Source organism: Isoptericola sediminis, from assembly GCF_013085345.1.
Classification (GTDB): Bacteria; Actinomycetota; Actinomycetes; order Actinomycetales; family Cellulomonadaceae; genus Isoptericola; species Isoptericola sediminis.
Genome location: NZ_JABFAJ010000009.1, coordinates 56,760 through 111,367, shown reverse-complemented (window position 1 = coordinate 111,367; position 54,608 = coordinate 56,760). Strand labels below are relative to the sequence as shown.

Annotated in this window: 65 protein-coding genes (1 of these 65 only partly in view); 57 read left to right on the top strand and 8 right to left on the bottom strand. The window is 71.0% G+C overall.

What is annotated here, in order from left to right:
* The 40 genes from HLI28_RS05085 to HLI28_RS04890 form a co-directional block, all read left to right on the top strand.
* Nucleotides 1-1,170, top strand: the end of a protein-coding gene (locus tag HLI28_RS05085) for a CHAT domain-containing protein (RefSeq protein ID WP_171246419.1). 1,377 nt of this gene lie to the left of the window's left edge; 1,170 of the gene's 2,547 nt are visible here — the last part of the coding sequence; its start codon lies beyond the left edge, outside the window; the stop codon is at nt 1,168-1,170.
* A gap of 325 nt (nt 1,171-1,495) precedes the next feature.
* The gene (rplJ, locus tag HLI28_RS05080; protein ID WP_171246418.1) at nt 1,496-2,026 is read left to right on the top strand and encodes a 50S ribosomal protein L10; all 531 of its coding nucleotides are present in this window, start codon (nt 1,496-1,498) and stop codon (nt 2,024-2,026) included.
* A gap of 81 nt (nt 2,027-2,107) precedes the next feature.
* Nucleotides 2,108-2,497: a 50S ribosomal protein L7/L12 gene (gene rplL / locus HLI28_RS05075; protein WP_171246417.1), complete on the top strand. Its 390-nt coding sequence runs from the start codon at nt 2,108-2,110 to the stop codon at nt 2,495-2,497.
* A gap of 470 nt (nt 2,498-2,967) precedes the next feature.
* Nucleotides 2,968-6,480: a DNA-directed RNA polymerase subunit beta gene (rpoB, locus tag HLI28_RS05070; RefSeq protein ID WP_171246416.1), complete on the top strand. Its 3,513-nt coding sequence runs from the start codon at nt 2,968-2,970 to the stop codon at nt 6,478-6,480.
* A gap of 57 nt (nt 6,481-6,537) precedes the next feature.
* Nucleotides 6,538-10,419: a DNA-directed RNA polymerase subunit beta' gene (locus HLI28_RS05065; RefSeq protein WP_171246415.1), complete on the top strand. Its 3,882-nt coding sequence runs from the start codon at nt 6,538-6,540 to the stop codon at nt 10,417-10,419.
* A 599-nt stretch (nt 10,420-11,018) separates the two neighbouring features.
* Complete coding sequence (gene rpsL, locus HLI28_RS05060; protein WP_106267324.1) at nt 11,019-11,393, top strand: 30S ribosomal protein S12; 375 nt, start codon at nt 11,019-11,021, stop codon at nt 11,391-11,393.
* Nucleotides 11,393-11,863 carry a 30S ribosomal protein S7 gene (rpsG, locus tag HLI28_RS05055; protein ID WP_171246414.1) on the top strand — a complete coding sequence of 157 codons (471 nt, stop codon included), beginning with the start codon at nt 11,393-11,395 and terminating at the stop codon, nt 11,861-11,863. Before rpsL ends, rpsG begins: the two co-directional genes overlap by 1 nt.
* Nucleotides 11,864-11,979: 116 nt before the next feature.
* Entirely contained in the window at nt 11,980-14,085 is a 2,106-nt protein-coding gene (fusA, locus tag HLI28_RS05050) for an elongation factor G (RefSeq protein WP_171246413.1), read from the top strand.
* A 126-nt stretch (nt 14,086-14,211) separates the two neighbouring features.
* Nucleotides 14,212-15,408 carry an elongation factor Tu gene (gene tuf, locus HLI28_RS05045; RefSeq protein WP_171246412.1) on the top strand — a complete coding sequence of 399 codons (1,197 nt, stop codon included), beginning with the start codon at nt 14,212-14,214 and terminating at the stop codon, nt 15,406-15,408.
* A 460-nt stretch (nt 15,409-15,868) separates the two neighbouring features.
* The gene (rpsJ, locus tag HLI28_RS05040; RefSeq protein WP_013837837.1) at nt 15,869-16,177 is read left to right on the top strand and encodes a 30S ribosomal protein S10; all 309 of its coding nucleotides are present in this window, start codon (nt 15,869-15,871) and stop codon (nt 16,175-16,177) included.
* Between the two features lie 14 nt (nt 16,178-16,191).
* A complete protein-coding gene (gene rplC, locus HLI28_RS05035) occupies nt 16,192-16,845 on the top strand; it encodes a 50S ribosomal protein L3 (protein ID WP_171246411.1) in 654 nt (217 codons plus the stop codon).
* Nucleotides 16,846-16,850: 5 nt separating this feature from the next.
* Nucleotides 16,851-17,549 carry a 50S ribosomal protein L4 gene (gene rplD / locus HLI28_RS05030; RefSeq protein WP_171246410.1) on the top strand — a complete coding sequence of 233 codons (699 nt, stop codon included), beginning with the start codon at nt 16,851-16,853 and terminating at the stop codon, nt 17,547-17,549.
* A complete protein-coding gene (rplW, locus tag HLI28_RS05025) occupies nt 17,546-17,848 on the top strand; it encodes a 50S ribosomal protein L23 (protein ID WP_171246409.1) in 303 nt (100 codons plus the stop codon). Before rplD ends, rplW begins: the two co-directional genes overlap by 4 nt.
* Nucleotides 17,849-17,879: 31 nt before the next feature.
* Nucleotides 17,880-18,716, top strand: coding sequence for a 50S ribosomal protein L2 (rplB, locus tag HLI28_RS05020; protein WP_171246408.1), 837 nt, complete (start codon nt 17,880-17,882; stop codon nt 18,714-18,716).
* Between the two features lie 15 nt (nt 18,717-18,731).
* On the top strand, nt 18,732-19,013 hold the full coding sequence (rpsS, locus tag HLI28_RS05015; protein ID WP_171246407.1) for a 30S ribosomal protein S19: 282 nt from the start codon (nt 18,732-18,734) through the stop codon (nt 19,011-19,013).
* 54 nt (nt 19,014-19,067) lie between these two features.
* Nucleotides 19,068-19,436 carry a 50S ribosomal protein L22 gene (rplV, locus tag HLI28_RS05010; RefSeq protein ID WP_171246406.1) on the top strand — a complete coding sequence of 123 codons (369 nt, stop codon included), beginning with the start codon at nt 19,068-19,070 and terminating at the stop codon, nt 19,434-19,436.
* Nucleotides 19,436-20,269 (top strand): 30S ribosomal protein S3, encoded by an 834-nt coding sequence (rpsC, locus tag HLI28_RS05005; protein WP_171246405.1) that lies wholly within the window; start codon nt 19,436-19,438, stop codon nt 20,267-20,269. Before rplV ends, rpsC begins: the two co-directional genes overlap by 1 nt.
* A 3-nt stretch (nt 20,270-20,272) precedes the next feature.
* On the top strand, nt 20,273-20,692 hold the full coding sequence (rplP, locus tag HLI28_RS05000; RefSeq protein WP_171246404.1) for a 50S ribosomal protein L16: 420 nt from the start codon (nt 20,273-20,275) through the stop codon (nt 20,690-20,692).
* Nucleotides 20,692-20,931 (top strand): 50S ribosomal protein L29, encoded by a 240-nt coding sequence (gene rpmC / locus HLI28_RS04995; RefSeq protein ID WP_246246410.1) that lies wholly within the window; start codon nt 20,692-20,694, stop codon nt 20,929-20,931. Before rplP ends, rpmC begins: the two co-directional genes overlap by 1 nt.
* A 7-nt stretch (nt 20,932-20,938) precedes the next feature.
* Nucleotides 20,939-21,223 carry a 30S ribosomal protein S17 gene (gene rpsQ / locus HLI28_RS04990; protein WP_171246403.1) on the top strand — a complete coding sequence of 95 codons (285 nt, stop codon included), beginning with the start codon at nt 20,939-20,941 and terminating at the stop codon, nt 21,221-21,223.
* 136 nt (nt 21,224-21,359) lie between these two features.
* Nucleotides 21,360-21,728, top strand: a complete 369-nt coding sequence (rplN, locus tag HLI28_RS04985) for a 50S ribosomal protein L14 (protein WP_171246402.1) — start codon at nt 21,360-21,362, stop codon at nt 21,726-21,728.
* Nucleotides 21,729-21,730: 2 nt separating this feature from the next.
* Entirely contained in the window at nt 21,731-22,072 is a 342-nt protein-coding gene (rplX, locus tag HLI28_RS04980; RefSeq protein ID WP_171246401.1) for a 50S ribosomal protein L24, read from the top strand.
* Nucleotides 22,072-22,644 carry a 50S ribosomal protein L5 gene (gene rplE / locus HLI28_RS04975; protein ID WP_171246400.1) on the top strand — a complete coding sequence of 191 codons (573 nt, stop codon included), beginning with the start codon at nt 22,072-22,074 and terminating at the stop codon, nt 22,642-22,644. Before rplX ends, rplE begins: the two co-directional genes overlap by 1 nt.
* 1 nt (nt 22,645) lies before the next feature.
* Nucleotides 22,646-22,831, top strand: coding sequence for a type Z 30S ribosomal protein S14 (locus tag HLI28_RS04970; protein ID WP_013837851.1), 186 nt, complete (start codon nt 22,646-22,648; stop codon nt 22,829-22,831).
* Nucleotides 22,832-22,908: 77 nt separating this feature from the next.
* Nucleotides 22,909-23,307: a 30S ribosomal protein S8 gene (gene rpsH, locus HLI28_RS04965; RefSeq protein WP_171246399.1), complete on the top strand. Its 399-nt coding sequence runs from the start codon at nt 22,909-22,911 to the stop codon at nt 23,305-23,307.
* Nucleotides 23,308-23,327: 20 nt separating this feature from the next.
* Nucleotides 23,328-23,864, top strand: a complete 537-nt coding sequence (gene rplF, locus HLI28_RS04960; RefSeq protein ID WP_171246398.1) for a 50S ribosomal protein L6 — start codon at nt 23,328-23,330, stop codon at nt 23,862-23,864.
* A complete protein-coding gene (rplR, locus tag HLI28_RS04955; RefSeq protein ID WP_171246397.1) occupies nt 23,864-24,235 on the top strand; it encodes a 50S ribosomal protein L18 in 372 nt (123 codons plus the stop codon). The genes rplF and rplR overlap by 1 nt, the downstream gene beginning before the upstream one ends.
* 34 nt (nt 24,236-24,269) lie before the next feature.
* Entirely contained in the window at nt 24,270-24,938 is a 669-nt protein-coding gene (gene rpsE / locus HLI28_RS04950) for a 30S ribosomal protein S5 (RefSeq protein ID WP_171246396.1), read from the top strand.
* Nucleotides 24,938-25,120: a 50S ribosomal protein L30 gene (gene rpmD, locus HLI28_RS04945; protein WP_171246446.1), complete on the top strand. Its 183-nt coding sequence runs from the start codon at nt 24,938-24,940 to the stop codon at nt 25,118-25,120. The genes rpsE and rpmD overlap by 1 nt, the downstream gene beginning before the upstream one ends.
* Before the next feature lie 2 nt (nt 25,121-25,122).
* Nucleotides 25,123-25,599, top strand: coding sequence for a 50S ribosomal protein L15 (gene rplO, locus HLI28_RS04940; protein WP_171246395.1), 477 nt, complete (start codon nt 25,123-25,125; stop codon nt 25,597-25,599).
* Between the two features lie 339 nt (nt 25,600-25,938).
* Nucleotides 25,939-27,237 (top strand): preprotein translocase subunit SecY, encoded by a 1,299-nt coding sequence (secY, locus tag HLI28_RS04935; RefSeq protein ID WP_171246394.1) that lies wholly within the window; start codon nt 25,939-25,941, stop codon nt 27,235-27,237.
* 80 nt (nt 27,238-27,317) lie between these two features.
* Nucleotides 27,318-27,875, top strand: coding sequence for an adenylate kinase (locus tag HLI28_RS04930; protein ID WP_171246445.1), 558 nt, complete (start codon nt 27,318-27,320; stop codon nt 27,873-27,875).
* Nucleotides 27,876-27,899: 24 nt separating this feature from the next.
* Nucleotides 27,900-28,790, top strand: coding sequence for a type I methionyl aminopeptidase (gene map, locus HLI28_RS04925; RefSeq protein ID WP_171246393.1), 891 nt, complete (start codon nt 27,900-27,902; stop codon nt 28,788-28,790).
* Nucleotides 28,791-29,013: 223 nt separating this feature from the next.
* Entirely contained in the window at nt 29,014-29,235 is a 222-nt protein-coding gene (infA, locus tag HLI28_RS04920; RefSeq protein ID WP_020016137.1) for a translation initiation factor IF-1, read from the top strand.
* Between the two features lie 82 nt (nt 29,236-29,317).
* Entirely contained in the window at nt 29,318-29,431 is a 114-nt protein-coding gene (rpmJ, locus tag HLI28_RS04915; protein WP_171246392.1) for a 50S ribosomal protein L36, read from the top strand.
* Between the two features lie 160 nt (nt 29,432-29,591).
* A complete protein-coding gene (gene rpsM, locus HLI28_RS04910; protein WP_171246391.1) occupies nt 29,592-29,966 on the top strand; it encodes a 30S ribosomal protein S13 in 375 nt (124 codons plus the stop codon).
* A gap of 80 nt (nt 29,967-30,046) precedes the next feature.
* Nucleotides 30,047-30,451, top strand: coding sequence for a 30S ribosomal protein S11 (gene rpsK / locus HLI28_RS04905; protein ID WP_171246390.1), 405 nt, complete (start codon nt 30,047-30,049; stop codon nt 30,449-30,451).
* Nucleotides 30,452-30,588: 137 nt separating this feature from the next.
* Nucleotides 30,589-31,602 carry a DNA-directed RNA polymerase subunit alpha gene (locus HLI28_RS04900; protein ID WP_171246389.1) on the top strand — a complete coding sequence of 338 codons (1,014 nt, stop codon included), beginning with the start codon at nt 30,589-30,591 and terminating at the stop codon, nt 31,600-31,602.
* Between the two features lie 76 nt (nt 31,603-31,678).
* Nucleotides 31,679-32,200 carry a 50S ribosomal protein L17 gene (rplQ, locus tag HLI28_RS04895; protein WP_171246388.1) on the top strand — a complete coding sequence of 174 codons (522 nt, stop codon included), beginning with the start codon at nt 31,679-31,681 and terminating at the stop codon, nt 32,198-32,200.
* Nucleotides 32,201-32,338: 138 nt separating this feature from the next.
* Nucleotides 32,339-33,163, top strand: a complete 825-nt coding sequence (locus tag HLI28_RS04890; protein WP_171246387.1) for an alpha/beta fold hydrolase — start codon at nt 32,339-32,341, stop codon at nt 33,161-33,163.
* Here the strand turns inward: HLI28_RS04890 and HLI28_RS04885 are convergent.
* The gene (locus HLI28_RS04885) at nt 33,050-33,844 is read right to left on the bottom strand and encodes an ROK family protein (protein WP_171246444.1); all 795 of its coding nucleotides are present in this window, start codon (nt 33,842-33,844) and stop codon (nt 33,050-33,052) included. The two genes, HLI28_RS04890 and HLI28_RS04885, sit on opposite strands and share 114 nt — an antisense overlap.
* Here HLI28_RS04885 and truA point away from each other — a divergent pair.
* Complete coding sequence (truA, locus tag HLI28_RS04880; RefSeq protein ID WP_343035667.1) at nt 33,837-34,748, top strand: tRNA pseudouridine(38-40) synthase TruA; 912 nt, start codon at nt 33,837-33,839, stop codon at nt 34,746-34,748. The genes HLI28_RS04885 and truA overlap by 8 nt on opposite strands.
* Before the next feature lie 237 nt (nt 34,749-34,985).
* On the opposite strand, the gene HLI28_RS04875 is transcribed toward truA, so the two are convergent.
* Entirely contained in the window at nt 34,986-35,399 is a 414-nt protein-coding gene (locus HLI28_RS04875; protein ID WP_171246385.1) for a DUF5709 domain-containing protein, read from the bottom strand.
* A 252-nt stretch (nt 35,400-35,651) separates the two neighbouring features.
* Here HLI28_RS04875 and rplM point away from each other — a divergent pair, with 252 nt between their 5' ends.
* The 5 genes from rplM to HLI28_RS04850 all read left to right on the top strand — a co-directional run bounded on the left by rplM (nt 35,652) and on the right by HLI28_RS04850 (nt 39,706).
* Entirely contained in the window at nt 35,652-36,101 is a 450-nt protein-coding gene (gene rplM / locus HLI28_RS04870; protein WP_171246384.1) for a 50S ribosomal protein L13, read from the top strand.
* A 29-nt stretch (nt 36,102-36,130) separates the two neighbouring features.
* Nucleotides 36,131-36,619: a 30S ribosomal protein S9 gene (rpsI, locus tag HLI28_RS04865; RefSeq protein ID WP_171246383.1), complete on the top strand. Its 489-nt coding sequence runs from the start codon at nt 36,131-36,133 to the stop codon at nt 36,617-36,619.
* A 139-nt stretch (nt 36,620-36,758) separates the two neighbouring features.
* A complete protein-coding gene (gene glmM / locus HLI28_RS04860) occupies nt 36,759-38,123 on the top strand; it encodes a phosphoglucosamine mutase (RefSeq protein ID WP_171246382.1) in 1,365 nt (454 codons plus the stop codon).
* Nucleotides 38,120-38,815 (top strand): peptide deformylase, encoded by a 696-nt coding sequence (locus HLI28_RS04855; protein ID WP_171246381.1) that lies wholly within the window; start codon nt 38,120-38,122, stop codon nt 38,813-38,815. The genes glmM and HLI28_RS04855 overlap by 4 nt, the downstream gene beginning before the upstream one ends.
* Nucleotides 38,816-39,010: 195 nt before the next feature.
* A complete protein-coding gene (locus HLI28_RS04850) occupies nt 39,011-39,706 on the top strand; it encodes a DedA family protein (RefSeq protein ID WP_343035666.1) in 696 nt (231 codons plus the stop codon).
* Here HLI28_RS04850 and coaA read toward each other — a convergent pair.
* Complete coding sequence (coaA, locus tag HLI28_RS04845) at nt 39,692-40,651, bottom strand: type I pantothenate kinase (RefSeq protein ID WP_216077391.1); 960 nt, start codon at nt 40,649-40,651, stop codon at nt 39,692-39,694. The two genes, HLI28_RS04850 and coaA, sit on opposite strands and share 15 nt — an antisense overlap.
* 179 nt (nt 40,652-40,830) lie before the next feature.
* Between coaA and glmS the strand changes: the two genes are divergently transcribed.
* From glmS to HLI28_RS04830, 3 genes are all read left to right on the top strand, one after another.
* Nucleotides 40,831-42,729, top strand: a complete 1,899-nt coding sequence (gene glmS, locus HLI28_RS04840; RefSeq protein ID WP_171246379.1) for a glutamine--fructose-6-phosphate transaminase (isomerizing) — start codon at nt 40,831-40,833, stop codon at nt 42,727-42,729.
* A gap of 97 nt (nt 42,730-42,826) precedes the next feature.
* The gene (locus HLI28_RS04835) at nt 42,827-43,180 is read left to right on the top strand and encodes a nucleoside triphosphate pyrophosphohydrolase family protein (protein WP_171246378.1); all 354 of its coding nucleotides are present in this window, start codon (nt 42,827-42,829) and stop codon (nt 43,178-43,180) included.
* Entirely contained in the window at nt 43,177-43,527 is a 351-nt protein-coding gene (locus tag HLI28_RS04830) for a holo-ACP synthase (protein ID WP_171246377.1), read from the top strand. Before HLI28_RS04835 ends, HLI28_RS04830 begins: the two co-directional genes overlap by 4 nt.
* A 92-nt stretch (nt 43,528-43,619) precedes the next feature.
* On the opposite strand, the gene HLI28_RS04825 is transcribed toward HLI28_RS04830, so the two are convergent.
* Entirely contained in the window at nt 43,620-44,675 is a 1,056-nt protein-coding gene (locus HLI28_RS04825; protein ID WP_171246376.1) for a TIGR03560 family F420-dependent LLM class oxidoreductase, read from the bottom strand.
* Between the two features lie 96 nt (nt 44,676-44,771).
* Here HLI28_RS04825 and HLI28_RS04820 point away from each other — a divergent pair, with 96 nt between their 5' ends.
* Nucleotides 44,772-46,394, top strand: a complete 1,623-nt coding sequence (locus HLI28_RS04820; RefSeq protein ID WP_171246442.1) for an NAD(P)H-hydrate dehydratase — start codon at nt 44,772-44,774, stop codon at nt 46,392-46,394.
* Nucleotides 46,395-46,399: 5 nt separating this feature from the next.
* A complete protein-coding gene (locus tag HLI28_RS04815) occupies nt 46,400-46,918 on the top strand; it encodes a GNAT family N-acetyltransferase (protein ID WP_171246441.1) in 519 nt (172 codons plus the stop codon).
* On the opposite strand, the gene HLI28_RS04810 is transcribed toward HLI28_RS04815, so the two are convergent.
* Genes HLI28_RS04810 through HLI28_RS04800 form a run of 3 tightly spaced genes read right to left on the bottom strand, consistent with a single transcriptional unit; the run spans nt 46,893 to nt 48,858 of the window.
* Nucleotides 46,893-47,375, bottom strand: a complete 483-nt coding sequence (locus HLI28_RS04810) for a glutathione peroxidase (protein ID WP_171246375.1) — start codon at nt 47,373-47,375, stop codon at nt 46,893-46,895. The two genes, HLI28_RS04815 and HLI28_RS04810, sit on opposite strands and share 26 nt — an antisense overlap.
* 8 nt (nt 47,376-47,383) lie before the next feature.
* Complete coding sequence (locus tag HLI28_RS04805; RefSeq protein ID WP_171246374.1) at nt 47,384-48,229, bottom strand: cytochrome c biogenesis protein CcdA; 846 nt, start codon at nt 48,227-48,229, stop codon at nt 47,384-47,386.
* A gap of 5 nt (nt 48,230-48,234) precedes the next feature.
* Nucleotides 48,235-48,858, bottom strand: a complete 624-nt coding sequence (locus tag HLI28_RS04800) for a TlpA family protein disulfide reductase (RefSeq protein WP_171246373.1) — start codon at nt 48,856-48,858, stop codon at nt 48,235-48,237.
* Nucleotides 48,859-48,940: 82 nt separating this feature from the next.
* Between HLI28_RS04800 and HLI28_RS04795 the strand changes: the two genes are divergently transcribed.
* From HLI28_RS04795 to HLI28_RS04770, 6 genes are read left to right on the top strand one after another with little or no spacing between them, the layout of a single operon-like run.
* Nucleotides 48,941-49,912, top strand: a complete 972-nt coding sequence (locus HLI28_RS04795; RefSeq protein ID WP_171246372.1) for a pseudouridine synthase — start codon at nt 48,941-48,943, stop codon at nt 49,910-49,912.
* A gap of 13 nt (nt 49,913-49,925) precedes the next feature.
* The gene (gene alr / locus HLI28_RS04790) at nt 49,926-51,197 is read left to right on the top strand and encodes an alanine racemase (protein WP_343035665.1); all 1,272 of its coding nucleotides are present in this window, start codon (nt 49,926-49,928) and stop codon (nt 51,195-51,197) included.
* Entirely contained in the window at nt 51,190-51,732 is a 543-nt protein-coding gene (gene tsaE, locus HLI28_RS04785) for a tRNA (adenosine(37)-N6)-threonylcarbamoyltransferase complex ATPase subunit type 1 TsaE (RefSeq protein ID WP_171246371.1), read from the top strand. Before alr ends, tsaE begins: the two co-directional genes overlap by 8 nt.
* Nucleotides 51,733-51,758: 26 nt before the next feature.
* Entirely contained in the window at nt 51,759-52,490 is a 732-nt protein-coding gene (gene tsaB, locus HLI28_RS04780; protein ID WP_171246370.1) for a tRNA (adenosine(37)-N6)-threonylcarbamoyltransferase complex dimerization subunit type 1 TsaB, read from the top strand.
* Nucleotides 52,487-53,038 carry a ribosomal protein S18-alanine N-acetyltransferase gene (rimI, locus tag HLI28_RS04775; RefSeq protein ID WP_171246369.1) on the top strand — a complete coding sequence of 184 codons (552 nt, stop codon included), beginning with the start codon at nt 52,487-52,489 and terminating at the stop codon, nt 53,036-53,038. Before tsaB ends, rimI begins: the two co-directional genes overlap by 4 nt.
* Before the next feature lie 11 nt (nt 53,039-53,049).
* Nucleotides 53,050-53,913 carry a sulfurtransferase gene (locus HLI28_RS04770; RefSeq protein WP_171246439.1) on the top strand — a complete coding sequence of 288 codons (864 nt, stop codon included), beginning with the start codon at nt 53,050-53,052 and terminating at the stop codon, nt 53,911-53,913.
* Nucleotides 53,914-53,954: 41 nt separating this feature from the next.
* Here HLI28_RS04770 and HLI28_RS04765 read toward each other — a convergent pair whose 3' ends face one another.
* Nucleotides 53,955-54,575, bottom strand: coding sequence for a malonic semialdehyde reductase (locus tag HLI28_RS04765; protein WP_171246368.1), 621 nt, complete (start codon nt 54,573-54,575; stop codon nt 53,955-53,957).
* Nucleotides 54,576-54,608 lie beyond the last annotated feature (33 nt).

The window sequence follows — 54,608 nt, the reverse complement described above, 5'->3', positions numbered from 1 at the left end:
GGTGCCGGCCGGGTGCGCCCGTCGGCCGACGAGGAGACCGCGGCCCTCGTCGTCGAGGCACGCCGGCTCCTGGAGAGGGCCCGGGTCGTCGGTGCCGACGACACGGACGAGGAGGCCGGACTGCTGCGGGACGCCCGACGCCTGCAGGACCGTGCCCGCCACCGCGCGTGGCACGCGAGCGGCGACGCCGAGGTGCCGCTCCCGACGACGGTGCGCCGGCTGCGGGGCGCTCTGCGCGACGCCGGGTCCGAGGGGGCCGTCGTCGACCTGGCGCTGTACCGCGGCCGGGTGCTCGCGGCCCGGGTGGACGCGCGCGGGACGTCGCTCCACGACGTCGTCGACGTCGACGAGGTACGCGAGCGGTGCCGCCGGGTCCAGGCGGACCAGCGGATCCTCGCGAACCGGCTGATCCCGGAGCCCTTGCGGGAGGCGGCTCTCGGCTCGCTCGCGACGGATCTCGACTGGCTCGACCGCACGCTGCTCGGAGAGCTCGACCTGGCGGGTCGGCCGCTGTACGTGGCGGCGCGGGATCGCCTGGCCTCGCTGCCCTGGGGTGCCCTGCCGTCGCGCCGGGGGGCGGCCACGCTCGTCAACTCGTGGGTGGCGCCGGCACGTCAGGGGCGGCGGTCCGGCCCCGCGCTGGTCGTGGCCGGCCCGGACCTGGCGGACGCCGACCGGGAGGCGTGGGCGGTGGCGGACGTGTGGCACGACGCCACGGTGCTGGTGGGTGCGGAGGCGACGTGCGACGCCGTCCGCGCGGGGATGGCGGACGCCTCGATCGTGCACCTCGCCACCCACGGTACGCACGAGCAGGACAACCCGGTCTTCTCGAGCGTCCGGCTCGCCGACGGCCCCCTGTTCGCCCACGAGCTGGACGGCACCGACCTCGGCGGGATGGTGGTGGTGCTCTCGTCCTGCGACGTCGGCGTCGGCAGCACCCACGTCGGGGGAGAGCCGCTCGGCCTGACGAGCGTCCTGCTGCGGCTCGGGGCGCGGGCCGTCATCGCCTCGGTCGCCCCGTTGCGGGACGACGTGGCTCGTCGGGTCATGCCGGTCCTGCACCGCGAGCTGTGCGGCGGTGCGTCACCCGCGACGGCTCTCGCCACGGCGGTGGCCGGCGAGGAGGAGCCGATCCCCCTCGTCTGCTTCGGCCCGCTCGACGTGGGCTGACCCGCCGCCCGGCCCGGGGCGGGCGTCCCGACCGGGTCCGGCCGGTGCCGCGGGGTGTGACCAGCGCCTCGTCGGGGACGGACGACGCCTCGTGGCGCGTCGTGTAGAGTGCTCGGGTAACCCAAGACCGCCGGTCGTCCCAGGCTGCCCGGAGCTCGCTCCGAGACGCCGAAGACCGAAGTCCCGCCAACGTGCGGAGGCCTGCGCAGGTGACACGACGACGATCTCCCGGTTCCGGCCGTGAGCATCCGAGCCCCGTGCGCCTGCGCCGGGGCTCTTTCTCGTTTCCGGGGTGACCGGTGGCTCCACCACCGGAAGGATTGCCATGGCGAGGCCGGACAAGGCAGCCGCTGTCGCAGCGATCGCGAACAGGCTTCGCGACTCCAACGCGGCCGTGCTGACCGAGTACCGCGGGCTCTCCGTCGCCCAGCTCCAGGAGCTGCGTCGGTCGCTCAGCGGCAACGCAACCTACGCCGTGGTGAAGAACACGCTGACCAGCATCGCGGCCAAGGAAGCCGGTGTCGAGGGTCTCGACGCCGACCTCCAGGGTCCCTCCGCGATCGCGTTCGTGACCGGTGACCCGGTCGAGGCCGCGAAGGGTCTGCGTGACTTCGCCAAGGCGAACCCCGCACTGGTCATCAAGGGCGGTGTCCTCGAGGGGAACGCCCTGACCGCTGCGGAGATCACGAAGCTCGCGGACCTCGAGTCCCGCGAGGTTCTGCTGGCCAAGGCGGCCGGCGCGATGAAGGCGAAGATCAGCCAGGCTGCCTACGCCTTCAACGCCAAGCCGACCCAGGTCGCCCGAGTCATCGATGCCCTGCGTCAGAAGCAGGAATCGGCGGGCGCTGCCGCCTGATCAGGCGGACGCGCTGGAACACAACCCCTGCTTCTGGTGGGCCGACCGGCCCGCGAAGCGCTGAATGAAAGGAACGCCATCATGGCGAAGCTCAGCACCGAAGAGCTCCTGTCCGTCTTCGAGGAGCTGACCCTCATCGAGCTCTCCGAGTTCGTGAAGGCCTTCGAGGAGAAGTTCGACGTCACCGCTGCCGCTCCGGCCGCCGCGGTCGTGGCCGGCGCCCCCGCCGGTGGCGACGAGGGCCCCGCCGAGGAGGAGCAGTCCGAGTTCGACGTCATCCTCGAGGGTGCCGGCGACAAGAAGATCCAGGTCATCAAGGAGGTGCGCGCGCTCACGTCCCTCGGCCTGAAGGAGGCCAAGGACCTGGTCGACGGCGTGCCGAAGCCGGTTCTGGAGGGTGTCGACAAGGACGCCGCCGAGAAGGCCAAGGAGCAGCTCGAGGGCGCCGGCGCCACCGTCTCCCTCAAGTGAGCCTCGCGGCATGAGCCGCACTCACCGATGATCCGGTCCGCCGGACGTCGCACGAAGGCCCGTACCCCCCGGGGGTGCGGGCCTTCGTCGTGCACGGGGTGGGCCGGCGGTGCCACCCCGGTGTGACGCACGGCTCGTCCGAGGGGTCTGGCGACTTCGTGCCCGGCGGAGTAACGTGATGAGGCACCGTTTCTTGGGCGGCATATGGCGGCCACCGAGACAACGTCCTCAGAACCGACGGAACCCGAGGACGTCCTGCTCGCGTGCCGGCGCGGGGTGGACAAGTCCGAAGGTTTCGGCTACGCTAGCGCTTTGCGCTCGCCTGTGCCCAGACGTTCCCCCCGCCGATGACACCCCGCCTCCCGAGTCACCTGTCGTGACCCCTGGGACGGTCTCCTCGCCCGCGGTTCGGACGTCCGCGGCACGACTGAGCGTACAGCGTGCCATCGAACTGCAGGGAAGGACCCCTCTTGGCTGCCTCGCGCACCCCTTCTGCTCCGTCCGCCGACGCTATCGCGAACCGTACCGCCTCCCGCCGACTTTCGTTCGGCCGGATCCACGAGCCCCTTCAGGCGCCGGACCTGCTCGGCCTCCAGCTCGACAGCTTCGACTGGCTGCTGGGCAACGAGTCCTGGCGAGCTCGGGTCGAGGCCGCGATCGAGGCCGGACGCCACGACGTCCCTGGTACCTCCGGTCTGGAGGAGATCTTCGAGGAGATCTCCCCGATCGAGGACTTCGGTCAGTCGATGTCCCTGTCCTTCGCCAACCACCGCTTCGAGCCGCCGAAGTACACGGTGGAGGAGTGCAAGGAGAAGGACTTCACCTACTCGGCGCCGCTGTTCGTGACGGCCGAGTTCGTCAACTACACGACGGGTGAGATCAAGAGCCAGACGGTGTTCATGGGTGACTTCCCGCTCATGACCGACCGCGGCACCTTCGTCATCAACGGCACCGAGCGTGTCGTGGTGTCGCAGCTCGTCCGCTCGCCGGGCGTCTACTTCGAGCGCACGCCGGACAAGACCAGCGACAAGGACGTCTTCTCCGCGAAGATCATCCCGTCGCGCGGTGCCTGGCTCGAGTTCGAGATCGACAAGCGCGACGCCGTCGGCGTGCGCGTCGACCGCAAGCGCAAGCAGCCCGTCACTGTGCTGCTCAAGGCGCTCGGGATGACCGAGTCCGAGATCCGCGAGGAGTTCGGCGACTTCCCGACGATCCTCGACACCCTGGAGAAGGACCACGTCCACACCCAGGACGAGGCCCTGGTGGACCTGTACCGCAAGATCCGTCCGGGTGAGCCGCCGACGGTCGAGGCCGGTCGTGCGCTGGTGGAGAACTTCTACTTCAACCCGAAGCGCTACGACCTCGCGAAGGTCGGCCGGTACAAGCTGAACAAGAAGGTCGGCGTCACGGCCGAGCTGGACGAGAGCACGCTGTCCCTGGCCGACGTCGTCGCGACCATCAAGTACCTCGCCGCGCTGCACGCCGACAAGACCTCGATCCCGGGCACGCGGGACGGGCAGCCGCACGACGTGCGCGTCGAGACCGACGACATCGACCACTTCGGCAACCGCCGCATCCGCGCGGTCGGCGAGCTCATCCAGAACCAGGTCCGCACGGGCCTGTCCCGCATGGAGCGCGTGGTCCGCGAGCGGATGACGACCCAGGACGTCGAGGCGATCACGCCGCAGACCCTGATCAACATCCGTCCCGTCGTGGCCTCGATCCGCGAGTTCTTCGGCACCTCTCAGCTGTCGCAGTTCATGGACCAGAACAACCCGCTCGCCGGTCTGACGCATAAGCGGCGTCTGTCGGCGCTGGGTCCGGGCGGTCTGTCCCGTGACCGCGCCGGCATGGAGGTCCGCGACGTCCACCCGTCGCACTACGGCCGCATGTGCCCGATCGAGACGCCCGAAGGCCCGAACATCGGTCTGATCGGCTCGCTGGCCTCGTTCGGCCGGATCAACGCCTTCGGCTTCATCGAGACGCCGTACCGCAAGGTCGTGGCCGGCAAGGTCACCGACGAGGTCGTCTACCTCACCGCGGACGACGAGGACAGCTACGTCATCGCCCAGGCGAACACGACGCTGAACGACGACGGCTCCTTCGCCTTCGACCGCGTCCTGGTCCGCACCAAGGGCGGCGAGACCGACGACGTCCCGGCGTCCGACGTCGACTACATGGACGTCTCCCCGCGGCAGATGGTCTCGGTCGCGACCGCGCTCATCCCGTTCCTCGAGCACGACGACGCCAACCGTGCGCTCATGGGCGCCAACATGCAGCGTCAGGCCGTGCCGCTCGTGCGCTCCGAGGCGCCGCTGGTCGGCACCGGCATGGAGCGTCGCGCCGCGATCGACGCCGGCGACGTCATCGTCGCGACCAAGCCGGGTGTCGTCACCCAGGTGTCGGCGGACCTCATCACGGTCGAGAACGACGACGCGACGACGACCACCTACCGGGTCGCCAAGTTCCGCCGCTCGAACCAGGGCACCAACTACAACCAGCGCGTGCTCGTCGACGCCGGCCAGCGGGTCGAGGTCGGCTCCGTGCTGGCCGACGGCCCGGCCACCGACGAGGGCGACCTCGCGCTCGGCCGCAACCTGCTCGTGGCGTTCATGTCGTGGGAGGGCCACAACTACGAGGACGCGATCATCCTGTCGCAGCGCCTCGTGGAGGACGACGTGCTGTCCTCGATCCACATCGAGGAGCACGAGGTCGACGCCCGCGACACCAAGCTCGGGCCCGAGGAGATCACCCGGGACATCCCGAACGTCTCCGAGGACGTCCTGGCCGACCTCGACGAGCGCGGCATCATCCGCATCGGTGCCGAGGTCGGCGCCGGCGACGTGCTGGTCGGCAAGGTCACCCCCAAGGGTGAGACCGAGCTGACCCCCGAGGAGCGCCTGCTGCGCGCGATCTTCGGCGAGAAGGCGCGCGAGGTGCGCGACACCTCCCTGAAGGTGCCGCACGGCGAGTCCGGCACCGTCATCGGCGTGCGCGAGTTCAACCGGGAGGACGGCGACGAGCTGCCCGCCGGCGTGAACCAGCTCGTGCGGGTCTACATCGCCCAGCGCCGCAAGATCACCGTCGGTGACAAGCTCGCCGGCCGTCACGGCAACAAGGGCGTCATCGCGAAGATCCTGCCGCAGGAGGACATGCCGTTCCTGCCGGACGGCACCCCGGTGGACATCGTGCTGAACCCGCTCGGTGTGCCCGGTCGTATGAACGTCGGGCAGGTCCTCGAGACGCACCTCGGCTGGGTCGCCAGCCGTGGCTGGGACGTCGAGCTGGCCGAGGGCGACGACCTCGAGTGGCGCGACGAGCTGCCCGAGCACGCGCGCACCTCCGAGCCCGGCCGCCCGGTGGCGACGCCGGTGTTCGACGGTCTCGAGGAGCACGAGCTCCGCGGTCTGATCTCGACCACGCTGCCGAACCGCGACGGCGACCGCATGGTCGGCCTGGACGGCAAGGCGCCGCTGTTCGACGGTCGTTCCGGTGAGCCGTTCCCGGACCCGGTCGCGGTGGGCTACATGTACATCCTGAAGCTCCACCACCTGGTCGACGACAAGATCCACGCGCGCTCGACCGGCCCGTACTCGATGATCACCCAGCAGCCGCTCGGTGGTAAGGCGCAGTTCGGCGGTCAGCGCTTCGGCGAGATGGAGGTGTGGGCGCTCGAGGCGTACGGCGCCGCGTACACCCTCCAGGAGCTGCTCACGATCAAGTCCGACGACATCCCGGGCCGCGTCAAGGTCTACGAGGCGATCGTCAAGGGCGAGAACATCCCCGACTCGGGCATCCCGGAGTCCTTCAAGGTCCTCCTCAAGGAGATGCAGTCGCTCTGCCTGAACGTCGAGGTGCTGTCCAGCGACGGCTCCTCGATCGAGATGAAGGAGTCCGACGACGAGGTGTACCGCGCTGCGGAGGAGCTCGGCATCGACCTCTCCCGCCGCCCGAACTCGGCGACCACCGTCGACGAGATCTGATCCAGCGACCAGCTGATCCACGGAATCATCCGAAAAGCTTTGAGGAAGTAGGACATCTTGCTCGACGTCAACGTCTTCGACGAGCTGCGTATCGGCCTGGCCACGGTCGACGACATCCGTTCCTGGTCGCACGGTGAGGTGAAGAAGCCCGAGACCATCAACTACCGCACCCTGAAGCCGGAGAAGGACGGGCTCTTCTGCGAGAAGATCTTCGGCCCCACCCGGGACTGGGAGTGCTACTGCGGCAAGTACAAGCGCGTGCGCTTCAAGGGGATCATCTGCGAGCGCTGCGGCGTGGAGGTCACCCGCTCCAAGGTGCGCCGTGAGCGCATGGGCCACATCGAGCTGGCCGCCCCGGTCACGCACATCTGGTTCTTCAAGGGTGTGCCGTCCCGCCTGGGCTACCTGCTCGACCTCGCGCCGAAGGACCTGGAGAAGGTCATCTACTTCGCGGCCTACATGATCACGTGGGTCGACGACGAGGCCCGCCAGGAAGACCTCCCGAACCTCCAGAACGAGATCGACCTGGAGAAGAAGGAGATCACCGACCGCCGCGACAACGACATCAACATCCGTGCCACCAAGCTCGAGAGCGAGCTCGCCGAGCTCGAGGCCGAGGGTGCCAAGGCGGACGCGCGCCGCAAGGTCCGCGACGCCGCCGAGCGCGAGATGGCGCAGCTGCGCAAGCGTGCCGACCAGGAGCTGGACCGCCTCGAGCAGGTCTGGGACCGGTTCAAGAACCTCAAGGTCGCCGACCTCGAGGGCGACGAGATGCTGTACCGGCAGCTCGTGGACCGCTACGGCACGTACTTCGAGGGCGCCATGGGTGCCCAGGCGATCCAGAAGCGTCTGGAGAGCTTCGACCTGGACGCCGAGGCCGAGTCGCTGCGCGAGACCATCCGCAGCGGCAAGGGCCAGCGCAAGACCCGTGCCCTCAAGCGGCTCAAGGTCGTCAACGCGTTCCTGACGACGACGAACTCGCCGACGGCCATGGTGCTCGACGCCGTGCCGGTCATCCCGCCGGACCTGCGCCCGATGGTGCAGCTCGACGGTGGCCGCTTCGCGACGTCGGACCTGAACGACCTGTACCGCCGCGTCATCAACCGGAACAACCGCCTCAAGCGGCTCCTGGACCTGGGCGCGCCGGAGATCATCGTCAACAACGAGAAGCGGATGCTGCAGGAGGCCGTCGACTCGCTGTTCGACAACGGCCGCCGTGGCCGTCCGGTCACCGGGCCGGGCAACCGCCCGCTGAAGTCGATCTCCGACATGCTCAAGGGCAAGCAGGGCCGGTTCCGTCAGAACCTGCTCGGCAAGCGCGTCGACTACTCGGGCCGTTCGGTCATCGTGGTCGGCCCGCAGCTCAAGCTGCACCAGTGCGGTCTGCCGAAGCAGATGGCGCTCGAGCTGTTCAAGCCGTTCGTCATGAAGCGTCTGGTCGAGCTCAACCACGCCCAGAACATCAAGTCGGCCAAGCGCATGGTCGAGCGCACCCGCCCCGTGGTGTGGGACGTCCTCGAAGAGGTCATCACCGAGCACCCGGTGCTGCTCAACCGTGCGCCCACGCTGCACCGTCTGGGCATCCAGGCGTTCGAGCCGCAGCTCGTCGAGGGCAAGGCCATCCACCTGCACCCGCTCGTGTGCGGCGCGTTCAACGCCGACTTCGACGGTGACCAGATGGCGGTCCACCTGCCGCTGAGCGCGGAGGCGCAGGCCGAGGCCCGCATCCTCATGCTCTCGAGCAACAACATCCTCAAGCCGTCGGACGGCCGTCCGGTGACCATGCCGTCGCAGGACATGATCATCGGTCTGCACCACCTGACGGCCGAGCGGCCCGGTGCCGTCGGTGAGGGTCGCGTCTTCGGCACCCAGGCGGAGGCCATCATGGCCTTCGACCGGGGCGAGCTGGACATCAACGCGTCGATCAAGATGCGCATGTCCGACCTGGTGCCGCCGCGCCACGGCTTCGAGGCCCCCGAGGGCTGGGAGCCCGGCCAGCAGCTGCTGTTCGAGACCACCCTCGGCCGGACGCTGTTCAACGAGGCGCTGCCGACCGACTACCCGTTCCAGAACGAGGTCGTCGGCAAGAAGGAGCTCTCGGCGATCGTCAACGACCTCGCCGAGCGCTACCCGAAGGTCGACGTCGCGACGTCGCTGGACGCGCTCAAGGACGCCGGCTACAAGTGGGCCACGCGTTCGGGCGTGACGATCTCGATCTCCGACGTGGCGATGCCCGTGGAGAAGAACGAGATCCTCGACGAGCACGAGGCGCGTGCGCTGAAGGTGCAGGGCCAGTACGAGAAGGGCCTCATCACCGACGACGAGCGTCGCCAGGAGCTCATCGAGATCTGGACGCAGGCGACCGACAAGATCGCCGCCGTCATGCGGGACAACCTCGAGAACGACACCCGCAACACGCTCTACCGGATGGTCTCCTCCGGGGCGCGCGGTAACTGGATGCAGGTGCGTCAGATCGCCGGTATGCGCGGTCTGGTGGCCAACCCGAAGGGCGAGATCATCCCGCGCCCGATCAAGTCCAACTACCGCGAGGGTCTGTCCGTCCTCGAGTACTTCATCGCCTCGCACGGTGCCCGCAAGGGTCTGGCCGACACGGCGCTGCGTACCGCGGACTCCGGCTACCTCACCCGTCGTCTCGTGGACGTCTCCCAGGACGTCATCATCCGCGAGGAGGACTGCGGGACCGAGCGTGGTCTGATGCTGCCGGTCGCCGAGCGCATCGGCGACCAGCTCGTGCCGGACGGTCGCGTGGAGACCTCGATCTACTCGCGCACCTTCGCCACGCAGGTCGTCGCCCCCGACGGCACGGTCCTCGCGGAGCCGGGCAGCGACGCGGGCGACGTGATCATCGACCAGGTGATCGCGGCCGGCATCGAGGAGGTCAAGGTCCGGTCGGTCCTGACCTGCGAGTCGCGCGTCGGCACCTGCGCCAAGTGCTACGGCCGCTCCCTGGCCACGGGCAAGCTCGTGGACATCGGCGAGGCCGTCGGCATCATCGCGGCGCAGTCGATCGGTGAGCCGGGCACGCAGCTGACGATGCGTACCTTCCACACCGGTGGTGTCGCCTCCGCGGACGACATCACGCAGGGTCTGCCCCGTGTGACCGAGCTCTTCGAGGCCCGTACCCCGAAGGGTGAGGCGCCGATCGCCGAGTACACCGGTCGGGTGGCCATCGAGGACACCGAGCGGACGCGGCACCTGGTCCTCACCCCGGACGACGGCGGCGAGGAGATCCGGTACCCGGTCACCAAGCGTGCGCGCCTGCTGATCGCCGACGGCGACCACGTCGCGGTCGGTACCCAGCTGGTGCAGGGCGCCGTGGACCCGAAGAAGGTGCTGCGCATCCTCGGCCCGCGCGCCGCGCAGAAGCAGCTCGTGGACGCGGTCCAGGAGACCTACCGGTCGCAGGGCGTGGACATCCACGACAAGCACATCGAGGTCATCGTGCGCCAGATGCTGCGTCGCGTGACCGTGCTGGACGCCGGTGACTCCGACCTGCTGCCCGGTGAGCTCGCGGAGCGTGTCCGCTTCGAGGACGCCAACCGTGCGGCCGTGGCGGAGGGTGGCCAGCCGGCCGCCGGCCGTCCGGAGCTGATGGGTATCACGAAGGCCTCGCTCGCCACCGACTCGTGGCTCTCGGCGGCCTCCTTCCAGGAGACCACCCGGGTGCTCACCGAGGCGGCGATGAGCGGGCGTCGTGACCCGCTGCTGGGCCTCAAGGAGAACGTCATCATCGGTAAGCTCATCCCGGCCGGTACGGGGCTGTCCCGCTACCGGAACATCGAGGTCGAGCCGACCGAGCAGGCCAAGGCGGAGCTCTACCCGAGCTTCGGCTACGACGAGATCGACTTCCCGACGCTCGGCATGGGCTCGGGCGAGGCGATCCCGCTGGAGGACCTGGACTTCGGCGACTTCCGCTGATCCTGTTCGACGGAGAGGCCCCATCGTCGTGCCGCGAGGCGCGACGGCGGGGCCTTCCCGCGTCCCGCCCCGGGCGGCCCGTCCCGATCGACCACCCGACCCGACCGGCCACCTCGGCCCGCGCGGTCGTACGGGCCGTCGCCCCGTCGTACCCGCCGGGTACGACGGGGCGACGCGGGGTACGACCCGGCGGCCGTGGGCCGGCATCCCGCGGGTGCCGGGGCGGCGGCGCGGCGTGCGGGTGGGCGACGGAGGTCACAGTGCCGCCCTCGTCTCATCCTTTGACCCCGCTTGCTTCCGCGGGTAATCTTGGAAGCCGTGCCCGTGCCGTCGCGCCGTGCATCCCGAGGGTCCTCCGAGCTTCTGTCCGGACGACCCGACGAACACGCCGCCGACGATCGCACGAGCATCCCGGGACGAACGCCCGCTCCTCCATGAGGATCGTGGGCGCACCCCGGGCCATCGAGCCGGTGGTACGTGGCGTGGCGGTCCGTGAGGGCCGCGGGTGCCGCATGCGATCGGCGCGCACAAGCCAGTACAGACCACCAGTCGAGGGCCGGACGACGGTCCTCGAGAGCTCGAGAGACGACGGAGACGTAGTGCCTACGATCCAGCAGCTCGTCCGCAAGGGCCGGACCTCGAAGGCCGGGAAGTCGAAGACTCCGGCGCTCAAGGGTTCCCCGCAGCGGCGCGGCGTGTGCACCCGTGTGTACACCACCACCCCCAAGAAGCCGAACTCGGCGCTCCGCAAGGTTGCGCGTGTGAAGCTCTCCTCCGGCATCGAGGTCACCGCCTACATCCCCGGTGTCGGCCACAACCTCCAGGAGCACTCCATCGTGCTCGTCCGCGGTGGTCGTGTGAAGGACCTCCCCGGTGTCCGCTACAAGATCGTGCGTGGCGCGCTCGACACCCAGGGTGTCAAGGGCCGCCAGCAGGCACGTTCCCGGTACGGCGCGAAGAAGGAGAAGGCCTGATGCCCCGCAAGGGTCCGGCCCCCAAGCGGCCGCTCATCGTCGACCCCGTCTACGGGTCGCCCATCGTCACGCAGCTGATCAACAAGGTCCTGCTCGACGGCAAGAAGTCCACCGCCGAGGCGATCGTGTACGGCGCCCTCGAGGGTGTGCGTACCAAGACCGACCAGGACCCGGTCGTCGTTCTCAAGCGCGCGCTGGAGAACGTCCGCCCGGCTCTCGAGGTCCGCTCCCGCCGCGTCGGCGGTGCGACCTACCAGGTGCCGGTCGAGGTGCGCCCCTCGCGCTCCACGACGCTCGCCCTGCGGTGGCTCACCGACTTCTCGCGGGCCCGCCGCGAGAAGACGATGACCGAGCGACTCATGAACGAGATCCTCGACGCGTCGAACGGCCTGGGTGCCGCGGTCAAGCGTCGCGAGGACATGCACAAGATGGCCGAGTCCAACAAGGCCTTCGCGCACTACCGTTGGTGATGCGTGCTGACGACCTCGGGGAGCTCCCCGGGGTCGTCAGCCGCACCCGGATCCGGCTGCCGGCCGGCCTCCGGCACCGGTTTCCGACGTCCCACTGACCCGAGGGGTAAGACACCGTGGCACTCGACGTGCTGACCGACCTGAAGAAGGTCCGCAACATCGGCATCATGGCTCACATCGATGCCGGCAAGACCACCACCACCGAGCGCATCCTGTACTACACGGGTGTGAACTACAAGATCGGTGAGACGCACGACGGTGCGTCGACGATGGACTGGATGGAGCAGGAGCAGGAGCGCGGCATCACGATCACGTCCGCCGCGACGTCGTGCTACTGGAACGACAACCAGATCAACATCATCGACACCCCGGGCCACGTCGACTTCACGGTCGAGGTGGAGCGCTCGCTGCGCGTCCTGGACGGCGCCGTCGCCGTCTTCGACGGCAAGGAGGGCGTCGAGCCCCAGTCGGAGACCGTCTGGCGCCAGGCCGACAAGTACGACGTGCCGCGCATCTGCTTCGTCAACAAGATGGACAAGCTGGGTGCCGACTTCTACTTCACGGTGAAGACGATCGTCGAGCGCCTCAAGGCCAAGCCGCTCGTGCTCCAGCTCCCGATCGGCGCCGAGAACGACTTCATCGGCGTCGTCGACCTGCTGACCATGAAGGCGCTGGTCTGGCACGGCGAGACCCAGCTGGGCGAGACCTACGAGGTCGAGGAGATCCCGGCGGACCTCCAGGCCAAGGCCGAGGAGTACCGCAACGAGCTCATCGAGTCCGTCGCGGAGTCCGACGAGGACCTCCTCGAGAAGTACCTCGGCGGCGAAGAGCTGACGGTCGACGAGATCAAGTCCGGCATCCGCAAGATGACGGTCAACTCCGAGGCCTTCCCGGTGCTGTGCGGCTCGGCGTTCAAGAACAAGGGCGTGCAGCCCATGCTCGACGCCGTGATCGACTACCTGCCCTCCCCGTTCGACGTCCCGGCCGTCCAGGGCCACGACGTCAAGGACGAGGAGAAGGTCATCGAGCGTCACGCGGACGCCACGGAGCCGTTCTCGGCCCTGGCGTTCAAGGTCGCCGTGCACCCGTTCTTCGGCAAGCTGACCTACGTCCGCGTGTACTCGGGCAAGGTGGAGCAGGGCGCCCAGGTGCTCAACACCACCAAGGGGAAGAAGGAGCGCATCGGGAAGCTCTTCCAGATGCACTCCAACAAGGAGAACCCCGTCCCCGAGGCGCAGGCCGGTCACATCTACGCCTTCATCGGGCTCAAGGACGTCACCACCGGTGACACCCTGAGCGCGCCCGAGGCGCCGGTCATCCTCGAGTCGATGACCTTCCCCGAGCCGGTCATCGACGTCGCGATCGAGCCGAAGACGAAGGCCGACCAGGAGAAGCTCTCGACGGCGATCCAGAAGCTCGCCGACGAGGACCCGACGTTCCGCGTCAAGCTGGACGAGGAGACCGGCCAGACCGTCATCGGCGGTATGGGCGAGCTCCACCTGGACATCCTCGTGGACCGCATGAAGCGCGAGTTCAAGGTCGAGGCCAACGTCGGCAAGCCGCAGGTCGCGTACCGCGAGACGATCCGTCGCAAGGCGGAGAAGATCGACTACACGCACAAGAAGCAGACCGGTGGTTCGGGTCAGTTCGCGAAGGTCATCGTGAACTTCGAGCCGCTGGAGACCACCGCCGAGGGCGAGCTGTACGAGTTCGCCAACGAGGTCACCGGTGGTCGTGTGCCGCGCGAGTACATCCCGTCGGTGGACGCCGGTATCCAGGCGGCCATGCAGCAGGGTGTCCTGGCCGGCTTCCCGGTCGTCGGCGTCAAGGCCACGCTCCTCGACGGTGCGTACCACGACGTCGACTCCTCGGAGATGGCGTTCAAGATCGCCGGCTCCATGGTGTTCAAGGAGGGCGTCAAGCGGGCCGACCCGGTCCTGCTCGAGCCCGTCATGGCCGTCGAGGTCCGTACGCCCGAGGAGTACATGGGCGACGTCATCGGCGACATCAACTCGCGGCGTGGACTGATCCAGTCCATGGAGGACGCGACCGGCGTCAAGGTCGTGCGCGCCCAGGTACCGTTGAGCGAGATGTTCGGGTACATCGGTGACCTGCGTTCCAAGACGCAGGGCCGCGCCGTGTACTCGATGCAGTTCGACAGCTACGCCGAGGTCCCCAAGGCCGTGGCTGACGAGATCATCAAGAAGACCCGGGGCGAGTGAGTCCCCACAGGTCGAACACCTGCACAACCATCAACCTGTAGGAAACCGCAACGCCCCGAGGGTTAGGCTTGATCGGCCGACACTCGCAATCGTTCGGAACATCTACCCAAGTCCCAGGAGGACCCAGTGGCTAAGGCCAAGTTCGAGCGGACCAAGCCGCACGTCAACATCGGCACGATCGGTCACGTCGACCACGGTAAGACGACGCTGACCGCCGCGATCTCGAAGACCCTCGCGGAGACGTACCCGGACCTGCCGGCGAACCAGCTCCGCGCCTTCGACGAGATCGACGCCGCGCCGGAGGAGAAGCAGCGCGGTATCACGATCAACATCGCGCACATCGAGTACGAGACGCCGAACCGTCACTACGCGCACGTCGACGCGCCGGGTCACGCCGACTACATCAAGAACATGATCACCGGTGCCGCCCAGATGGACGGCGCGATCCTCGTGGTCGCCGCGACCGACGGTCCGATGGCGCAGACCCGCGAGCACGTCCTCCTGGCCCGCCAGGTCGGCGTCCCGTACCTGCTCGTCGCGCTGAACAAGTCCGACATGGTCGAGGACGAGGAGCTCCTCGAGCTCGTCGAGATGGAGGTCCGCGAGCTGCTGTCGTCGCAGGACTTCGACGGCGACAACGCCCCGGTCATCCGCGTCTCCGGCCTCAAGGCCCTCGAGGGCGACCCCGAGTGGACCAAGAAGGTCCTCGAGCTCATGGAGGCCGTGGACGAGAACGTCCCCGAGCCGCAGCGTGACCTCGACAAGCCGTTCCTCATGCCGATCGAGGACGTCTTCACCATCACCGGTCGCGGCACCGTCGTCACCGGCAAGGTGGAGCGTGGCTCGCTCGACATCAACTCCGAGGTCGAGATCGTCGGCATCCGTTCGCCGCAGAAGACGACCGTCACCGGTATCGAGACCTTCCACAAGCAGATGGACCAGGCCCAGGCGGGCGACAACACCGGTCTGCTGCTGCGCGGTCTCAAGCGTGAGGACGTCGAGCGCGGTCAGGTCGTCGTGAAGCCGGGTTCGATCACCCCGCACACCAACTTCGAGGCCCAGGTCTACATCCTGGCCAAGGACGAGGGCGGCCGTCACAACCCGTTCTACTCGAACTACCGTCCGCAGTTCTACTTCCGGACCACGGACGTCACCGGTGTCATCGAGCTGCCCGAGGGCACCGAGATGGTCATGCCGGGCGACAACACCGACATGACGGTCGAGCTGATCCAGCCGATCGCCATGGAGGAGGGCCTCGGCTTCGCCATCCGCGAGGGTGGCCGCACGGTCGGTTCCGGCCGTGTCACCAAGATCCTCAAGTGATCTGCTGATCACCTGGTGATCCCGGAGCCCTAGGCTCCGCCGGTCCTCCGAGGCCCGGGCCCCGCGCGGGTCCGGGCCTCGGATGCGTCCGGCGTCACAGTACGGGGGGTTGGTTTCCCGGCTCCTCGTATGGCAAGATGTACAAGTTGCCTGTCACGGGCGCGTTCTTTCTCGTGTCGAACAGTGTGTAGCACCACGGTGCCGCCGGGACCTCTGGTCCGCGGTGGCGTCGGGCGCGACCTCCCCCCGGGGGAGTCGTGGGATGCCGGCTGTCGACGCGCACGAGCGCCCCACGGACACATGTCTTCGACAGGCTTGGCATACGTCGTGGCCCGCACCGCGGGCCACACCCACGGCCCCCATGCCGCACAGGTATGCGCACGGTTCTGTCGCACAAAGCGACACGCCCGAGCGCGGGGGTCGGACAGTAGCGGTTCGAGAGAGAGAGTCAGACGACGCCATGGCGGGACAGAAGATCCGCATCCGGCTCAAGTCCTACGACCACGAGGTGATCGACAGCTCGGCGCGCAAGATCGTCGACACGGTCACTCGCGCTGGTGCGACGGTCGTGGGCCCGGTGCCGCTGCCGACGGAGAAGAACGTCTTCACCGTCATCCGGTCGCCTCACAAGTACAAGGACAGCCGTGAGCACTTCGAGATGCGTACTCACAAGCGGCTGATCGACATCATCGACCCCACGCCGAAGGCTGTCGACTCGCTGATGCGCATCGACCTGCCGGCCGACGTGAACATCGAGATCAAGCTCTGAGGCTGGAAGAGATCATGACCAACCAGCAGAAGAACGTGACCGCGGTGCTCGGCACCAAGCTCGGCATGACGCAGACGTGGAACGAGGACGGCAAGCTCGTCCCGGTCACCGTCGTGGCCGTCCCCACCAACGTGGTGACGCAGGTCCGCAACGCGGACTCCGACGGCTACGCGGCCGTCCAGCTCGCCGCCGGCCAGATCGACCCGCGCAAGGTCACCAAGCCGCTCAAGGGCCACTTCGAGAAGGCCGGCGTCACGCCGCGCCGTCACGTGGCCGAGATCCGTACCGACGACTCCGCCGAGTACACGCTCGGCCAGGAGATCACCGCCGAGGCCTTCGAGGCCGGCGTGCTGGTCGACGTCGTCGGCACCACCAAGGGCAAGGGCACCGCCGGTGTCATGAAGCGCCACGGCTTCTCCGGTGTGGGTGCCTCCCACGGTGCGCACCGCAACCACCGCAAGCCGGGTTCGATCGGTGGCGCCGCCACGCCCTCGCGCGTCTTCCGCGGCATGCGGATGGCCGGTCGCATGGGCAACGCCCGCAAGACCGTCCAGAACCTGACCGTCCACGCGGTCGACGCGGAGAAGGGTCTGCTGCTCGTCACGGGCGCGGTCCCGGGCCCCAAGGGCGGCATCGTCCTCGTCCGTACCGCCGCGAAGGGAGCCTGAGACCGATGGCTAACCTGACCGTCGACGTGCTCGACGCCACGGGCAAGAAGGCCGGCACCGCCGAGCTCCCCGCCGAGGTGTTCGACGTCGCCACGAACGTCCCGCTGATCCACCAGGTGGTCGTCGCGCAGCGCGCGGCCTCCCGCCAGGGGACGGCCGCCACCAAGACCCGCGCCGACGTGCGCGGCGGTGGCAAGAAGCCCTACAAGCAGAAGGGCACCGGTCGCGCCCGCCAGGGTTCGATCCGCGCCCCGCAGTTCGCCGGTGGTGGCACCGTCCACGGCCCGCAGCCGCGCAAGTACGACCAGCGCACGCCGAAGAAGATGAAGGCCGCCGCCCTGCGCGGTGCCCTCTCCGACCGTGCCCGCGCCGGCCGCGTCCACGTGGTCTCCGGGTTCGGCATCGACGACAAGCCGTCGACGAAGGCCGCGCTCGGCACGATCTCGGCGCTCACCGACCGCACGCACGTGCTGGTCGTCACGGAGCGTTCGGACGAGCTGACCATCAAGTCGCTGCGGAACCTGGAGCAGGTCCACCTGCTGACCGCGGACCAGCTCAACACCTACGACGTCCTCGTCTCCGACGACGTCGTCTTCACCTCCGGTGCGCTCGAGGCGTTCCTGGCCGGCCCGGCGACGGGCAAGTCGGCCAAGGCCGTCGCGACCGAGACCGAGGCCGCGTCCGAGAAGGAGGCCACCAAGTGACCGCCGTGACGAAGGACCCGCGCGACATCCTGATCGCGCCGGTCGTCTCCGAGAAGTCCTACAACCTCCTCGACGAGGGCAAGTACACCTTCGTCGTGGACCCGGACGCCAACAAGACCGAGATCAAGATCGCGGTCGAGAAGGTCTTCGGCGTGAAGGTCGCCTCGGTGAACACGATCAACCGCAAGGGCAAGGCGCGTCGTACGCGCTTCGGCCTGGGCAAGCGCAAGGACACGAAGCGTGCGATCGTCACCCTCCGCGAGGGGTCGATCGACATCTTCGGCGGTCCGGTCGGCTGAGCCGCACGAGAGCAGATCGAGGACTACTTCCATGGGAATCCGTAAGCACAAGCCGACGACGCCCGGCCGCCGCGGCTCGAGCGTCGCCGACTTCGTCGAGGTCACCCGTTCGGAGCCGGAGAAGTCGCTGGTTCGTCCGCTGTCCAAGACCGGCGGCCGCAACAGCTCCGGCCGGATCACCACCCGGCACAAGGGCGGTGGCCACAAGCGCGCCTACCGCGTGATCGACTTCCGTCGTCACGACAAGGACGGCGTGCCGGCGAAGGTCGCGCACATCGAGTACGACCCGAACCGCACGGCGCGCATCGCGCTCCTGCACTACGCGGACGGCACGAAGCGCTACATCATCGCGCCGAACAAGCTCGCGCAGGGTGACACCGTCGAGGCCGGCCCCGGCGCCGACATCAAGCCCGGCAACAACCTGCCGCTGCGCAACATCCCGACGGGTACCGTCATCCACGCCGTCGAGCTCCGCCCCGGTGGCGGCGCGAAGATCGCCCGCTCCGCGGGCGCTTCGGTCCAGCTCGTCGCGAAGGACGGCCCCTACGGCCAGCTGCGCATGCCGTCCGGCGAGATCCGGAACGTGGACCTGCGCTGCCGCGCCACGATCGGCTGGGTCGGCAACGCCGAGCAGTCGAACATCAACTGGGGCAAGGCCGGCCGCATGCGGTGGAAGGGCGTCCGCCCGACCGTCCGCGGTGTCGTGATGAACCCCGTCGACCACCCGCACGGTGGTGGCGAGGGCCGCACCTCCGGTGGCCGCCACCCGGTGAGCCCCTGGGGCCAGCCCGAGGGCCGGACCCGTCGTCCGAACAAGCCCAGCGACAAGCTGATCGTCCGCCGTCGTCGCACCGGCAAGAAGCGCTGAAAAGGAGCCTGACAGATGCCTCGTAGCCTGAAGAAGGGCCCCTTCGTCGACGACCACCTGCAGAAGAAGGTGGACGCTCAGAACGAGAAGGGGACCAAGAACGTCATCAAGACGTGGTCCCGCCGGTCGGTCATCACGCCCGACTTCCTCGGCCACACCTTCGCCGTCCACGACGGTCGCAAGCACGTCCCGGTCTTCGTGACCGAGGCCATGGTGGGTCACAAGCTGGGCGAGTTCGCCCCCACGCGGATGTTCCGCGGCCACGTGAAGGACGACAGGAAGGGTCGCCGCCGCTGACCCCGGTCAGTCGGTAGCGACTCGGACTGTCTGAGAAAAGGAAGCAGGACAGCAATGGAAGCCAAGGCGCAGGCGCGGTTCGTCCGTGTCACGCCCATGAAGGCCCGGCGCGTCGTCGACCTCATCCGTGGCAAGCAGGCCGCTGAGGCCGTCGCGGTGCTGAAGTTCGCGCCGCAGGCGGCGAGCGAGCCCGTCCGCAAGGTGGTCGAGTCCGCTGTGGCCAACGCACGGGTGAAGGCCGACCGCGCGAACGAGCGCTTCGACGAGGCCGACTACGTGGTCTCGATGGCGTACGTGGACGAGGGCCCGACCCTCAAGCGGTTCCGCCCCCGTGCGCAGGGGCGTGCCAGCCGCATCCTCAAGCGCACCAGCCACATCACCGTGGTCGTCGCACCGCGCGAGCAGAAGGAAGGGGCCCGATAGTGGGGCAGAAGATTCACCCGCACGGGTACCGCCTCGGCATCACCACCGACCACCGGTCGCGCTGGTTCGCCGACAGCACCAAGCCTGGTCAGCGGTACCGCGACTACGTCCGCGAGGACGTCGAGATCCGCAAGCTCATGAGCACCGGTCTCGAGCGGGCCGGTATCGCCAAGGTCGAGATCGAGCGCACGCGTGACCGCGTCCGTGTGGACATCCACACGGCGCGTCCGGGCATCGTCATCGGCCGTCGCGGCGCCGAGGCCGACCGCATCCGCGGCGAGCTTGAGAAGCTCACGGGCAAGCAGGTCCAGCTCAACATCCTCGAGGTCAAGAACGCCGAGATCGACGCGCAGCTCGTCGCGCAGGGCATCGCCGAGCAGCTGGCGAGCCGCGTCTCCTTCCGTCGCGCCATGCGCAAGGGCATCCAGTCCGCGCAGCGTGCCGGCGCGAAGGGCATCCGGGTCCAGGTCTCGGGCCGTCTCGGCGGCGCCGAGATGAGCCGGTCGGAGTTCTACCGCGAGGGGCGCGTGCCGCTGCACACCCTGCGCGCGAACATCGACTACGGCTTCTTCGAGGCCCGCACCACCTTCGGTCGCATCGGCGTGAAGGTCTGGATCTACAAGGGCGACCTCACCGAGAAGGAGTTCGCCGCACAGCAGGCGGCCGCCGCGCCCCGCCAGGGCCGTGGCCGTGGTGGCGAGCGTCGTGGTGGTCGTCGCAACGACCGCAACGAGCGTCCGTCGCAGCCGAGGCAGCAGAACGCTGCCGAGGCGTCCGACGCGCCGGCCCCGGCCGACCAGGCCGCGGCCCCCGAGTCCGGAACGGAGGCCTGAGTCATGCTGATCCCGCGCAGGCTCAAGCACCGCAAGCAGCACCACCCGAAGCGCTCCGGCGTGGCCAAGGGTGGCACCACGATCTCCTTCGGCGACTACGGCATCCAGGCTCTCGAGCCCGCCTACGTCACGAACCGCCAGATCGAGGCTGCTCGTATCGCGATGACCCGCCACATCAAGCGAGGCGGCAAGGTCTGGATCAACGTCTTCCCGGACCGCCCGCTGACCAAGAAGCCGGCTGAGACCCGCATGGGTTCCGGCAAGGGCTCGCCCGAGTGGTGGGTCGCCAACGTCAAGCCCGGCCGCATCGTCTTCGAGCTGGCCGGCGTCCCCGAGGACTTGGCACGCGAGGCCCTGCGCCGCGCGATGCACAAGCTTCCGATGAAGTGCCGTTTCGTGGTGCGCGAAGGTGGTGCGAACTGATGGCTATCGGTACCCAGGGCCTGGCCCCCGCCGACCTCGACGGCTTCGACGACGAGACCCTCGTCGCGAAGCTCAAGGAGCAGAAGGAAGAGCTCTTCAACCTTCGCTTCCAGGCCGCCACCGGCCAGCTCGAGTCGCACGGCCGCCTCAAGGCGGTCAAGCGCGACATCTCGCGGATCTACACGGTCCTGCGGGAGCGCGAGCTCGGCATCCGTACGGCCCCGAGCGTGAGTGAGTGAGGCACTGATGAGCGAGAACACCGAGACGGTGACCACCGAGGAGCGGTCCAGCCGCAAGGTGCGCCGCGGCTACGTCGTCAGCGACAAGATGGAGAAGACCATCGTCGTCGAGGTCGAGGACCGCAAGAAGCACCCGCTCTACGGCAAGGTCATGCGCCGCACGAACAAGGTGAAGGTGCACGACGAGGAGAACACCGCGGGCCGCGGCGACCTCGTCGTCATCATGGAGACCCGCCCGCTGTCCGCGACCAAGCGGTGGCGCCTGGTGGAGATCCTCGAGAAGGCCAAGTAAGCACAGACCTTCCTCGGTGGGGGCCGCGGTGTGACACACGTATGCGCCGGGTCCCCACCACAGCAACTATCCGTTCGGCCAGGCTCGTCCGGGACCTCCCGGGCAGAGAACCAGCTCGACGACAGGAGATCAATCGATGATCCAGCAGGAGTCGCGACTGCGAGTCGCCGACAACACGGGTGCGAAGGAGATTCTCACCATCCGTGTTCTCGGTGGCTCCGGCCGTCGCTACGCCGGTATCGGCGACACCATCGTCGCCACCGTCAAGGACGCGATCCCGGGCGGCAACGTGAAGAAGGGCGACGTCGTCAAGGCCGTCATCGTCCGGACCGCCAAGGAGCGCCGTCGTCCCGACGGTTCCTACATCAAGTTCGACGAGAACGCCGCTGTCATCCTCAAGGGCGACAGCGACCCCCGTGGAACCCGCATCTTCGGCCCGGTCGGGCGTGAGCTGCGTGACAAGAAGTTCATGAAGATCATCTCGCTGGCTCCGGAGGTGCTCTGACCATGGCGAAGATCAAGAAGGGCGACCAGGTGATCGTCACCGCAGGTCGCGACAAGGGCAAGACGGGCCGCGTGCTCGAGGTGCTCAAGGACTCCGACCGCATCGTGGTCGAGGGCATCCAGCGCGTGACCAAGCACGTGAAGGCCGGCCAGTCGGCTCGCGGCACCCGCACGGGTGGCCTCGAGACCGTCGAGGCACCGATCCACGTGTCGAACGTGATGCTGGTCGACCCCGAGACGAAGAAGCCGACCCGTGTGGGCTTCCGTCTCGAGGAGGTGGAGCAGGACGGCCGTACCCGCACGGTGCGCGTCCGCTACGCCAAGCGCTCCGGGAAGGACATCTGATGACCGAGACGACTCTCGAGGCCCCGGCCCTGCCGCGCCTCAAGCAGAAGTACCGCGAGGAGATCCTCTCCGCCCTCAAGGACGAGTTCGACCACCAGAACGTCCAGCAGGTCGCCGGCCTCACGAAGGTCGTCGTCAACATGGGTGTCGGGGACGCCGCGCGCGACTCCAAGCTCATCGAGGGCGCCATCCGCGACCTGACGGCGATCACCGGCCAGAAGCCGGCGATCAACCGTGCCAAGAAGTCCATCGCGCAGTTCAAGCTGCGTGAGGGCATGCCGATCGGCGCGCACGTCACCCTCCGCGGTGACCGCATGTGGGAGTTCCTCGACCGCCTGCTCTCGATCGCGCTGCCGCGCATCCGCGACTTCCGCGGTCTGAGCCCGAAGCAGTTCGACGGCCACGGCAACTACACGTTCGGTCTCACGGAGCAGTCGATGTTCCACGAGATCAACCAGGACAAGATCGACCGTGTCCGGGGCATGGACATCACGATCGTGACGACGGCGACGACCGACGACGAGGGCCGCTCCCTGCTGCGCCGTCTCGGTTTCCCCTTCAAGGAGAACTGATATGGCGAAGAAGGCCCTGATCAACAAGGCGAACGCCAAGCCGAAGTTCGCCGTGCGTGCCTACACCCGGTGCCAGCGGTGCGGGCGTCCGCACTCGGTCTACCGCAAGTTCGGCCTGTGCCGGATCTGCCTGCGGGAGATGGCCCACCGCGGCGAGCTCCCCGGCGTCACCAAGAGCAGCTGGTAAAACAACTACGCCGTAGGTCCGTGCGGCGCCCACCGCGGCGCCGCACGGATACCCCGGCGAGGAAGGGCTAGAGCCCGATGACTATGACCGACCCGATCGCAGACATGCTGACGCGTCTGCGCAACGCGAACTCGGCGCACCACGACACGGTCACCATGCCGTTCTCGAAGCTGAAGTCGCGCATCGCGGAGATCCTGCAGGCCGAGGGTTACATCAGCGGCTGGACCGTCGAGGACGCCCGGGTGGGCAAGGACCTCACCCTGACCCTCAAGTACGGCCCGAGCCGTGAGCGCGCGCTCACCGGCGTGCGCCGTGTGTCCAAGCCCGGCCTGCGCGTCTACGCGAAGTCCACCAACCTCCCGAAGGTCCTCGGTGGCCTCGGCGTGGCCATCCTGTCCACCTCCTCCGGCCTCCTGACCGACCGTCAGGCGCAGGACAAGGGTGTGGGCGGCGAAGTCCTCGCCTACGTCTGGTAATCCGGAAAGGAGAGACGCCCATGTCTCGAATCGGCAAGCTCCCCGTTCCGGTCCCGTCCGGCGTGGAGATCACCATCAGCGGTGCGCTCGTGACCGTCAAGGGCCCGAAGGGCACCCTGGAGCACACGGTCGCCGCACCGATCACCGTCGAGCAGACCGAGGACGGCCTCAAGGTCTCGCGTCCCGACGAGGAGCGCGAGTCGCGCTCGCTGCACGGCCTGACCCGCACCCTGCTGTCGAACATGGTCACCGGTGTGACCAACGGCTACGAGCGCAAGCTCGAGATCGTCGGCACCGGTTACCGCGTCGTGGCCAAGGGGCAGGACCTCGAGTTCGCGCTCGGGTTCTCGCACCCCGTCAAGGTCACGCCGCCGGAGGGCATCACCTTCGCGGTGGAGAGCCCCACGAAGTTCTCGGTCTCCGGCATCGACAAGCAGCAGGTCGGCGAGGTCGCCGCGAACATCCGCAAGATCCGCCGCCCCGAGCCCTACAAGGGCAAGGGTGTGCGGTACGCCGACGAGGTCGTCCGTCGCAAGGTCGGAAAGGCTGGTAAGTGATGGCTCTCAAGGTTCTCGGCAAGGGCAAGAGCGTCGCTCGTCAGCGTCGTCACCTTCGCCTGCGCAAGAAGATCAAGGGCACCGCGGAGCGTCCCCGCCTCGTCGTGACCCGTTCGTCGCGTCACATGGTGGCGCAGGTCGTGGACGACACGGTCGGCAAGACCGTGGCCTCCGCCTCGACGCTCGAGGCCGACCTGCGCGCGATGGACGCCGACAAGACCGCCAAGGCCCGCAAGGTCGGCGAGCTCGTCGCCGAGCGTGCGAAGTCTGCCGGTGTCGACGCCGTGGTCTTCGACCGTGGCGGCAACAAGTACCACGGTCGGGTGGCTGCGGTCGCCGACGGCGCGCGCGAAGGCGGTCTGGCGCTGTGATGACCACGTTCGCACGGAAGATGAGGATCCTCTGATGGCTGCAGGGCAGCGCAACACCGGCGCCCCCCAGGGCGCCAACGAGTCCAAGAACGACGGTCGCCGCTCCAACCGGCGCGACGACCGCCGCAGCAACAACCGCGGTGACGACCGGAACGCCTTCGTCGAGCGCGTGGTGACGATCAACCGCGTCGCCAAGGTCGTCAAGGGCGGCCGCCGCTTCAGCTTCACCGCGCTGGTCGTGGTGGGCGACGGCGACGGCACCGTCGGTGTCGGCTACGGCAAGGCGAAGGAGGTGCCCTCGGCGATCGCCAAGGGTGTCGAGGAGGCGAAGAAGAACTTCTTCCGCGTCCCGCGCATCCAGGGCACCATCCCGCACCAGGTCCAGGGCGAGGAGGCGGCCGGTGTCGTCTTCCTGCGTCCGGCCTCCCCGGGTACCGGTGTGATCGCCGGTGGTCCGGTGCGTGCCGTGCTGGAGTGCGCCGGCATCCACGACGTGCTGAGCAAGTCGCTCGGTTCGTCGAACGCCATCAACATCGTGCGCGCCACCGTCGCGGCCCTGAAGGGTCTCGAGGAGCCGGCGGCCGTGGCGGCTCGCCGCGGTCTGCCGCTCGAGGACGTCGCACCGGCTCCGCTGCTCCGCGCCCAGGCCGCCGGCCGGGCCGAGCAGGCGGAGAAGAAGTCCGACGAGAAGGTGGGTGCGTGATGGCCCGTCTCAAGGTCACCCAGGTCAAGTCCGCCATCGGCGGCAAGCAGAACCAGCGTGACACGCTGCGGTCCCTCGGCCTCAAGCGGATCGGCGACATCGCCGTGAAGGAGGACCGTCCGGAGATCCGTGGCATGGTCACCACGGTGGCGCATCTCGTCACCGTCGAGGAGGTCGACTGATCATGGCCGACAGCACCAAGGACAACGGCGCGCAGTCGAAGCCGCTCAAGGTCCACCACCTGCGTCCGGCCCCCGGCGCCAAGACCGCCAAGACCCGTGTGGGTCGCGGTGAGGCGTCGAAGGGTAAGACGGCGGGTCGCGGTACCAAGGGGACGAAGGCTCGTTACCAGGTGCCCGCGGGCTTCGAGGGCGGGCAGATCCCGCTCCACATGCGGCTGCCGAAGCTGCGTGGCTTCAAGAACCCGTTCCGCGTCGAGTACCAGGTCGTCAACCTGGACAAGCTCGCCGCGCTGTACCCGGAGGGGGGCTCCGTCACGGTCGACGATCTCGTCGCCAAGGGCGCGGTCCGCTCCGGTCAGCCGGTGAAGGTTCTCGGCACGGGCGAGATCACCGTCAAGCTGGACGTCGCGGTCGACGCGATCTCCGGCTCCGCCAAGGACAAGGTCCTGGCGGCCGGCGGCTCGGTCTCGGAGGACTGAGGTCCGTCGCAGGGCCGGTGGCGCAGTCGCGCCACCGGCCCTTGCGCGTTCCTCGGGGTGGGGGTGACGATCACCTCGAGGAGCGACGTCCCGGGAGTCGGATTGTCCTGGTCTGCTACCTTCGACCGGGATCAGTGGTCCAGATCACTCACCGGGACACGTAGAATCCGTCACGGTCCGTTTCTGCACGCCCCGCGTGCCGAGGTGTCGGAGCATCCCGGCCGGACCACGACCGAGTCGGCGTCTCGACGTCGCGGGGCCGTCCCGCGGGCGTCGCGCGCCACACCTCGTCGGGCGACCGGCGACACGACATCCCGCCCCGGCGGGTCAGGAGGATAGGTGCTCAGCGCATTCGGCCGGGCTTTCCGGACACCGGACCTGCGGCGCAAGCTGCTGTTCACGATCGCGATCATGGCGCTGTTCCGCGTGGGGTCGTTCGTCCCGACGCCGGGCGTCGACTACGGCAACGTCCAGCAGTGCGTGGCCTCCCTCGAGGACAGCACCTCGCTGCTCGGTCTCGTCAACACGTTCAGTGGTGGCGCACTCCTGCAGCTGTCGGTGTTCGCGCTGGGGATCATGCCCTACATCACCGCCAGCATCATCACGCAGCTCCTGCGCGTGGTCATCCCGCGGTTCGAGGCCCTCCACAAGGAGGGGCAGTCGGGTCAGGCGAAGCTGACGCAGTACACCCGCTACCTGACGATCGCCCTGGCCATCCTGCAGTCGACCACCATCGTCACCACGGCCCGCACCGGGCTGCTGTTCCCGGGCTGCAACCTCGACGTCGTGGTCGACGACCGGTTCGTCACCGCCGCCCTCATGGTGATCACCATGACGGCCGGCACCGGTCTCGTGATGTGGCTCGGCGAGCTCATCACCGAGAAGGGCATCGGCAACGGCATGTCCCTGCTGATCTTCACCTCGATCGTGGCGAGCTTCCCGACGGCCCTCTGGTCGATCGCCGGCGGTGCCAACGGCGCGCTGAACTTCATCATCATGATCGCGGTGATCGTGCTGGTCATCGGCATGGTCGTGTTCGTCGAGCAGTCCCAGCGCCGCATCCCGGTGCAGTACGCCAAGCGGATGGTCGGGCGCCGGATGTACGGCGGCACGAGTACCTACATCCCGATCAAGATCAACATGGCGGGCGTCATCCCGGTCATCTTCGCGGCGTCGATCCTCGCGATCCCCGCCCTGATCGCCCAGTTCGGCGACCAGACGGCGGACTGGGTCGTGTGGGTCTCGAACAACCTGGCGCAGCAGGACCAGCCGCTCTACGTCGCGCTGTACATCGCGATGATCATCTTCTTCGCCTTCTTCTACACGTCGATCACGTTCAACCCGGACGAGGTCGCGGACAACATGAAGAAGTACGGGGGCTTCATCCCCGGCATCCGTGCCGGGCGCCCCACGGCCGAGTACCTCGACTACGTGATCACCCGCATCACGTCGGCCGGCTCGCTGTATCTCGCCATCGTCGCGCTCATCCCGACGTTGGTGCTGGTGTTCCTCGGCGTGACCACGAACATCCCGTTCGGCGGGACGTCGATCCTCATCATCGTCGGTGTTGGGCTGGAGTTCGTGAAGCAGGTGAACTCCCAGCTCCAGCAGCGCCACTACGAAGGGTTCCTCCGTTGACCGAGACGACCACCCCGACCACCCGTCGCGAGCTGCACGGCTCCCAGCGTCCCGAGGCACGGGTGACCCGCCTGGTGATCATGGGACCGCAGGGCGCGGGCAAGGGCACCCAGGCCGCTCGGCTCGCCGAGGTCTTCGGGATCCCCGCCATCTCGACGGGTGACATCTTCCGGGCGAACATCAAGGGCGGCACCGAGCTCGGCCGGCTCGCGCAGGAGTACTCCTCGAAGGGCGAGCTCGTCCCGGACGAGGTCACGGACTCGATGGTGCGCGACCGGCTCGGGGAGGACGACGTCAAGGGCGGGTTCCTGCTCGACGGCTACCCCCGCAACGCGCACCAGGTGGAGGCCCTCGACGAGATCCTCGGTGAGCTCGACTGGGAGCTGGACGGGGTCATCGAGCTGACGGCCGAGCGCGAGGAGCTGCTCCAGCGCATCTCGAAGCGCGCCGAGGTCGAGGGTCGCGAGGACGACACGCCGGAGGCGATCGCCCGCCGGCTGGACATCTACGAGGCCGAGACCGCCCCGCTGACCGCTGCCTACGCCGAGCGCGGCCTGCTGGTGCAGGTGGACGGCATCGGTGAGATCTCGGAGGTCACCGACCGGATCGTCACCTCGCTCGAGCAGCAGTTCGGCTGACGGGCAGCGAGCAGGCTGACCGAGGTGTTCCGTTCCCGTCCCCGGATCGAGCTGAAGTCGCGCGACGAGATCCTCAGGATGCGTCGCGCCGGCCTGGTCGTCGCCGACACGCTGGCGCAGGTGCGCGCCGCCGCCCGCCCCGGGACGTCGACGGCGGAGCTCGACCGTGTGGCCGCCGACGCCATCGCGGCGGCCGGGGCGTCGCCGTCGTTCCTCGGGTACCACGGCTTCCCGGCGACGATCTGCACGTCGGTGAACGACGAGGTCGTCCACGGCATCCCCGGCCCGCGGGTGCTGGCGGTCGGGGACCTGGTGTCCGTCGACTGCGGCGCGATCGTCGACGGCTGGCACGGCGACTCCGCCATCTCCTTCCAGGTCGGCCCGGACGGGGCGCTCGGCCCCGACGAGGCCGGTGCGGTGGAGCTCGACGCCGACGACGCCGCGCTCGTGCGGGCGACGCGCAGCGCCATGTGGGCGGGTATCGCCGCCCTGGCCTCGGCACGGCGTGTGGGGGAGGTCGGCGACGCCGTCGAGATGGCCGCCGAGACGGCGGGCGACCTCGCGGGCACGTCCTACGGCATCGTCGAGGAGTACACGGGCCACGGGATCGGTACCGCGATGCACCAGCCGCCCGAGGTCCTCAACTTCCGGGCGACGGACCGCGGCCCCCGCGTGCGCCCCGGCCTGTGCCTGGCGGTCGAGCCGATGCTGACCCGGGGGTCGGAGGTCACCCGCGTGCTGGGTGACGACTGGACGGTCGTGACCGGTGACGGCTCGCGGGCTGCGCACTGGGAGCACACGGTCGCGGTGCTCGAGGACGGGATCGCCGTGCTCACCGCCCCGGACCTCGGCCGTGCCGGTCTGGCGCCGTTCGAGGTCGTCCCCGTCGACCTCGACGGCCCGGCCCCGGTGTGACGTACGCCAGGCTTGCCAGGTCGCATCGATGGGGTACGATATTTAGTCGGGTGTAGTCCGTTCGTGTGCCCCGTCCCCCGCTCGTCGAGAGCGACGGGGCGCGGCCCTGGCCAACGGAAGCACGCGATCCACGTCCTCGCGAGATCCGTCTCGTGCCCCGACCGCGGTCGGACGGGCGTGGCTGCAGTCCGTCGAAAGACACAGACGAGAGTTAGCGGAGGACATGGCAAAGAAGGACGGTGTCATCGAGATCGAGGGCAGCGTGATCGAGGCGCTGCCGAACGCGATGTTCCGCGTGGAGCTGAGCAACGGTCACAAGGTCCTCGCCCACATCTCGGGCAAGATGCGGCAGCACTACATCCGGATCCTCCCCGAGGACCGCGTCGTGGTGGAACTCAGCCCGTACGACCTGTCCCGTGGCCGGATCGTCTACCGCTACAAGTAGTCGTCATCCCCCCACCCGATCGACATCGCCGCGCGAGCGTCCGGCCCTGGTGGCCCGGGCGTCCGGCGGCAGAGGAACACTGATGAAGGTCAAGCCGAGCGTCAAGAAGATCTGCGACCAGTGCAAGGTGATCCGCCGGCACGGTCGCGTCATGGTGATCTGCTCGAACCAGCGCCACAAGCAGCGCCAGGGCTGATCACGCCCGTCGCCGCGCCGTCCTCGGACGCCGTGGCTCAGCGCACCATCACGGAGCCGCTCATCGAGCGGCCGAACCTCCGGTCCAGGGGCCGGGGCCCGCGGTCCTCGCGGGAGGGTGGTGCGGCAGACCTCTGGACGAAGGACAGGAGTCGCCAGCAATGGCACGTCTGATCGGCGTCGACCTCCCGCGCGAGAAGCGGGTCGTCGTCGCACTCACCTACATCTACGGCGTCGGGCGCACCCGCGCCGAGCAGACCGTCGCGGCCGCCGGGATCTCCCCGGACACGCGCGTGAAGGACCTCGGCGACGCCGAGCTCGTCGCGCTGCGCGACCACCTCGAGGGCAGCTACCAGCTCGAGGGTGACCTCCGCCGCGAGGTCGCGGCCGACATCCGCCGCAAGGTGGAGATCGGTACCTACCAGGGTCTGCGTCACCGTCGCGGACTGCCGGTGCGTGGTCAGCGCACCAAGACCAACGCGCGTACCCGCAAGGGCAAGAAGCGCACCGTCGCGGGCAAGAAGAAGGCCCGCTGACGTCAGCAGTCCGTGGAGCGGGTCAGCACCGCTGACCCTCGCCCCGGTCCGACGACCTCAGACCAGGAGTATCAACGCATATGCCTCCCAAGTCCCGCTCGACCGCCGCGCGCAAGCCGCGTCGCAAGGACAAGAAGAACGTCCCGCACGGCCAGGCGCACATCAAGAGCACCTTCAACAACACGATCGTGTCGATCACCGACCCGTCGGGCGCCGTGATCTCGTGGGCCTCCGCCGGCCACGTCGGCTTCAAGGGCTCCCGCAAGTCCACGCCGTACGCCGCCCAGCTGGCCGCCGAGTCCGCTGCGCGCCGTGCCCAGGACCACGGCGTCAAGAAGGTCGACGTCTTCGTCAAGGGCCCGGGCTCCGGTCGTGAGACCGCGATCCGCTCGCTCCAGGCGACCGGTATCGAGGTCGGCTCGATCCAGGACGTCACGCCCCAGGCGCACAACGGCTGCCGTCCCCCGAAGCGCCGCCGCGTCTGACCCCTCGAACCGACCGGGCCTCGTGCCCGGTCGGTTCCAGCCCTGCCCGGGCGGGTGGACCGAGTCCCGTCCGGACCGCGTAGACCGCGGATCCGTGATGCGTCATATGGCGGACGCACACTGAAAGGACCATCACAGTGCTCATCGCACAGCGCCCCTCGCTGACCGAAGAGGTCATCTCGGAGTACCGTTCGCGCTTCTCCATCGAGCCGCTCGAGCCCGGCTTCGGCTACACGCTCGGCAACTCGCTGCGTCGCACGCTGCTGTCGTCCATCCCGGGCGCGGCGGTCACCTCCATCCGCATCGACGGTGTGCTCCACGAGTTCACCACCGTGCCGGGTGTCAAGGAGGACGTCACCGAGATCATCCTCAACATCAAGAACCTCGTCGTCTCGTCCGAGAACGACGAGCCGGTCGTGATGTACCTGCGCAAGCAGGGCGCCGGTGCGGCGACCGCGGCGGACATCGTCCCGCCCGCGGGCGTCGAGGTGCACAACCCCGACCTGCACATCGCCACGCTCAACGACGAGGGCCGGCTCGAGATCGAGCTGACCGTCGAGCGGGGTCGTGGCTACGTGTCCGCCGCGCAGAACAAGACCCTGGACGCCGAGATCGGTCGGATCCCCGTGGACTCGATCTACTCGCCCGTCCTCAAGGTCACGTACAAGGTCGAGGCGACCCGTGTCGAGCAGCGCACGGACTTCGACAAGCTGATCGTCGACGTCGAGACGAAGAACGCGATCGCCCCGCGCGACGCGCTCGCCTCGGCCGGCAAGACGCTCGTCGAGCTGTTCGGCCTGGCCCGCGAGCTGAACGTCGAGGCCGAGGGCATCGAGATCGGCCCGTCGCCCACGGACTCCGCGCTGGCCGCGGACCTGGCGCTGCCGATCGAGGAGCTCAACCTCACGATCCGTTCGTACAACTGCCTCAAGCGCGAGGGCATCCACCAGGTCGGTGAGCTCGTGGCGCGCAGCGAGGCGGACCTGCTCGACATCCGCAACTTCGGTGCCAAGTCGATCAACGAGGTCAAGGAGAAGCTCGCGGAGCTGGGCCTTGCTCTCAAGGACTCGCCGCTCGACTTCGACCCCTCGGCGCAGTACTTCGCCGGCGGGGACGACGAGACCTCGTACACCGACGAGCAGCCGTACTGACGCACCGCGCCCGCAGCGGCACCGCTCGACATGACGGGGCCGCGCGGCGTGGAACGACACCCAAGGAGAACCAGTTATGCCTACCCCCACCAAGGGTCCGCGGCTCGGCGGGAGCCCGGCGCACGAGCGGCTGATGCTCGCGAACCTGGCGACCGCCCTCTTCGAGCACGGCCGCATCACGACCACCGAGACGAAGGCCAAGCGCCTGCGCCCGGTCGCCGAGCGTCTGATCACCTTCGCCAAGCGCGGTGACCTGCACGCCCGTCGCCGCGTCCAGCGGGTCGTGCGCGACAAGTCCGTCGTGCACACGCTGTTCACCGAGATCGCGCCGGCCATGGCCGAGCGCAACGGTGGCTACACGCGCATCACGAAGGTCGGCAACCGCAAGGGCGACAACGCCCCCATGGCGGTCATCGAGCTCATCACCGAGCCCGTGAGCCCGAAGCAGGCCGTCGTCAAGGAGGCCACGAAGGCCGCCGAGAAGTCGGCCGCCTCGAAGAAGGCCGACGACAAGCCCGCCGACACCACGGAGGAGACGAAGGCCGCCGAGGCGACCGAGTCCACCGAGGCGACGACCGAGGAGAAGAAGGAGGACTGACGTCCTCCGGCTTCCCGGCCGGCTGCACGCACGAGGGCCCCGCACCGACGGTGCGGGGCCCTCGTCGTGCTCACGGTGCCACCCGTCGACCGCGACGCCCGCCGCGTGCGCCCGGCGGCGCCTGGTTACGGTGGGGACATGCTCCCGGTGGTCCTCCTGCACGGCTCCCGCACGTCGCGCACGATGTGGCGCAGGCAGCTGGCGACGCTCGCCGCGGCCGGTATCCCCGCCGTCGCGCCGGACCTGCCGGGCCACGGCGCGCGGCGGGGGACACGGTTCACGCTGGACGGTGCGATCGCCACCGTGCGCGACGCCGTCGACGACGTCGGCGGTCGGGCCCTCGTGGTGGGCCTGTCCCTCGGCGGGTACGTCGGGATCGAGCACCGTGCCCGGCACCCCGAGCAGGTCGCCGGACTCGTCGCGGCGTCGTGCTCGACGGACCCCGCCTCTCCGTTGCGTGCCGGGTGGCTCGTGCTGGCGCGCCGGATCGAACGGTGGGGGGACAGCGGCGCGCACCTGAACGACACCTTCGTGCGCGCCCTGGTCGACCCGGAGTCCGCCGTCGACCTCGCGGCGGGAGGCTTCGCGCTCGACGTCATGGGCGACGTGCTCGAGGAGGTCGGCCGCATCGACGTCCGGGAGGCGCTGCGGCGGGCCGACAGCCCGGTCCTCCTCGTCAACGGGCAGTGGGACCACTTCCGCGGTCAGGAGCGCTCGCTGCTCGCCGCGGCGCGGTCGACCGGGGCGGACGCCCGGCTGGTCGTCGTGCCGCGGGCGAAGCACCTGGTGAGCCTGGACGCCCCGGTGGCCTTCTCCCGGGTGCTGCTCGAGGCGCACGCCGCGGCGCGCTCAGCCCTCGGCGAGGTCCCAGGCCCGGACGCCGCCGACCAGGGCGGCCGTGTTCGGGACCACGACGACGTCGTCGCCCAGCCGCGCGAGCGCCGCCGGGCCCAGGCACCGTGAGTTGCCGCCGCCGAGGTACAGGCGGTCCCACCAGAACACGGGGCGCAGCCCCTCGACGACGGTGACCACCCGGCGCGACCACAGGCCGTTGCCGAGCCGTCGCCGCTCCGGCTCACCCACGTACTGGTCGTACGTGGTGCCCCGGCGCAGGGGCGCCCGGGACCACTCCAGGTGCGGCGCCAGCCGGCCGCCGTCGAAGAGGGCGGACCCGAGGCCGGTGCCGAGGGTGAGCACGAGCTCCACGCCGCTGCCGGCCACCACGCCGGCACCGTGCAGCTCGGCGTCGTTGAGGACCAGCGTGGGCACGTCGAGGCGGGCGTGCAGGGCGGCCCGCAGGTCGACGTTGCGCCACCGGTCCACGAGGTCGGGGTCCACCCGGGACCGGGGTCCGGACCGGGTCACGTAGTGCGGGGTGTGCACCACCACGCCGTGGCGGATCATCCCGGGCAGGCCCACGGTGGCCCGCTCGGCCCGCGGGAGGGCGGCCGCGATGTCCGCGACGGTGTCGACCAGCAGGTCGGGCGGCAGCGGGTAGGGCGTCGGCACGCGCACGGGGTCGGCGTGCGCGGTGCCGGCGTCGTCGAGCACGGTGGCCTTGATGCCGCCGCCGCCGCAGTCCACGGCGAGAGTCATGAGGTCGGGCACGGGACCATCATCCGGGCACAATGGCCGGGTGAGCATCACGAACGCGCCGGAGGTCGAGGACGGGACCGTGCGGGTCCGCCTCGACATCGCCTACGCCGGCACGCACTTCGCCGGCTGGGCCACCCAGCCCGGCCTGCGGACCGTCCAGGGCGTCCTGGAGGAGGCGCTCGCGACGATCCTGCGCACGGGCCCGCTGGAGCTGCCGTGGCCGCGCCTCACCGTCGCCGGCCGGACGGACGCGGGCGTGCACGCCCGTGGTCAGGTGGCCCACGTGGACGTGCCGCGCGACCGGTGGGACGCCATGCCGGGACGGTCGGACCGGGAGCCGGAACGGGCCCTGGTCGACCGCCTCGCCGGGGTCCTGCCGGCCGACGTCGTCGTGCGGGAGGCCGAGGTCGCCCCGCCCGGCTTCGACGCCCGCTTCTCCGCCCTGTCACGGACCTACCGCTACCGCATCGCCGACGAGCACGTGCTGCGCGATCCCCTGCGGCGCGAGTCCGTGCTGTGGCACCGGCGACCGCTGGACGTGGCGGCCATGGACGAGGCGGCGCGGCCCCTGACCGGCCTGCACGACTTCGCGGCGTTCTGCAAGCCGCGCGAGGGCGCGACCACGATCCGCGAGCTGACGCGGTTCGCCTGGTCCCGTCCCGAGGACGGCCCCGACGCCGGACTGGTCGTCGCCGAGGTCGTGGCGGACGCGTTCTGCCACTCGATGGTCCGGGCGCTGGTGGGCACGTCGCTCGCGGTGGGGGAGGGTCGGCGGCCCGCGGCCGACGCCGCGTCCGTGCTCGCCGCCGGCGACCGGGCCGCCGCCGGTGCCGTCGCCCCGGCGTGCGGGCTGACCCTGGAGCACGTCGCCTATCCGGTCACCGCCGAGCTCGGCCTGCGCGCGCGACGGATCCGGGCCCGTCGTCGGCCGGACGAGGTCGGGCCGCGCTGAGCGACCTTTTCACCCCCGGCTTCACCCGACGGACGCGACCCCCGTGGTCCCGCGCTGCGTAGGCTGGAAGCGGACTCGACGCCGCGACCGAGGAGACTCCGTCCGGCCAGAGCTCCGGGGATGGTCGACTGGGGGAGCCCGTCCTCCGGGGGCATCGCGACCCCGGCTGCGCGCACCGGCGTGCCGGGGTCGCGCTGTTCCCTCATGGTGTCGTGCGGCGTGGCTCGCGGTGCGGGCCTACGGCTCCTCGACCCAGTGCACGGCGGCCTCCTCGGCGCTCGCACCCGCCCCGTCGACGCCGGCGTCGGTGCCGTACAGGTCGTTGGACCGGTAGCCGTCCTGGCTGGGGTCGGCGTCGTCGTCGGCCACGATTCGCCCGGCCCGCGTGGTGTCGGGGTGGGTCAGCGGGTCGCGCTCCCAGTCGTCGGGCTGCTCCTCCGCCAGCCGCTGGTCCAGCGGCTCACCCGTGATCTCCTCCCAGGCCGTCTCGCCCCAGTGGTTCGCCCGCGGTCGTTCGGGCGGGGAGTACCCCTCGTCGAGGATGTTCTCGGTACCCCGGTCGAGCAGGGTGTCCTCGGCCGACAACTGGTCGTTGTCGCCCTCGGCCAGGGTCTCCGGGTCGGGTCTGGTGCCCGTCGTGTCCTCGCTCATGCCTTCTACCGTGCACCCCCGCACCGAAGTCTGCAGCCCGGACCGGACGTGACCGAGGTCGCTTTGCCCTCGCTGGAACGCACCGCTAAACTGAACAGTCGTTGTGCTATGCCCCAGCGTCCGCGTAGTCGGCGATCCCACCGCCAGACCGCGCACGGCCAGGACGCCTCCGGGGCACCCGCGCACAACAGCTGTCTTCATCGGGCGGCGCTTCTCGCCCGACGACACCGAACATGAAAAGGTGACGCAACCGTGCGTACTTACACCCCGAAGCCCGGCGACATCCAGCGTGACTGGTACGTCGTCGACGCCTCTGACGTCGTGCTGGGCCGTCTGGCCAGCCAGGTCGCCACGCTCCTGCGCGGGAAGCACAAGCCGACCTTCGCCCCGCACGTGGACGGCGGCGACTTCGTCGTCGTCATCAACGCGGACAAGGTGGCGCTCTCCGGCAACAAGCACGAGAAGAAGCGGGCCTACCGCCACTCCGGATACCCGGGTGGCCTGAGCTCCATCTCGTACGGCGAGCTGCTCGAGAAGGACCCCGAGCGGGCCGTCGAGAAGGCCGTGCGCGGCATGCTGCCGAAGACCAAGCTCGCCCGCGAGCAGCTCAAGAAGCTGAAGGTCTACCGCGGCGCGGAGCACCCGCACGCGGCGCAGCAGCCGAAGCCGTTCGAGATCACCCAGCTGTCGCAGCAGGCCTGAGCCGCTGCCCGTTGAGCGAAGGAATACCTGTGGCTGACACCACCGTCGACACCGAGCTGGACGAGAACACGCCCAGCAACTACACCACCGAGACCGAGGCCCCCGTGGCCAACAGCGGTCAGTCCATCACCGCCCCGGGCCAGGCCCTCGGCCGCCGCAAGGAGGCCGTCGCGCGCGTCCGCCTCGTGCCGGGTTCCGGTGAGTGGAAGATCAACGGTCGCACCCTCGAGCAGTACTTCCCGAACAAGGTGCACCAGCAGCTCGTCAACGACCCGCTGAAGCTGGTCGAGGTCGAGGGCCGCTTCGACGTCATCGCCCGCATCGGCGGCGGTGGCCCCTCGGGCCAGGCCGGTGCGCTGCGTCTCGCGATCGCCCGCGCCCTGAACGAGATCGACCGCGAGGCCAACCGTGCCGCCCTCAAGAAGGCCGGCTTCCTCACCCGCGACGACCGCGCGGTGGAGAGCAAGAAGGCTGGTCTCAAGAAGGCCCGCAAGGCCCCGCAGTACTCGAAGCGCTGATCGCCGACGCTTCACCCGTACGGCCCCGTCGGTCCGCCCGACGGGGCCGTTCGCGTGCCCGGCGACCCCTCGTCGCCGGGACCGGCGCGGCGGACCCCGCCACGCCGACTAGGATCGACCGGGTGTCCAAGGAGGACTGATGGGACGACTTTTCGGCACGGACGGTGTCCGTGGCCTGGCCAACCGTGACGTGACCGTCGAGCTCGCGCTCGACCTGGGCAGCGCGGCCGCCGACGTGCTCGGCCGGCGCACCGACACCGTCGGGCACCGCCCCAAGGCGGTCGTCGGGCGGGACCCGCGCGCCTCGGGCGAGTTCCTCTCGGCCGCGGTCTCGGCCGGGCTCGCCGGGTCGGGCGTCGACGTCGTCGACCTCGGCGTGGTCCCGACCCCCGCGCTCGCCTACCTCGTCAGCGCCATGCAGGCCGACCTCGGCGTCATGGTCTCCGCCTCCCACAACCCGATGCCGGACAACGGCATCAAGTTCTTCGCCCGCGGGGGACGGAAGCTGGACGACGGCGTCGAGGACGAGATCGAGGCGCTCCTGGGCACCAGCCGGGTGCGGCCCACCGGAGCCGACGTCGGCCGGATGCGGACCGACGCCGGCCTGGCGACCCGCGAGTACGTCGACCACGTGACGGCCAGCATCGGCACGACGCTCGACCACCGGCCGCTGGACGGCCTGCGCATCGCCGTGGACGCCGCCAACGGCGCGGCCAGCCAGGTCGGCCCCGAGGCCCTGCGCGAGGCCGGGGCCGACGTCGTGGTCATCAACGCCAGCCCCGACGGCCGCAACATCAACGAGAAGGCCGGCTCGACCCACCCCGAGCAGCTGCAGGCCGTGGTCGTGGCCGCCGAGGCCGACTTCGGCGTGGCCTTCGACGGCGACGCCGACCGCTGCCTGGCCGTCGACCACGGCGGTGTGCTCGTCGACGGGGACCAGATCCTCGGCATCCTGGCCAAGTCGCTGCGCGAGGACGGGCACCTGCCGCACGACACCCTCGTGGTCACCGTGATGAGCAACCTCGGCCTGCTGCTGGCCATGCGCGACGCCGGGATCACCACGCGCCAGACCGCCGTCGGCGACCGCTACGTGCTGGAGGACATGCGCGCGGGCGGTTTCGGCCTCGGTGGCGAGCAGTCGGGGCACATCATCCTGGCCGAGCACGCCACGACCGGTGACGGCGTGCTCACCGCCCTGCACCTGGCCGCACGCGTCAAGGCCTCCGGCAAGCGCCTGGCCGACCTCGCGGGCGAGATCCCGCGGCTGCCGCAGACGCTGATCAACGTCAAGGACGTCGACAAGACCCGCGCGAGCACCGACGAGCGCGTGGTCGAGGCCGTGGCGGCCTCCGAGGCGGTCCTCGGCGAGACGGGCCGTGTCCTGCTGCGCCCCTCGGGCACCGAGCCGGTCGTCCGGGTCATGGTCGAGGCCGCCAGCCAGGCGCAGGCGGACGGCGTCGCGGAACGGCTCGCCGCCGTGGTGCGGGAGCAGCTCGCCCTGTGACCGGCTGGCCGGGCGCCGTCGTGCCGGAGCTCGCCGCGGCCGTCGCCGACCTGCTCGACGTGGCCGACCGGCAGCCCGAGCGGCCCGGCGTGCTGCCGGTCGTCCAGGCCGGGGACCCGGTGCTGCGCCGCACGGCGGCGCCCTACACCGGGCAGCTCGGCGACGTCCTGCCGCGGCTGCTGGAGGCGATGCGCCGCACCATGCACGCCGCACCGGGCGTCGGCCTCGCCGCCCCGCAGATCGGCATCGGGCTGGCGATCGCGGTCTGCGAGGACGCCGGGGTCCCCGACGACCCGCGCGACCGGGGGCCGCTGCCGTACCGCGTGCTGGTGAACCCGCGCTACGAGCCCGTGGGCGAGGACGCCCCGGCGCCGGACGGCACCGACGCCGGGGACGCCGCGTTCTACGAGGGATGCCTGTCCGTGGCCGGCTGGCAGGCTGTCGTGGCGCGGCCCCGGCACGTCCGGCTGACGTGCCGCGACGAGCACGGCGCACCCGTGCAGGAGGTCCTGTCCGGGTGGCCGGCGCGCATCGTGCAGCACGAGACCGACCACCTCGCCGGCCGGCTCTACCTCGACCGGGCCGAGACGCGGTCGCTGGCCACGACCGAGAACCTGCTGCGGCACTTCGGCGCGGACCCGGACCCCGGTCGCGCCGCGCGGGCGCTCGGGTTCGAGCTGCCCGACCGGTGAGGGGGTCCGCCCCGCGGGGCTCCTCGTCGAGGTCGCGGGACGGGTCCGTGAATCCCCTGTGAACGTTCGTGGCGCGAGCGCTCCCGACGGCGTCGGGGGACGACCCCGGCCCGCTGTTCCCCCTACGCTGGTTCCCGGGCACCGGACGGTGCCACGGGACACCGGGGCCGCCCGGCCGACGAACCGAGGGATCGCGTGCCAGGACTGACGACGCTGCTGGGGCAGATCGAGGGATGGATCCTCGAGATCGCCGCGTCGGTGTGGATCTACCCGGCCATGTTCGCGTCGGCCTTCATCGACGGCTTCTTCCCCCCGGTGCCCAGCGAGTCGGTCCTCGTGACCCTCGTGATCTCCGCCCAGGCCACCGGCCTGCCCTGGCTGTGGCTGATCATCCCCATCGCCGGCATCGGCGCCTGGTGCGGCGACAACCTCGCCTACGTCCTCGGCCGACGGGTCGGCACCGACCGGATCGGCATGCTGCGTTCCCGCCGCGGACGGAAGGCCGTCTCGTGGGCCCGCCGGGCGCTGGCCCGCCGGGGCGCGGTGTTCATCATCGCCGCCCGCTACATCCCCGTGGGCCGCGTCGCGGTCAACATGACGGCCGGCGCCGTCGGCTACCCGCAGCGCCGGTTCATGATCTTCTCCGGCATCGCCGCGGTGCTCTGGTCGGCCTACTCGACCCTCATCGGCGTCGCCGCGGCGGGCGTGCTCGGGCACGACCCGCTGCTGGCCATGGCGGTCGGGGTCGTCGGCGGCGGGCTGCTCGGCCTCCTCGTCGACCGGGTCGTCCAGCTCTTCACCCCGCGCGACGAGGTGCTGGAGGAGATGCGCGAGCAGGCGCCGCTGCCGCAGGAGGTCGGCGTCGGCGCCGACGACTCAGAGCTTGCGTAGCCGGACCCGCTGGACCGAGTGGTCCGCACCCTTGCTCATGACGAGCGTGGCGCGGCTGCGGGTCGGCAGGACGTTCTGCTCGAGGTTGACGGCGTTGATCGTCTCCCAGATGTGCAGCGCCCGCTGCGTCGCCTCGGCGTCCGACAGCTCGGCGTAGCGGCGGAAGTAGGACTCGGGTCGGCTGAACGCCGTGCGGCGCAGCTTGAGGAAGCGGTCCACGTACCACTGGCGGATCGTGCGGGTGCGGGCGTCGACGTAGATCGAGAAGTCGAAGAAGTCGCTGACCGCGACGGTCGACTCGTCGATCGAGGAGTACCGCGCCGGCTGCAGCACGTTGAGGCCCTCGACGATGAGCACGTCGGGGCGGCGCACGACGGTCCGCTCGCCCGGCACGATGTCGTAGGTCACGTGGGAGTACACCGGGGCGCGGACCTCGGCCTGCCCCGCCTTGATCCGGGACAGGAACCGGATGAGCGCACGGCGGTCGTAGGACTCGGGGAACCCCTTGCGGGTCATGAGACCGCGCCGCTCCAGCTCGGCGTTCGGGTAGAGGAACCCGTCGGTGGTGATCAGCTCGACGTGCGGCGTCTCGGGCCAGCGCGCCAGCATCTCGCGCAGCACGCGTGCCGTCGTCGACTTGCCCACCGCGACCGACCCCGCGACACCGATCACGTACGGGGTGCGGGGCGGGTCCTCGCCGAGGAAGGTCGACGTCGCCCGGTGCAGCCCGCCGGTCGCCGTGACGTACAGGTTGAGCAGCCGGGACAGCGGTCGGTAGATGGCGTCGACCTCGGCCAGGTCGATCGGGTCGTCGAGGCCCCGCAGCCGTTCGACGTCCTCGTCGGTGAGCGGCAGCGGCGTCTGCTCGGACAGCCGGCTCCACGCCGCCCGGTCGAAGTCGACGTACGGCGAGACGGGGGCGAACCGGGACAGGTGCTCGCTCAGCGGGTGCGGCGGAACCGGAGCGCCCGCCGGGCTGGACTGGCTCGCGAAGGTCACAGGAACGATTCTGCCCGAGACGGGGGCGATGCCGACAATCCGGCCCCCGGCAGGTGCCGCCGCCGGGCCTCGTCCGGGTCCCACGGGCACCGGCGCGGACCGGGTGCGCGGGTAGACTCCGCGGCATGTGTGGCATCGTCGGATACGCCGGGGCGCGCTCTGCAGGAGCGGACGCCGTCGCCGGAGACCTGGGCGCGAACGAGCGCCCGCTGGAAGTCGCCCTCGCCGGGCTGAAGCGGCTCGAGTACCGGGGCTACGACTCCGCCGGGGTCGCGCTGGTGGGCCCCGGGCGGGACGTGGCGGCTTTCGCCAAGAAGTCCGGCAAGCTCGACAACCTGGTCGGCGAGATCGCCCTGCACCCCCTGCCCCCCGCGACCGCCGCGATCGGGCACACGCGGTGGGCCACGCACGGTGGCCCGACCGACACCAACGCCCACCCGCACCTGGCCGACGGCGACCGGCTCGCCGTCATCCACAACGGCATCATCGAGAACTTCAGCGCCCTGCGGCAGGCGCTCACGGCGAGCGGCGTCGAGTTCCTCTCCGAGACCGACACCGAGGTCGCCGCACAGCTCCTGGCCCGCGAGTACCGCACCACCGGGGACCTCACCGCCGCGATGGCGGCCACGGCCCGGCAGCTCGACGGCACCTTCACGCTGCTCGCCGTGCACGCCGACGACCCGACGACGGTCGTCGGGGCCCGGCACGACTCGCCGCTCGTGGTCGGGCTCGGGGAGGGCGAGAACTTCCTCGGTTCCGACGTCGCCGCGTTCGTGGAGCACACCAAGGAGGCCCTCGAGCTGGGGCAGGACCAGATCGTCACGATCACCCCGGACGCGGTGACCGTCACCGACTTCGCGGGGAACCCCGCCGAGGGCAAGCGGTTCACCGTCGACTGGGACGCGGCCGCCGCCGAGAAGGGCGGCTTCGACTCCTTCATGGACAAGGAGATCCACGACCAGCCGCACGCCGTCGCCGACACGCTGCTCGGCCGCACGGACGCGGCGGGCCGCATCATCCTCGACGACCTGCGCATCGACGAGGCCGTGCTGCGCAGCGTCGACAAGATCATCGTCATCGCCTGCGGGACGGCCGCGTACGCCGGCCACGTCGCCAAGTACGCCATCGAGCACTGGTGCCGCATCCCGGTGGAGGTCGAGCTCGCCCACGAGTTCCGCTACCGCGACCCGATCGTCGACGAGCGCACCCTCGTCGTCGCGATCTCGCAGTCCGGCGAGACGATGGACACCCTGATGGCCGTCCGGCACGCCCGCGAGCAGGGTGCCAAGGTCCTCGCCATCGTCAACACGAACGGTTCGACGATCCCGCGCGAGTCCGACGCCGTGCTGTACACCCACGCGGGTCCGGAGATCGCCGTCGCCTCGACCAAGGCGTTCCTGGCGCAGATCACCGCGGCCTACATCCTCGGGCTGTACCTGGCCCAGCTGCGCGGCAACAAGTTCCCCGACGAGGTGGCCCAGCTCTTCGACGAGCTGCGCGACATGTCCCGCAAGGTGCAGACCGTCATCGAGCGCGGCGAGTACGTGCGGGCCACCGCGCGGTCGATGGAGGCCGCCGACAAGGTGCTGTTCCTCGGCCGGCACGTCGGCTACCCCGTGGCGATGGAGGGGGCGCTCAAGCTCAAGGAGCTCGCCTACATCCACGCCGAGGGGTTCGCGGCCGGCGAGCTCAAGCACGGGCCCATCGCGCTCATCGACGAGGGCCAGCCGGTCTTCGTCGTCGTGCCGTCCCCGCGGGGCCGCGACCAGCTGCACTCCAAGGTCGTCTCGAACATCCAGGAGATCCGGGCGCGCGGTGCCCGCACGCTGGTGATCGCCGAGGACGGCGACGACGAGGTGCGCAAGTACGCCGACGAGATCTTCTGGATCCCGCAGGCCCCGTCGCTGCTGCAGCCGCTGCTGGCCGTGGTGCCGCTGCAGATCTTCGCGATGGCGCTCGCCGGCGCCAAGGGCCTGGACGTGGACCAGCCCCGCAACCTGGCCAAGTCGGTCACGGTCGAGTGACGCGGGTGCCGGCGGGGCGGACGCGCCGTCCCGCCGGGCACCGCGCCGTCCGGCCTGCTCTCGCCGGACCGGCCGCCGGGAGGGCATGATCGGCACCATGGGCGACGCACGGACCCTCGCAGGGCTCGCGGACGAGATCGAGATCATCTCGCGGGTCTACGAGCGCGTGTTCGACGTGCCGCGCTCGGACGACTGGCTGGTCCTCAAGCTCCACGAGGAGGTCGGGGAGCTGACCCAGGCCTACCTGGCGCGTTCGGGGCGCTCGCGCGACCGGGGCGAGGACGCGGCCGCGGTCGACGCGGCCTTCCGCGCGGAGCTGGCCGACGTCCTCGGGATGCTGCTGCTCGTGGCGCGCCGGTTCGACGTCGACCTCGACGCCGAGGTGCAGCGCAAGTGGTTCCGCTGGCGCCATCTCGTGGAGCCGCAGGACGAGGAGGGTGTGCGCCGGTGATCATCGGGGTGGGGATCGACGTCGTGGACGTCGAGAGGTTCATGGCCACGTTGGAGCGGACCCCGCGGCTGCGGGAGAAGCTGTTCACGGAGGCCGAGCGCGACCTGCCGGCGTCGTCCCTGGCGGCGCGTTTCGCGGCCAAGGAGGCCATCGCCAAGGCCCTCGGCGCCCCGGGCACCATGCACTGGCACGACGCCACCGTGCACCGGGTGGTCGGCGGGCCGCCGCAGGTCGAGCTGCGCGGATCGGTGCAGGCCCGGGCCGACGAGCTGGGGATCCGGCGCTGGCACCTGTCGATCTCGCACGACGCCGGGATCTCCTCGGCGATGGTGGTCGCCGAGGACTGACCTCCCCGTCCGCCGACCATGCTCCCGGTGTCCGTCCGGCGAAGCCGACGAGCCGCCAGGACATGATCGGCGGAGGGGGCGAGGGCGGGGGATCAGTCCTGGAGCGCCGGGACGACCTGCCGCTGGAACAGCTCGATCTGGTCGCGGTCCCCGACGGCGTTCGCGAAGTACGTGATCGCGTACGTCATGCCGCGCGACTTCAGGTCCTGGAGCGTCTCGACGATCTGCTCCGGGGTGCCGACCAGCGGGCCGTTGCGCCAGCCGTGGATCTCGCGCTCCCCGGGCTCGCCGGGGGCGTACCGCGAGAAGTGCGACTCGACCCAGGCCAGCTTGTCGTCGATCTCGGCCTGGTTCTCGCCGATCACCACGTTGTAGTTGGCCGAGCGGGTGATCGCCCCGAAGTCGGTGCCGACGTCGGCGCAGTGCTGCTCCAGGATCCGGGACTTGTGGTCGAAGGCCTCCGGCTCGCCCGAGAAGTTCGTGTACTGCGCGTACTTCGCGGCGGTGCGCAGCGTCTTCTTCTCGCCGCCGCCCGCGATCCACAACGGGATGCTCGGGACCTCGGCCCCGCCGTCACCGACGGGCAGCTTCTGCAGCGGCTGCGGGTAGCACAGCGCGCCGTCGACCTGGTAGCGCTCGCCCTCGAACGTGCCGGAGGAGCCCGTGCGCCACATGTTCGCCATGATCTGCACGCCCTCGTCGAGCGCGCGCAGGCGCTCGCCGGCGCTGGGGAAGCCGTAGCCGTAGGCCCGCCACTCGTGCTCGTACCAGCCGGCGCCGATGCCCATCTCGACCCGGCCGCCGGAGATCGCGTCGACGGTGGAGGCGACCTTCGCCAGGTAGGTGGGCTCGCGGTAGGCCATGCAGGTGCACATCTGGCCCAGGCGGACCCGCTGGGAGGCCGCCGCGAAGGCCGACATCAGCGACCAGGCCTCGTGGGTGGCCTCCGTGCTGGGCACCGGCACCGTGTGGAAGTGGTCGTAGACCCAGACCGACTCCCAGGCGAACTCACCCCCCGGGACCGCCTCGCCCGCGGCGGCGTTGTCGGCGTAGTGGAGGAGGGAGAGCATCGTCTCCCAGTGCTGCTCCGGCGGGACGTCCGTGAGCGACATCCGCCAGCCCTGCGGGATGAAGAGTCCGAATCGCATGCCGCCGAGCCTATTCCTCCGCCGAGCCGGGCGCCGTCCGGCGCCGTCGCGTGGTGCCGCTGCGAGTCGACCGGGGGAGACGGCATGATCGACGGCATGATCTCCGCGTGGTCCGCCGACGACGTCCGTGCCGCCGAGGAGCCGCTCCTCGCGGCGGGTGCGCCCCTGATGGCGCGCGCCTCGTTCGCCCTGGCGACGCAGGTCCTGGCCGACCTGCGGGCCCGACGGCGGCACGTCCGCGGGGCGCGGGCCGCCCTGCTGGTCGGTGCCGGGAACAACGGTGGTGACACGCTGCACGCGGGCGCCGTGCTGGCCCGGCGAGGCGTCGCGGTGACGGCGGTGCTCACCGCCGAGCGGGTGCACGGCGAGGGGCTCGCCGCGCTGCGCGGCGCCGGGGGACGCGTCGTCGAGCTGGCCGCGGCACCCGACCGCGCCCCGGCGGTGGCGGCCGAGGTGTCGGCTGCCGACGTCGTGCTCGACGGGCTGCTCGGCATCGGTGCCCGCGGGGCCTTGCGCGGACCGGCCGCCGACCTCGTCACCGAGCTCACCGCCGTTGTGGGTATGGAATCTGCGGAGCATGACCGCTCCGGCTCCGCAGATTCCATACCCACAGCCGCGGGCGGGGTGACTGCGGGCGCCGGCCGGCCGTGGGTCGTCGCCGTCGACCTGCCGTCCGGGATCGGGGTCGACGACGGCACGCTGCCCGGACCGGTGCTGGCGGCGGACCGCACGGTCACCTTCGGCGTCGCCAAACCCGGTCTGCTGCTGCCACCCGCCGCCCGCGTGGTCGGCGAGGTCACCGTGGTCGACATCGGCCTCGAGCCCGTCGGTCCGCCGGCGGTGCGGCGCCTGGAGGCCGCCGACGTCGCCGTCTCCTGGCCGGTCCCCGGCCCGTCCGACCACAAGTACACCCGCGGGCTCGTCGGGCTCGTCGCCGGCACGGCCACGTACCCGGGTGCCGCGGTGCTCGCAGCCTCCGCCGCGGTGCGCACCGGCACGGGGATGGTGCGCTACCGCGGGTCGGAGCCCGTGGCGCGCACCGTCCTGGCAGCCCGTCCGGAGGTGGTCACCGCCACGGGACGTGTCCAGGCCTGGGTGGTCGGGCCCGGTGTCCCCACCACGCGCGACCGCGACGACCCGGCGGACGACGGGCAGCACGACCGCGGCCGGGGCGCCCTCGCGGTGGCACGGGGCGACCTGCCGGGGATGCCGTACGGACCGGTGCCCGCCGTCGTCGACGCGGGCGGTCTGCCGCTGCTGGGGGAGACCAGCCCGCCGTGGTTCGTCCTCACCCCCCACGCCGGTGAGCTCGCGGGTCTGCTGCGGTCCCGGGGGGAGGACGTCCACCGGGACGACGTCGAGGCGGCGCCGCTGCGCTGGGCGCGACGCGCCCACGAGCTCACCGGGGCCACGGTGCTGCTCAAGGGCGGGGTGACGGTCGTCGCCGGCACCGAGGGCGCGTGGGCCCAGGCGGACGCCCCGGGATGGCTCGCCACGGCCGGTGCCGGGGACGTGCTCGCGGGAATCCTGGGCACGATGCTCGCCGCGCGCGCGACCGACGTCGTCGAGCGGCCGGCGCTCGCTGCGGAGGTCGCGGCCGCGGCCGCGCTGGTCCACGGGTCCGCCGCCGAACGCGCCAACCCCGGCGGACCCGTCGCGGCCCTGGACGTCGCCGAGGCCGTGCCGGGCACGGTGTCCACGCTGCTCGGCCTCCGGTGACCGAGATGACCGCGGACTCGTCCGCGCCGGTGACCGTCCGCCCGGCCCACGTGGGTGACGTGCCGGCGATCGAGGAGGTCCAGGAGGCGGCCGGCCGTGCCGAGCTGCTCGACGGCGTCCGCGCGGCCGTGCCCGACCCGGAACGTCTCGTCCTGGTCGCCGAGGCGGAGAGGGCCGTGATCGGCTGGGCCAAGACCCACCGGTTCCGCTGGACGGACGGCGTCGCGCCGGCCGGTCACTACCTGGGCGGGGTGACCGTGACCCCGGCCTGGCGGCGCCGCGGCGTCGGGACGGCGTTGACCGCCACCCGGATGGACTGGCTCGCGGGTCGGGCCGCCCGGGTGTTCTACCTGGCCAACGCCCGCAACACCGCGTCGCTCGCGCTGCACCGGCGCTGGGGGTTCCACGAGGTGGTGCGCGCCCCGGTGCTGCACGGCGTGCGGTTCGCCGGCGGTGTCGGCGTGCTGCTGGCGGCCGACCTGCCCGGCCCCTCCGGGATCAGCGCGGGAGGTGGGCCTCGATGACCTCGACGATCTCGGGGTCGTCCGGCACGGTCTGGGGGGCGTAGCGGCGCACCTCGCCCCCGGGCAGCACGAGGAACTTCTCGAAGTTCCAGCGGATGCGTCCGTCGTGGCCGCCCGCGTCCGGGGTCTTCGTCAGTTCCTGGTACAGCGGGTGCGCCTTGCGGCCGTTGACCTTGACCTTGGACACCACCGGGAACGTCACCCCGTAGGTGGCGGAGCAGAACTCGGCGATCTTCTCGTCCGAGGACAGCTCCTGGAAGAACTGGTTGCTGGGGAACCCGACGACCGTGAAGCCGCGGTCGGCGTACTTCTGCTGCAGCTGCTCCAGGGCCGTGTACTGGGGGGTCAGGCCGCAGCGCGAGGCGACGTTGACGACCATCACCACGTCCTCGCGGTGCTCGGCCAGGGTCGCGGTGCTGCCGTCCATCCGGTCGAAGGGGATGTCGTAGAGGTCCATGGGCCCCATCATGCCCGGTGCCGGCGCCACCAGGTGAGGCCCCCCACCGAGGCCAGCACCACGAGGAGGACGACGAGCAGCCCGACCCAGCCGAGCCCCTCCGCCGCCGAGGCCAGCCACCGCTGGACGGCGGCGGCACCCTCGACCACCGGGTCCGTGCCGGCCCCGGCGTGCAGCACGCGCAGCTCCCAGAACCCGTACCAGGCGACGTACAGCCCCGCGACGACGAGGATCCCGCCCCCGACCCGGGCGAGCACCGGTCCCGCCCCCCGGGCGCGGGAGACCACTCCGGCACCGGCCACGGCGACGACGACGGCGGCCGTGCCGACGAGCAGGGCCATGCCGGCCGCATAGGTGGCGAACAGGGCGACACCCTCTGCCACCGACCCGGCGCGGAAGGCCGTCACGACCACGGCGAGGAACGGGGCGATCGTGCAGGTGAGCGAGGCCAGGGCATAGGAGGCTCCGAACCCGACGACGGACCACCACCGGTCCGTGAGCGGCCGCCCGGACCCGGTGCGCAGCAGTCGCAGACCGGGCAGCTCGCGCCCCGTCAGGACCCAGACCCCCGCCGCGGCGAGCACGACCCCGAGCACCAGGGTGAACACGGGCAGCCAGCGCTGGACCGAGCTGGCGACCGGGGCGACGACCAGCCCGAAGGCGCCGAACACCGCGACGAACCCGAGGGTGAGCGCCGCGGTCGAGCGCAGGGCACGGCCCACGGCGGCGGCCCGGCCGTCGTCGGGCCGGACCAGCGTCGCGAGATAGGCGGGCAGCAGGGCGAACCCGCACGGGTTCACGGCCGCGACCAGCCCGGCCCCGAGCGCGAGCGCGAACGCACCGTCGCCGAGCACGTCGCTCAGCCCGCGAGGTCGGCGACGACGGACTCGAGCTCGGAGCCCGGCACCTGACCCTCGAGGACGACCTCGCCCTCGGCGTCCAGGACGACGAACGTCGACTGCTGGGTCATGCCGAAGTGCTGCCACACCTCGCCGGCGTCGTCGACGAGGTGGGTCGGGCCGGCGATGTCGTTCTCGGCCATCTCGCGGATCGCCTCGGCGTCGTCCAGGCCGCCGACGCCGACCACCGCGACCTCGCCGTCGTAGTCCTCGGCGAGGCCGGTGACCGTGGGGATCTGCCCGATGCAGGTCGGGCACCAGGGCGCCCAGAACCACAGCACCGCTGGTGACCCGGCGAGCTCGCTGCCCTCGAACGTCCCGCCGTCGAGCGTGGTGGCGGAGAAGTCGTACACCGGTGCGGCATCGCCCGACGCCATGTCGCCGGCGCCCTCGCCCTCCGACATCTCCTCCTCGGCCGTCGCGTCGTCCTCGGCGCCGGACATCTCCTCGTCGGCCGGCTCCTCCGACATCTCGGTGGTGGTCGACGCCCCGCCCGCCGAGGTGTCCTCCTCGGTGGCGCACCCCGCCGCGAGCAGGAGGGTCAGGGTCACGGCGGCCGTCGCCGCACCTCGTGTCGTTCTCATGCCCCCAGTCTGTGCCGGGGCCGGGCCCCTGCCCAGGGTCCGGCGCCTTACGGGGTCGTGACGGCGCGCGAGAATGGGTGCCATGCCGTCCCCGCGCAAGCACGTCCCGCCCCTGCCGGTGCGGGACGGCCTGAACCCCACCCGGCTCGTGCTGCCGCACGACGCCGCCGCCGTGGCGCGGTACGCCACGGCCGCCGGGTACCTGCTGGCGCGGTTCCCCGACGACGCCGACCGGCTGCGGGACAAGCTGGCCGCGGGCGAGGTCGTCACGGGGGACGGCACACCCGTCACGCGGGACACCCCCTACGAACCGCGGGGGTTCCTCTACCTGTACCGGGACCCGCCGGCCGACGAACCCGCCGTGCCGGCGCTCGCGGACCTCGAGGTGCTCCACCGGGACGAGAACCTGCTGGTGGTCGACAAGCCGCACCGGGTCGCCACCATGCCGCGCGGCCGCTGGGTGACCCAGACGGTGCTGACGCGGCTGCGGCGCGAGCTGGACCTGCCGGACCTCGTCCCCGCGCACCGCCTCGACCGCCCGACGGCGGGTGTGCTGGTGCTGACGGTCCGGCCCGAGGTGCGCGGGCCCTACCAGCTCGTCTTCCAGGAGCGGCGCGCCCGCAAGGTGTACGAGGCCGTCGCCCCGCTGCCGGCGGGGTCCGACGGCACCCCCGGGTTCCCGCGCACGGTCCGCTCGCGCATCGTCAAGCGCCGCGGCGTCGTGCGCGCCGAGGAGGTGCCCGGCGAGCCCAACGCCGAGTCGTGGATCGACCTGGTGGACCGCGACGAGCGGCGAGGGCTGGGGCTGTACCGCCTCGAGCCGCACACCGGCAAGACGCACCAGCTCCGGCTGCACATGGCCGGTCTGGGGCTGCCGATCCGGCACGACCCGTTCTGGCCCGTCCTGCGGGCCGTGGCCGACGACGGCGCGGACGACCGCGGTGAACCCCTGCAGCTGCTGGCCCGCTCGCTGAGGTTCGACGACCCGCTGACCGGTGAGCGGCGCACGTTCACCTCCCGCCGTCGGCTGGGCGACTGGCCCACGGGCCAGTGAGAGAATCGCCACCGTGACGACTCCCGCCTTCGCCGACGGCACCCCTGCCCGCGCGATCGTCGACCTCGACGCGATCCGCGACAACGTCCGCGCGCTGCGCGGCCACGCGCCGTCGGCGGACCTCATGGCGGTCGTCAAGGCCGACGGCTACGGTCACGGGATGCTCCCGGCGGCCCGCGCCGCGCTGGCCGGCGGGGCGACGTGGCTGGGAGTGGCGACCGCCGAGGAGGCGCTCGCCCTGCGGGCGGGGCTCGACACCGACGTTCGCGTGCTGGTCTGGCTGCTCGTGCCCGGGGCGCCGTTCGCCGAGCTGATCGCCGCGGACGTGGACGTGACCGTGGCGGCGCCGTGGGCGCTCGAGGAGATCGCGGCCGGGGCGCGCGCGGCCGGGCGGACCGCCCGGGTGCACGTCAAGGTCGACACGGGGCTGTCCCGCAACGGTGTCGCGATGCGCGACCTGCCGGCGGTGGTCCACCGGGCTGCCGAGCTCGAGGCGTCGGGCGAGCTGCGGGTGGTCGGCGTGTTCTCGCACCTGGCCTGCGCGGACGAACCCGGACACCCGTCGATCGACCGCCAGGGCGCGGCGTTCGACGACGCGCTGGCGCAGGTCGCACGGGCCGGGCTGCGCCCCGAGGTGCGGCACCTGGCGAACTCCGCGGCGACCCTGACCCGCCCGGACCTGCATCACGACCTCGTCCGCCCCGGGATCTCCGTGTACGGCAACTCGCCCGGCCCGGGCGTCGGCCCGCCGGGACGGTTCGGGCTGCGTCCGGCGATGACTCTCGAGTCGCGGCTGGCCAACGTCAAGCAGGTGGCCGCCGGCGAGGGTGTCTCCTACGGTCACACCTACACCACGACGCAGGACACGACCGTCGGGCTCGTCCCGCTGGGGTACGGTGACGGCGTCCCCCGGCACGGCTCCGGCGGTGCCGGCAGCCCGGGAGCGCCCGTGGCCGTCGGCGACGGGGCCAGCGCCCGCGTGCTGCGGGTGGCGGGGCGGGTCTGCATGGACCAGTTCGTCCTGGACCTCGGGCCCGGTGCCACCGAACGCGCGGGCGACCTGGTGACCCTGTTCGGTGCCTCGGACGGGGTGGCGCACGGGTCGCCGCTGCCGAACGCCCAGGACTGGGCCGAGGCCGCCGGGACCATCAGCTATGAGATCGTGACGCGGCTGGCGCCGCGCGTGCCCCGCGTGTACGTCCCCGCGGCCGGGACGGACGCCGTCGGCACGTCCGCGCCGGTGACCGCAGACGACCCCGAAGGAGAGAGGCAGAGCCGTGAGTGACGTCGTCGCGCAGGTGGCGCTGGAGCTGCCGGGCGCCGCGGACGCCCGGGCACTGGGCGGAGCCCTGTCCGGCCTGCTCCGCGCCGGGGACCTGGTGATCCTCACCGGTGACCTCGGAGCGGGCAAGACCACCCTCACCCAGGGCCTGGGCCGGGCGCTGAACGTCCGGGGGCAGATCGCGTCCCCGACGTTCATCGTCGCCCGGGAGCACCCGCCGCTGCGGCGCCAGGACGGCACGACCGGTCCGGCGCTGGTGCACGTGGACGCCTACCGGCTGGGCGGGCTGGACGAGCTGGACGCCCTGGACCTGGACTCCTCCCTCGACGAGTCCGTGACCGTCGTCGAGTGGGGCCGCGGTCTGGCCGAGACCCTCACCGAGGACCGTCTCGAGGTCGACCTGCAGCGGCCTCGCGGCGGCGAGGTGGACCCGGAGCACCCCGAGGCCGGTGTCCGGCGCGCCACGGTGCGCGCCGTGGGCCCGCGCTGGGCCGGCGTCGACCTCACCCGCCTGGTGCCGCGCCCGCGCCCGAGCTGAGCCCCCGCTCGCCGTAGGCTGGTCCCGTGGCTGTTCTCGCGATCGACACCTCCGCCGCCGTCTCCGTCGCCGTGGTCGACGACGACGGTGGCCGCCTCGCCGTCCGCAACGCCGACGAGCGCCGACGGCACGCCGAGTCCCTCGCCCCCCTCATCGCCGACGCCCTGGCCGCGGCGGGGCTCGAGCGCACCGACCTGACGGCCGTCGTCGGTGGCACCGGACCCGCACCGTTCACCGGTCTGCGCGTCGGGCTGGTCACGGCCCGCACGCTGGCGCTGAGCCTGGGGATCGACGTCCTCGGCGTGCCGAGCATCGACGCGCTCGCGGTGGAGGCCGTCGCCGACCTCGGCCTCGACCCCGGCGACGAGGTGCTCGTGGCCACCGACGCGCGGCGCAAGGAGGTCTACTGGGCCCGGTACCGCGTCGTGGCGCACGAGGGCCCGCACGGTGTGCCGGTCGTCGCGGTGGAGCGCGGTCCGGAGGTCGGCCGGGCGGCCGACGTGGCGGCCTCCCAGCTCGACCCGCCGACGGCGGACGGCGCCCGGCTCGCCGTCGTGGGCGAGGGTGCGGGCCTCTATCCCGACCACCTGGTGGCCGACGAGGACGCCCCCGTCCTGCCGGACGCGACCGTGCTCGCCCGGCTGGCCCTGGCCCGTCGGGCCGAGGGCGTCGACCAGCCGACCGAGCCGTTGTACCTGCGCCGTCCGGACGTGCAGGAGCCGGCCGGGGCCAAGCGCGCCACCGGGGGAGCGGCATGACGGACCGTCCCGTGTCGGTGCGGCTGCGGCCGCTGGTGAGCAGCGACTTCGACCGGGTCCTCCAGCTCGAGCACGAGCTGTTCGGACCGGGGGCGTGGACGTACGGCATGCTGGCCGACGAGCTGGCCGGGCTCGGGCGCTGGTACGTCGTGGCGGAGCTCGACGGTCCGGACGCCGTGGGGCTCGGGCCGGGACGACGTCCCGTGGTCGGGTACGCCGGGTTGTGGTTCGACGGGGACGTCGCCCAGGTGATGACCATCGGCACGGCCCGTGAGTACCAGGGGCGCGGCGTGGGCCGGCGACTCCTGCAGGCCCTCGTGGACCGGTCGCGACAGCTGCGTGCCGGGGCGCTGCTGCTCGAGGTCGCCGTGGACAACGACAGCGCGCTCGCGCTCTACGGGCAGTTCGGGTTCGAGCAGCTCGGCCTCCGCAAGCGCTACTACCAGCCGGAGGGCACGGACGCCTACACGATGCGTCTGGACCTGTCGGTCCCCGAGGACCCCTCGCCGGGCACGCGGGCGACGACCGGTGCCGGCGGTGCCGCGTGACGCGCCGGGTGATGTCCCCGGCACGTGACCGGGTGCTCGTCGACGCGGACACGGTCGCCGCCGACCTGCAGCTCGGCGGCCTGCAGGACCCGTTCGGCGGCGCGCCGTTGCTGCTGGACGTGCGCTGGGCGCTGGGCCGGACCGACGGTCTGGACCGCTACGAGGCCGGTCACCTGCCCGGTGCGGTCTACGTGGACCTCGAGGCCGAGCTCGCCGCGGTGCCGTCGCCGGAGGCCGGGCGGCACCCGCTGCCGTCCGCCGCGGAGTTCCAGGAGGCCGCCCGGGGCTGGGGTGTCTGCTCCGACTCCCGCGTCGTGGTGTACGACGAGGTGGGCGGCACCTCCGCCGCCCGGGCGTGGTGGCTGCTGCGCTGGTTCGGTCACGACGCCGTGCGCATCCTCGACGGCGGGCTCGAGGCGTGGCGCCGGGCGGGTCACCCCCTCGAGGTCGGGATCACCAGCCGGGTGCCCGGCGACATGGTGGCGCACCCCGGGGGCATGCCGGTGCTGGACGCCGACGACGCGGCGGACCTGGCGACCTCGGGTGTGCTGCTCGACGCCCGGGCCGCCGAGCGGTACCGCGGCGAGGTCGAACCCGTCGACCCGCAGGCGGGCCACATCCCGGGCGCGGTCTCGGCGCCGACGACGGAGAACCTGGACGACGAGGGCGCCTTCCGCAGCGAGGCGGAGCTGCGTGCCCGGTTCACCTCCCTCGGGGTGAGGCCGGACGCGACGGTGGGCGTCTACTGCGGGTCCGGCGTGACCGCGGCGCACGAGATCGCCGCCCTGGCGTCGATCGGCGTGCCGGCGGCCCTCTACCCGGGGTCCTGGTCGCAGTGGTCGAACGACCCGGGCCGCCCGGTCGCCGTCTCCTGACGCAGGGCTCCCAGCACCCGCGACAACAGCAGAGGGCGGTCTCAGAGGGTGCGGGAGACCTGCTCCAGGTCGAGGCGCGGCCCGCGGGGGTGCGGCGAGCCCTCGCCGTCCGCCTCGCCGACGTTGACGACCATCAGCGACCGCCAGCCGGACTCCGCGAAGAACTCCCGGTCGATGCCGTCGGCGTCCATGCCGTCCATGGGCCCGGCCGCGAGACCGGCGGCGCGCAGCGCGACGATCAGGTAGCCGGCCTGCAGCAGGGCGTTCTTGCGCGCCATCTGCTCGCGGACCTCCGCCGCCGGGGCGAGCTGCTCGCGGATCCCGGGGTAGACCGGGAAGAGCTCGTCGAGGTGCTCGTGGAACGCCGGGTCGGCGGCCAGGACGAGGGAGACCGGCGCGGCCTCGACCTTCGCCTTGTTGCCGCCACCCATGTGCTCGACCAGCCGCTGCTTCGCCTCGGGGCTGCGCACGACCAGCAGGCGCAGGGGCAGGGTGTTCATCGCGGTCGGACCGAGCTTGGCCAGGTCCCAGGCGGCCTGCAGCTGAGCGTCGGTGACCTCGGCGCCGGTCCACTGCGAGGTGGAGCGGGCGTGACGGAAGAGGCGGTCGGCGGACGCCTCGTCGACGGCGAGGGGGGCGGTCTCCAGCAAGGTGTCGGTCATGTCCGTGGGGAACCGTCCATGCGTTCGCATGAT

What these genes read in the sequence shown, in the direction of transcription:
- rpmC (WP_246246410.1), top strand. Translation starts at nt 20,692, where the DNA reads ATGGCTATCGGTACCCAGGGCCTGGCCCCCGCCGACCTCGACGGCTTC.
- HLI28_RS04795 (WP_171246372.1), top strand. Translation starts at nt 48,941, where the DNA reads ATGCCGTCCCCGCGCAAGCACGTCCCGCCCCTGCCGGTGCGGGACGGC.
- HLI28_RS04810 (WP_171246375.1), bottom strand. Translation starts at nt 47,375, where the DNA reads ATGGACCTCTACGACATCCCCTTCGACCGGATGGACGGCAGCACCGCG.
- rimI (WP_171246369.1), top strand. Translation starts at nt 52,487, where the DNA reads ATGACGGACCGTCCCGTGTCGGTGCGGCTGCGGCCGCTGGTGAGCAGC.
- rpsG (WP_171246414.1), top strand. Translation starts at nt 11,393, where the DNA reads ATGCCCCGCAAGGGTCCGGCCCCCAAGCGGCCGCTCATCGTCGACCCC.
- HLI28_RS04800 (WP_171246373.1), bottom strand. Translation starts at nt 48,858, where the DNA reads ATGAGAACGACACGAGGTGCGGCGACGGCCGCCGTGACCCTGACCCTC.
- rplO (WP_171246395.1), top strand. Translation starts at nt 25,123, where the DNA reads ATGGCCGACAGCACCAAGGACAACGGCGCGCAGTCGAAGCCGCTCAAG.
- rplB (WP_171246408.1), top strand. Translation starts at nt 17,880, where the DNA reads ATGGGAATCCGTAAGCACAAGCCGACGACGCCCGGCCGCCGCGGCTCG.
- rpsE (WP_171246396.1), top strand. Translation starts at nt 24,270, where the DNA reads ATGGCTGCAGGGCAGCGCAACACCGGCGCCCCCCAGGGCGCCAACGAG.
- rplL (WP_171246417.1), top strand. Translation starts at nt 2,108, where the DNA reads ATGGCGAAGCTCAGCACCGAAGAGCTCCTGTCCGTCTTCGAGGAGCTG.
- rplN (WP_171246402.1), top strand. Translation starts at nt 21,360, where the DNA reads ATGATCCAGCAGGAGTCGCGACTGCGAGTCGCCGACAACACGGGTGCG.
- HLI28_RS04885 (WP_171246444.1), bottom strand. Translation starts at nt 33,844, where the DNA reads ATGCTCACCCGGCCATTGTGCCCGGATGATGGTCCCGTGCCCGACCTC.
- rplR (WP_171246397.1), top strand. Translation starts at nt 23,864, where the DNA reads ATGGCTCTCAAGGTTCTCGGCAAGGGCAAGAGCGTCGCTCGTCAGCGT.
- rpsJ (WP_013837837.1), top strand. Translation starts at nt 15,869, where the DNA reads ATGGCGGGACAGAAGATCCGCATCCGGCTCAAGTCCTACGACCACGAG.
- rpsK (WP_171246390.1), top strand. Translation starts at nt 30,047, where the DNA reads ATGCCTCCCAAGTCCCGCTCGACCGCCGCGCGCAAGCCGCGTCGCAAG.
- rplD (WP_171246410.1), top strand. Translation starts at nt 16,851, where the DNA reads ATGGCTAACCTGACCGTCGACGTGCTCGACGCCACGGGCAAGAAGGCC.
- rpsS (WP_171246407.1), top strand. Translation starts at nt 18,732, where the DNA reads ATGCCTCGTAGCCTGAAGAAGGGCCCCTTCGTCGACGACCACCTGCAG.
- HLI28_RS04825 (WP_171246376.1), bottom strand. Translation starts at nt 44,675, where the DNA reads ATGCGATTCGGACTCTTCATCCCGCAGGGCTGGCGGATGTCGCTCACG.
- rpmD (WP_171246446.1), top strand. Translation starts at nt 24,938, where the DNA reads ATGGCCCGTCTCAAGGTCACCCAGGTCAAGTCCGCCATCGGCGGCAAG.
- HLI28_RS04815 (WP_171246441.1), top strand. Translation starts at nt 46,400, where the DNA reads ATGACCGCGGACTCGTCCGCGCCGGTGACCGTCCGCCCGGCCCACGTG.
- HLI28_RS04765 (WP_171246368.1), bottom strand. Translation starts at nt 54,575, where the DNA reads ATGACCGACACCTTGCTGGAGACCGCCCCCCTCGCCGTCGACGAGGCG.
- rplP (WP_171246404.1), top strand. Translation starts at nt 20,273, where the DNA reads ATGCTGATCCCGCGCAGGCTCAAGCACCGCAAGCAGCACCACCCGAAG.
- rpsM (WP_171246391.1), top strand. Translation starts at nt 29,592, where the DNA reads ATGGCACGTCTGATCGGCGTCGACCTCCCGCGCGAGAAGCGGGTCGTC.
- rplJ (WP_171246418.1), top strand. Translation starts at nt 1,496, where the DNA reads ATGGCGAGGCCGGACAAGGCAGCCGCTGTCGCAGCGATCGCGAACAGG.
- HLI28_RS04875 (WP_171246385.1), bottom strand. Translation starts at nt 35,399, where the DNA reads ATGAGCGAGGACACGACGGGCACCAGACCCGACCCGGAGACCCTGGCC.
- rplE (WP_171246400.1), top strand. Translation starts at nt 22,072, where the DNA reads ATGACCGAGACGACTCTCGAGGCCCCGGCCCTGCCGCGCCTCAAGCAG.
- rpmJ (WP_171246392.1), top strand. Translation starts at nt 29,318, where the DNA reads ATGAAGGTCAAGCCGAGCGTCAAGAAGATCTGCGACCAGTGCAAGGTG.
- glmS (WP_171246379.1), top strand. Translation starts at nt 40,831, where the DNA reads ATGTGTGGCATCGTCGGATACGCCGGGGCGCGCTCTGCAGGAGCGGAC.
- HLI28_RS04890 (WP_171246387.1), top strand. Translation starts at nt 32,339, where the DNA reads ATGCTCCCGGTGGTCCTCCTGCACGGCTCCCGCACGTCGCGCACGATG.
- rplF (WP_171246398.1), top strand. Translation starts at nt 23,328, where the DNA reads ATGTCTCGAATCGGCAAGCTCCCCGTTCCGGTCCCGTCCGGCGTGGAG.
- rplV (WP_171246406.1), top strand. Translation starts at nt 19,068, where the DNA reads ATGGAAGCCAAGGCGCAGGCGCGGTTCGTCCGTGTCACGCCCATGAAG.
- HLI28_RS04970 (WP_013837851.1), top strand. Translation starts at nt 22,646, where the DNA reads ATGGCGAAGAAGGCCCTGATCAACAAGGCGAACGCCAAGCCGAAGTTC.
- HLI28_RS04930 (WP_171246445.1), top strand. Translation starts at nt 27,318, where the DNA reads ATGGGACCGCAGGGCGCGGGCAAGGGCACCCAGGCCGCTCGGCTCGCC.
- HLI28_RS04820 (WP_171246442.1), top strand. Translation starts at nt 44,772, where the DNA reads ATGATCTCCGCGTGGTCCGCCGACGACGTCCGTGCCGCCGAGGAGCCG.
- rplC (WP_171246411.1), top strand. Translation starts at nt 16,192, where the DNA reads ATGACCAACCAGCAGAAGAACGTGACCGCGGTGCTCGGCACCAAGCTC.
- HLI28_RS04835 (WP_171246378.1), top strand. Translation starts at nt 42,827, where the DNA reads ATGGGCGACGCACGGACCCTCGCAGGGCTCGCGGACGAGATCGAGATC.
- infA (WP_020016137.1), top strand. Translation starts at nt 29,014, where the DNA reads ATGGCAAAGAAGGACGGTGTCATCGAGATCGAGGGCAGCGTGATCGAG.
- HLI28_RS04770 (WP_171246439.1), top strand. Translation starts at nt 53,050, where the DNA reads ATGTCCCCGGCACGTGACCGGGTGCTCGTCGACGCGGACACGGTCGCC.
- rplX (WP_171246401.1), top strand. Translation starts at nt 21,731, where the DNA reads ATGGCGAAGATCAAGAAGGGCGACCAGGTGATCGTCACCGCAGGTCGC.
- glmM (WP_171246382.1), top strand. Translation starts at nt 36,759, where the DNA reads ATGGGACGACTTTTCGGCACGGACGGTGTCCGTGGCCTGGCCAACCGT.
- rplQ (WP_171246388.1), top strand. Translation starts at nt 31,679, where the DNA reads ATGCCTACCCCCACCAAGGGTCCGCGGCTCGGCGGGAGCCCGGCGCAC.
- rpsH (WP_171246399.1), top strand. Translation starts at nt 22,909, where the DNA reads ATGACTATGACCGACCCGATCGCAGACATGCTGACGCGTCTGCGCAAC.
- rpsQ (WP_171246403.1), top strand. Translation starts at nt 20,939, where the DNA reads ATGAGCGAGAACACCGAGACGGTGACCACCGAGGAGCGGTCCAGCCGC.